The following is a 53,917-nucleotide window of genomic DNA, read 5'->3' on the forward strand; positions in this document are numbered from 1 at the left end:
ACCTAGTAAAAGCCCAATTCTCTCTAAACGATCAATCAATACACGGCCTCAATTAGCCGAATAGGCGATAGGCCCACCAAAGTGTCGCGGGATGGAGCAGCCCGGTAGCTCGTCAGGCTCATAACCTGAAGGTCGTAGGTTCAAATCCTACTCCCGCAACCAGCGCCAGAAAACCACAACACAAACCGTTTGATATACAAACAGTCCACCAGACCGGTTGCTCAACGACCAAACCTCGTCGTTATCAGTGCTTAACCAATTTTCATTGAGAAGTTTCAATGCTCTGGTCTTATTTCTTGGTGCTGTTTGTTTCGCGCAGTCTTTAGAAAACACAGCTGCTTTTGATCAAGTCAGAGTACATAGCCGGTGCGTGCCATAGCTCACGAAAACCGACAGGCTTCAACGTCTTGGCGACATGTGCTGATCGACCACTTGCACAGCGTCGGAAATTGCCTCTTGCCAAACCCCACCAACCCCACTAATACGCGCGAGTTCTCAACAAGAACGTCAAGGCGGGGTGATTCCCGCCTTTTGGGTTCGAAGAGGGTTGGCGATGCGCGTCTGTCCTCCTCTCAACCTCAACGCCTGATAAAAGGCTGTATCAATGCAAAGCCAAAATATCCGTATTCGGCTGAAGGCATTTGACTATCGCGTTCTGGATGCCAGCACGCAAGAGATCGTCAACACTGCCAAGCGGACCGGCGCGAACGTGCGCGGCCCGATCCCGCTGCCGAACAAGATTGAGAAGTTCACGGTTCTCCGTGGCCCTCACGTTGACAAGAAATCCCGCGACCAGTTCGAGATCCGTACGCACAAGCGTCTCTTGGACATCGTTGATCCGACCCCCCAGACCGTTGACGCGCTGATGAAGCTCGACCTCGCTGCAGGTGTGGATGTCGAGATCAAGCTGCAGTCGTAATCGGAGGGTATGAGAATGCGCTCTGGTATTATCGCAAAAAAAGTTGGCATGACCCGCCTGTTCATGGAAGACGGCAAGCAGATTCCTGTGACCGTTCTTCACCTGGACAACCTGCAGGTTGTTGCACAGCGCACCGCTGACAAAGACGGCTACACCGCCGTTCAGCTGGGTGCCGGTGCTGCCAAGGCAAAACGCACCTCGAAGGCCATGCGCGGTCACTATGCCGCTGCCAAGGTCGAGCCCAAGCGTAAGCTGGCCGAGTTCCGTGTGTCGGAAGATGGCCTGATTGATGTAGGTGCCGAGATTTCGGCAGAACACTTCCTGGAAGGTCAGAAAGTTGACGTTTCGGGCACTTCGATCGGTAAAGGCTTTGCCGGTGCGATGAAGCGCTGGAACTTCGGTGGTCTGCGCGCCTCGCACGGTGTTTCGATCAGCCACCGTTCGCACGGTTCGACCGGACAGTGTCAGGATCCGGGCAAGGTGTTCAAAGGCAAGAAGATGGCCGGTCACATGGGTGCTGCCCGTGTTACCACCCAGAACCTGGAAGTCGTCAAAACTGACGCCGACCGGAACCTGGTTTTCATCAAAGGCGCCGTTCCCGGACCGAAATCGGGCTGGGTCACCGTCAAGGACGCCGTCAAGAAGAAAGCACCGGAAGGCCTGCCTTTCCCGGCTGCTGTGAAATCGGCTGCAACCGAAGCACCTGCGGAAGAAGCTCCCGCGGAAGGTGGTGAAGCATGAAACTTGATGTAATCAAACTGGACGGCGGTAAAGCCGGCGACATCGAGCTGAACGCCGATCTGTTCGGCCTGGAACCTCGTGCGGACATCCTGCACCGTGTGGTCCGTTGGCAGCGCAACAATGCGCAGGCCGGCACCCACAAGGTCAAGACCCGCTCGGAAACCAGCTACTCGACCAAGAAGATCTACCGCCAGAAGGGCACCGGTGGCGCACGCCATGGTGACCGCAACGCGCCGATCTTCCGTGGTGGTGGTATCTACAAAGGCCCCGTCGTGCGTTCGCACGGCCACGACCTGCCGAAGAAGTTCCGCAAGCTTGGCCTGCGCCACGCTCTGTCGGCAAAGGCCAAAGCAGGTGAGCTGGTCGTGATCGAGAGTGCCGAAGCCGAAGGCAAGACCGCCGCTCTGGCCAAACAGGTTGCAAACCTGGGCTGGAAACGCGCTCTGGTCATCGACGGCGCGACCGTGAACGAAGGGTTCCTGAAAGCGTCCAAGAACATCGAAGGTCTGGATATCCTGCCGTCGATGGGCGCAAACGTCTATGACATCCTCAAGCGTGACACTCTGGTGCTCACCAAAGCGGCTGTCGAAGCACTGGAGGCTCGTCTGAAATGAGCGCGAAGGCAGAACACTACGACGTGATCCGCAAACCGGTCATCACCGAAAAGTCGACCATGGCGTCCGAAAACGGCGCGGTTGTCTTTGAAGTGGCGATCGACAGCAACAAGCCGCAGATCAAAGAGGCCGTTGAGGCGCTGTTTGGTGTGAAGGTCAAGGCGGTGAACACCACCGTGACCAAAGGCAAGGTCAAGCGGTTCCGCGGCCAGTTGGGCAAGCGGAAGGACGTCAAAAAAGCATATGTGACCCTGGAAGAGGGGAACACCATCGACGTGTCCACCGGTCTCTGATCGGACCCGTCATTGGAAAAAGACAAAGGCCCCCGCGCAAGCGGGGGTTTTTTTTGAGGTGGCAACACCAAGAATTGAGCGCAAATCAGGCGTCTTTCCCGGAATTCACTTGCTATCCCGGTCGGGGTGTCTATCCGGGTCCCTACAAGCAAGAAAACATGGCAGGCGCATGACCGAACCCTCTTTCTCGACCCGGGGCAACCCAAACATGACCTCGGCGCGGGATTGGGTCACAACACTTGCCAAATATCGCGAACCTAACCAGTGGCGCAGTTCCTTTGAGCTGGGGGTCAGCATTGTCCCGTTCTTTGCGCTTTGGACACTGTCCTGGATGTCGCTATCGCTCAGCTATTGGCTGGCTTTTGCGATTGCCGTTCTCAACGCCGCCTTCCTGCTGCGCCTGTTTGCGATCCAGCACGATTGCGGGCACGGGGCATTTTTCAAGAACCGTGCGGTCAGCGACTGGGTCGGACGGATGATCGGCGTACTGACCCTGACACCCTACGATGTTTGGCGTCGAACGCATTCCACGCATCACAACAGCTCGGGCAATCTGGATAAGCGCGGTATGGGCGATATCCATACTTTGACAGTGGCCGAGTATCAGTCGAAAACGCCCATGAACCGGTTCTGGTATCGCGTGTACCGCAACCCCATCACGCTGTTCGTCCTTGGCCCCGGTTATCTGTTTCTGTTTCAGAACCGCCTTCCGCTTGGTTTGACGGGGAGTGTCAGGTTCTGGATCAGTGCGATGGCCACCAATCTGGCCATTCTGTTGGTCCTACTGGCCATTTACCACTTTGGCGGTCTGATGCCCTTGCTGCTGATTTTCCTGCCCTCAACCCTGCTGGCCGCGACAGCGGGCGTTTGGTTGTTCTACGTTCAGCATCAATTTGAAGAGACGCAATGGGATCCTGACAAGGACTGGCAATTGCACGAGGCCGCGCTGCACGGCAGTTCGCACTACATTCTGCCTTCGGTATTGCAGTGGTTCAGCGCCAATATCGGTATCCACCACGTACACCACCTTTACAGCCGCATCCCGTTTTATCGCCTGACCGAGGTGTTGCGCGACCACGACGAGTTGGCAAACAGCAACCAGATGACCATCCGCGATAGCCTCGCCAACGCGCGGCTGCACCTGTGGGACGAAAACAACCGTCGCCTGTTATCCTTTGCCGAGGCGCGTACGCTTTATGGGTAAGGTGGTTCTTGCGCACTCGACCAACAGACGCTTAAGCCCTGCGTGTTGTCTGCATGCGCGCTAGTCTGAACCCGATTGGTTCCGTTCCGAGTCCATGAACGACTGCCATCCATCTGTGGTGCCGAAAACGCGCATCCTGTCATGCAGCATTGGGCCGTAAATAGCCCACATGCGCTTTCGCAGGTCACGGCCCTTCGCAGTGATTTTCAGAACCTTTCCACGCCGGTCACTGTCAAATTCGACAAATTCGACCAGACCTTCCGCAGCCAACCGTTTGCTCAGGTGGGACAGGTTCGACTGTTCGAATATGGTGTCCTGTGCAAGCTCAAAGGGGCGCAGTTGCCCGCCATGACGCTCGAGCGACCAGAGGAGATCATACCATTTCAACGGTGGCAGGCCCGCGTCCTTCAAGGCTGCGCTGATATCCGACTGGATACGGCGGGTGGCCCGGTTCATTGCGACCCAGATTTCCGTTTCGAAAGCCGTTGGCAGATTGTTCTTCACAACTTCGTGTTTACTCTCATTCTGATTGCGGTTTTGCTTTGATTTAAATAGATGAAAATTCAACTATAATCCAGTTGCTATCGGATAAAAGGAGAACCACCATGACCTTTAAGTCTTTGATTGCCGCCGCGGCCTTTACCGTTGCAGTAACGCCGGTGTTTGCGCAGACCTACAAGACTGATCAGGGGCACACCGAAGTCCGGTTCGGCTGGAGCCACGCAGGTGTCTCGAACCAGCATGGTGAGTTCACCAAGGTTGACGGTATTCTGGACCTGAACGCTGACGATGTAGAAGCCTCGACGCTGAACGTGACGATTGACACCAACAGCCTGGCGTCGGGCTTTGGACCGCTGGATGACCACCTCAAATCAGCCGATTTCTTCGAGGTCGAAACTTATCCCGAAATCACCTTTGTCAGCACCGAGATCAAGCGCACCGGAGATAGCACGGCAGATGTGACCGGAGATCTGACGATCCACGGCGTGACCAAGCCGGTGACCCTGAAGGCCACGTTGACGCATCAGGGCGAACACCCGCTGGGTGGGGCGCTCGATTACTATAAAGGTGACTGGGTGGCCTTCTCCGCAACGGGTGAGATCGACCATACAGAGTTCGGCGTGGGGCCGTTCTCAACCGGGCCGATCACGATCATGATCGACACCGAGATGAAGGCGGACGGGTAAGGCCGGGCCCGGACGATCGGAAAGACGTCAAAAAAGCATATGTGACCCTGGAAGAGGGAAACACCATCGACGTGTCCACCGGTCTCTGATCGAACCCGTCTTTGGAGAAAGAAAAAGGCCCCCGCGAAAGCGGGGGTTTTTTGTTTGAACTGTCGACAAGCCGCGCCAGCGACTGCCCGTGGGATGGCGCTGGCGCGGCGGCCTTCGGCCTTGTTCCGCGCTTGAATTGGCAATCGTTTACGTTCAAATCCACGGGAACTGAGGTCTGGAACGTTTTGGGTTGTTGAAGTAGTGATTTGCTAAATAGTACAGCGGAATTCATTTATGCAGGCACCTGATATTAGCCCGTTTTCTTACGGAATATTGTCCTTAACCAACCCGAACGATTGGCCGAACCAAGATGAGTGTGACGAGTTCTCGCGCTTAGTCACTGGCAAGTCAGTCTATGTGTGGCCATTGATCTTCGCGGCATATGCTTGGCACTTGGAAAGTCGCAAGGGGCTGACCTTTCCCAGTGAGATCAAAAGAATAGATGAGTACATTGGTCGCCACTTTGGCGAGTTTCTTGAAGCCAACCCCGTGGATTTCTCTAATGCTGGCAGCCAATATGTGCGCTCGAAACCGGGTTCGTTCCAAGCTTTGAGGAAGAATTTCGGCTCTCCGGTTAAGAAGTTGCAGATTTCGGATGCAGAAAAACGTTTGTCGTCTGAGCTGCGAGATTTGGAAGAACATGGCCTAATTGTTGATCCGTTTTCGATTAGCGTTGCCGGAGTTTCCATGGCGGTGCTCGGGTCTGTTCCGTATTCGTTTACTCGAAGGACTAAGGCGGGTGATGAGAAATACCTGAAGATCAAGGCAATGCTCTGGGAGTTCGAAAGTTCAACCAAAGACGAACAGAGAGAGATGCGCTTTCACTTCTTTATGGAAAAAGCTATCGGACAGCTCAAAAAACACGTGAAGCTCCTCATATCCGAAGAGAATGAGGGGGACTAGGCGAAGGGGGGCGTCTCACTCGGCGGATTCTCAATGCCGAGTCAGGAGCCATATTTCCCCTATAGACACCCACCCCCAACCCTGTTACACGCACCCAATCTTGCGGCCTCGGATTCGTTCCGGGGCCTCTGATATTTGTAACCGGGGACCTTCGGGGCCCTATACCCTTGGCACCTACGGGGGCCTATCACATAGCGGGGAAATCCCTCGCACTTGCTAAACGGAAGACAGAAAGCATGGCACTCAAGTCGTACAAGCCGACGACGCCGGGCCAGCGCGGGCTGGTGCTGATCGACCGTTCGGAGCTTTGGAAAGGACGTCCGGTCAAGTCTCTCACTGAGGGTTTGACCAAATCGGGCGGCCGGAACAACACCGGACGGATCACTTCACGCCGCCGCGGCGGTGGCGCAAAGCGTCTCTACCGGATCGTTGACTTCAAACGGAACAAATTTGATGTCGCGGCAACCGTCGAGCGGATCGAATATGACCCGAACCGGACCGCATTCATCGCACTGGTAAAATACGAAGACGGCGAGCAGGCATATATCCTGGCTCCGCAGCGTCTGGCTGTTGGCGATCAGGTGATCGCGTCGGCAAAGGCCGACATCAAGCCGGGCAACGCAATGCCGTTTTCGGGCATGCCCATCGGTACCATCGTCCACAACATCGAGATGAAGCCTGGCAAAGGCGGTCAGATCGCACGTGCGGCCGGTACTTACGCTCAGTTCGTTGGTCGCGATGGCGGCTACGCTCAGATCCGTCTGAGCTCAGGCGAGCTGCGCATGGTCCGTCAGGAATGCATGGCCACCATCGGTGCCGTGTCCAACCCCGACAACAGCAACCAGAACCTCGGTAAAGCGGGTCGTATGCGCCACAAAGGCGTGCGTCCGTCGGTTCGTGGTGTTGCAATGAACCCGATCGATCACCCGCACGGCGGTGGTGAAGGTCGGACCTCGGGTGGCCGTACACCGGTCACTCCGTGGGGTAAGGACACCAAGGGTAAGCGTACCCGCAACAAGAACAAAGCGTCCCAGAAGCTGATCATCCGCTCGCGGCACGCCAAGAAGAAGGGACGTTAATCTATGTCTCGCTCTGTTTGGAAGGGTCCTTTCGTCGATGCTTACGTGCTGAAAAAAGCCGAAGCAGCGCGCGAGTCGGGCCGCAACGAAGTCATCAAAATCTGGTCGCGTCGTTCCACCATTCTGCCCCAGTTCGTGGGTCTGACCTTTGGTGTGTACAACGGCCATAAACACATTCCCGTCAACGTCTCGGAAGACATGATCGGTCAGAAGTTCGGTGAGTACTCGCCAACTCGTACCTATTACGGTCACGCCGCTGACAAAAAAGCGAAGCGGAAGTAAGTCATGGGCAAGGAAAAGAACCCCCGCCGCGTGGCTGAAAACGAAGCAATGGCGAAAACGCGCATGCTCCGTACCAGCCCGCAGAAACTGAACCTGGTTGCGCAAATGATCCGCGGCAAGAAAGTTGAGAAGGCTCTGACCGACCTGACTTTCTCGAACAAGCGTGTCGCGCAGGACGTCAAGAAGTGCCTGCAGTCCGCAATCGCGAATGCCGAAAACAACCACAACCTGGACGTCGACGAGCTGATCGTCGCCGAAGCCTGGGTTGGCAAGAACCTGGTCATGAAGCGCGGTCGTCCGCGTGCCCGTGGTCGTTTCGGCAAGATCATGAAGCCGTTCTCGGAGATCACCATCAAGGTGCGTCAAGTTGAGGAGCAAGCCTAATGGGTCATAAAGTAAATCCGATCGGCATGCGCCTGCAGGTCAACCGCACCTGGGACAGCCGCTGGTACGCCGACACCAAGGACTACGGTGATCTTCTGCTGGAAGACCTCAAGATCCGTGAGTTCATCAACAAAGAGTGCAAGCAGGCCGGTGTTGCCCGTGTGATCATCGAACGTCCGCACAAGAAGTGCCGCGTCACGATCCACACCGCACGTCCCGGTGTCATCATCGGCAAGAAAGGTGCAGACATCGAAGTTCTGCGCAAAAAGCTTGCCCGTATGACCGACAGCGAACTGCACCTGAACATCGTCGAAGTGCGCAAGCCCGAGCTTGACGCGCAGCTGGTTGCCGAGTCCATCGCTCAGCAGCTGGAACGTCGTGTTTCGTTCCGTCGCGCAATGAAGCGCTCGGTTCAGAACGCCATGCGCATGGGCGCCCTGGGTATCCGGGTGAACGTCGCTGGTCGTCTGGGCGGCGCCGAAATCGCACGGACCGAGTGGTACCGCGAAGGCCGCGTGCCTCTGCACACCCTGCGTGCCGACATCGATTACGCACATGCCGAAGCGATGACCCCCTACGGGATCATCGGGATCAAGGTCTGGATCTTCAAAGGTGAGATCATGGAGCACGATCCGCAGGCACGTGACCGTAAAGCACAGGAACTCCAGGACGGCCCTGCACCTCGTGGTGCTGGTGGCGGTCGTCGCTAAGGAGGGAAAGATATGCTTCAACCAAAGCGTACTAAATTCCGCAAGATGCACAAAGGCCGGATCAAGGGTCTCGCCAAGGGCGGCTCTGATCTGAACTTTGGCACCTACGGCCTGAAAGCTCTTGAGCCTGAGCGTGTAACTGCACGCCAGATCGAAGCTGCACGTCGTGCCATGACGCGTCACATGAAGCGTCAGGGTCGTGTCTGGATCCGCATCTTCCCTGACACTCCGGTCACGGCCAAGCCGATCGAAGTTCGTATGGGTAAAGGTAAGGGTTCGGTCGACCGCTGGGCCTGCAAAGTCAAGCCTGGCCGCGTGATGTTCGAGATCGACGGCGTCAATGACGACATCGCCCGCGAGGCCCTGCGCCTGGCCGCGATGAAGCTGCCGATCAAGACCCGCGTCGTGATCCGCGAAGACTGGTAAGCGATTGGGGGCAACCCCGTTCGTGACAAGATCGACCCCCGTCGGGACACCGGCGGGGGTTTTTCGTTGCGGGAACCGCTTGCATCGGATCAATCCGAGATGTGCGCATTGTCGTAATTCAATACCCGCGTTGCAAAAAAGTTGTATCTCGGGGGTGGCAATGTTCGACGCTTGATGGAATGAAGCGCTCGGAAAAAATTCGTTTCGCAGGATAGGCAGCCAGCCAGCAGGCCGTGCAGGCAGCACGCGACCCAGACCCTAGCGAACCCGAAGAAAAATCGAGGAAACGCATGGGCCTTACATGCAGGGACGTCATGGTCCCAACCGAAAAACAACGGACAATTCACCCCGATGACACGGTCGCCAAGGCGTTTGATATCATCCGTGACAGCCGCGCTAGATTTCTGCCGGTGGTCGCCGAAGACGGTCAGTTTGTCGGCGTATTCACCGCACCGACGCTGATCAAGATGATCTTGCCCAAGGCGGCCCTGATCGGGATGAGTTCGGACGCTACGCGCGTGCCAATCAGCAATCTCAGCTTTATGAGCCTGACGAAAGAGGACTTTCGCGAGCAGATTGCCCGCCTGAACGAAGAGCGGGTCGGCGATCACACGTCCAATCCGGCAAATATCCCTGTGACTGCGCCTGATACACCGGTGATGGAGGGCATCTTCCTGATCCACAAATTCAAGCGCCACGTCATCCTTGTCGAGCCCGACACCAACCGGTTCGTCGGCACCGTCAGCGCCAATTCGCTGATAGATCACGCGCTCAGCTAACCCTTACATACCGGATCAGAACTTTGACCGATCATTCCGTTTCGCATGGGGAACACGCGTTCTCCGTCCCTCAACTTTTGGGCATTGATCCGCTTTGGGTGGCCACCGGCATCCTGATTGCCGTCTACGCCGTGCTGATCACCGAAAAGGTCAACCGCGCGATTTTGGCTATGCTGGGCGCGTCGCTGATGGTGCTGTTTGGCATCCTCAATCAGGAACAGGCCGTGGCTGGCGTTGATGCCAATACTCTGGCGCTGCTGATCGGGATGATGGTGATTGTGGGCATCACCAGCAAATGCGGGCTATTTCAATATGTGGCGATCAAGGCCGCGAAGGTCGTCAAAGCCAACCCGACCGGCATCCTGATCATGCTGACGCTGATCACGGCCGTGTTCTCGGCGCTGCTGGACAACGTCACCACGGTTCTGCTGATTGCGCCAATTACGCTGCTGATCACCGATGCGCTGGATACCCCGGTTTTCCCGTTTTTCTTCGCCGAGATTCTGGCCTCGAATGTGGGCGGTACGGCCACTCTGATCGGTGACCCGCCAAACATCATCATCGGCTCAGCGGCGGGCCTCAGCTTTAACGAATTCGTCGTGAACCTAGCGCCGATCTCAGCCATCTGTCTGGTTGTGCTGACCGGCATCATCTATCTGATGAACCGTCGCACGCTGGCTGCGATCCCGAAATCGGCCAGCGAAAAGATCATGCGCTTCAACGAAGACGAGGCGATCACAGATACGCGCCTGATGATCAAATCTCTGTCGGTTCTGGCACTGGTCCTGTTGGGCTTTACGCTGGGCCACAGCTATGGCGTGCAGCCGGGCACATCCGCCCTGGCGGGCGCTGCGCTGCTAATGCTGCTGGCTTATGGCCATCAACATGGCGAAGAGCAGACGGAATCCGTGCACCACATCTTTGGTGAGGTCGAATGGGTCACGATCTTCTTCTTCGGTGGCCTGTTCGTGATCGTCGCCGGCGTGGAACATGTTGGCCTGCTGGATTTCTTTGGTCAGAAGGTTCTGGAACTGACCGAAGGCGACATGATGTGGACCGCGTTCTTCATCTTCTGGGCCTCGGGTATCCTGTCGGCCATTCTGGACAACATCCCTTTTGTCGCCACGATGATCCCGCTTATCGAATCCACCGCCGACACGTTCGGTGGGCCGGACGCAATCGAGCCGCTCTGGTGGTCGCTGGCGCTGGGTGCCTGTCTGGGCGGCAACGGGACGCTGCTGGGTGCCAGCGCGAACCTGACTGTCGCGGCTTTCGCCGAGAAGGCGAAGCAGCCCATCGGCTTCGTCAAGTTCGCGATCCTGGCCTTTCCGATCATGATCCTGACCCTGATGATCGCCAACGTCTACATCTGGCTGCGCTACTTCTACTAAGTCGCACCCGACCAGCCGCTTTTCTGGGGTGGCTGGTCTCGCCCTTGTGCCCCGGCTGGGCTATAGCCGGGGCATGGCACAGATTGAATCACTCTTCGTCACCCGTCTCTACCGCGCCGCCTTGTCCGAGTTCGATCCCAAGATCGACGCGGGTGAGCTGGAAAGCTCCTGCTTTGTTATCGCCGAGGATGACGAGGCCGGGCAGGAATGGTGCGAGGAAAACGGCTATCCCGGCTATACCAGCTATGCCTCGCTAACCGATCTGCCCTGGCGCTTCCCGATCTTCGCCGATCTGGTTGCCGCGCTGGATCAGCACGTAGCCGCCTTTGCCAAAGATCTGGAGTTCGATCTGGGCGAGGGGGAACTAAAGCTAGAAGACCTCTGGATCAACATCCTGCCCGAAGGCGGAATGCACTCCAGCCACCTGCACCCGCACAGCGTGATCTCGGGCACGACCTATGTGGCCATGCCCGAAGGGGCGAGCGCGCTGAAACTGGAAGACCCAAGATCAGGCCGCATGATGGCCGCGCCTACGCGTCTGAAAGGTGGGAGACGGGATTTACAGCCGTTCATCTATATGAAGCCGCAGGTGGGCGACGTCCTGCTGTGGGAAAGCTGGCTGCGCCATGAAGTGCCGATGAACATGGCCGAGGAAGAGCGGATTTCGGTGAGTTTTAACTATAAGTGGGAGTGAGCCCCGATCCGCGCAGCGGCAATCGCTCCGGTGGAGCGATTGAGAGGCGAACCAGTGGAGCCCGGTAGTTAAGATGCCGAGCCGTTACTTTGCCGAAACCCGTGCGCGAAACTTCGGAAATCCGATGCAATGCCCATTGACCGAACCTGATCTGTAAGCCCCGTCTTTGAATTTTAGGTCAAATTTCATCACGCTTCCGGACGAGCAGCTTCCTTGTTTCGAAATAATCGCGTCAAATTGCAGCCGATCATTGGTTGCCTTTCGGATTTTGACTCCTTCGGGTGTAATACCGTGCGCAGCAAGCACTTGTGGCGCGTTGTTTTTGACGGCGATATCCATCTGCCATGGACGGCTGGAATTAATGGTCAGGGTCCATTTTCCATCGGGTGCGGCGGTCGCCTCGGTCGGTGATACAAACGCCGCGCATAGCAGGAATGCTAGAACAAGAAACTTCATGGAAAACCTCACAATCATTAAGTCACTCAAAACACGATATCTGATGGTACGGTTTCAAAAGGGCGTTCCGCAACAAGTTTGATTGCCTTCAAGCGACGACGGTCCGATTTCTATACTATGATCACCGAGATGCCTGGGCGCGGCGTTGGACCTCAAATTTTGGCGTGTGTATTGGATCTAATCACCTGATTTGGCCACTTCCTGTTGGCTCGGCAAACTTTCACGATGTTCATCGTAATAGTCCTCGTACCAATCTGAGGCTTCGCCCATCAGGTTCAAAAATGCCATTGCGGCCAGCGTGAGACCCAGGCCGCCAAGATCACCCTTGTTTGCAACGAACAAATGCCACGTGAACCAGATCAGATAGACGATACTTATCACATTTATCGCGACAAGAATTTCAAGTGTTGTAGGGAGCCCCATAGATTCGAGAATTGTCGATAAGCTCATATGTGTGCCTTCAAAATTGGATGTTCTTTGGAGCCACGTCCTAGCACAATTGAGCGCGGCTGCCAGAGCTCAACTTATAGTCGCAATGATTGTCTTGCGGTGAGGGAATGGTACCACGTCACGGTGGCTGGAACGCGCTTTCAAACTTTCCCTTGCCACCCACCCTCCAAACCCTTATACGGCGGCATCCTGCGATCTCCCGGCGTTGTCGGGCGATTCGTATGTCTATCATTCATCCACCAGGTCAAAGGTGACCCGTGTACGGGGCCTTCTGGTGTTTTGAGCAAAGGAAAAAGGCGATGAACGCCCAAGAACTGCGTGACAAGACCCCGGACCAGCTCCGTGAGGAACTGGCCAACCTGAAGAAAGAAAGCTTTAACCTGCGCTTTCAACAGGCCACCGGTCAGCTGGAAAGCACTGCTGGTATCAAAGCGGCCCGCCGCAACGCTGCCCGCGTCAAAACCATTCTGAACGAAAAGGCCGCTGCTGCGGCATCCGAGGAGTAATCAGATGCCCAAGCGTATCCTGTCCGGCACCGTAACCAGCGACGCCAACGAACAGACCGTAACCGTATCCGTCGAGCGCCGCTTTACGCATCCGGTTCTGAAGAAAACCATCCGTAAGTCCAAGAAATACCGGGCTCACGATGAAAAGAACGCCTTCAAGGTCGGCGATACAGTCCGCATCATCGAATGCGCGCCGAAATCGAAGACGAAACGTTGGGAGGTTCTGGAGGCGTAAGCCTGCAGGACTTTTCCATTTGTCGAAACCCTGGGGGATTTAACAAGACCAGCCCCCACAGGTCGGGAGAAACCACATGATCCAGATGCAGACCAATCTGGATGTCGCTGACAACTCCGGCGCACGCCGAGTTCAGTGCATCAAGGTCCTGGGTGGTTCCAAGCGTAAATACGCCTCCGTTGGCGACATCATTGTCGTCTCGGTGAAGGAAGCCATCCCGCGCGGCCGCGTAAAGAAAGGTGACGTCCGTAAGGCCGTCGTCGTACGCACCGCCAAGGAAGTCCGTCGCGAAGACGGCACCGCGATCCGTTTCGATCGCAACGCCGCCGTCATCCTGAACAATAACAACGAGCCAGTCGGCACCCGTATCTTTGGCCCCGTTGTTCGCGAACTGCGCGGCAAGAACTTCATGAAAATCATCTCGCTGGCTCCGGAGGTGCTGTAATCATGGCTGCTAAACTCCGCAAAGGCGACAAGGTCGTCGTGCTGGCCGGCAAAGACAAGGGCAAAGAGGGAACCATTTCCTCGGTTGACCCGAAAGCCGGTAAAGCTGTTGTCGACGGCATCAACATCGCCATCCGCCACACCCGCCAGACCCAGAACAGCCAGGGCGGCCGTTTGCCTCAGGCAAACCCGATCGAGCTGTCGAACCTGGCACTGCTGGACAAGAACGGCAAAGCAACCCGCGTTGGCTTCCGCATGGAAGGCGACAAGAAGGTGCGTTTCGCCAAGACCACAGGGGACGTGATCGATGCTTGATACCGCAACCTACACTCCGCGTCTGAAAGCTCAGTACGCTGAAACCATCCGTGCCGCTCTGAAAGAAGAGTTCGGCTACAAGAACGACATGCAGCTGCCCAAGCTGGAGAAAATCGTTCTGAACATCGGTTGTGGTGCTGAGGCCGTCAAAGACTCGAAGAAAGCCAAATCGGCAGTCGAGGATCTGACTGCGATTGCTGGTCAGCTGGCCGTTGCAACCAAGGCGAAGAAGTCGATCGCGGGTTTCCGCGTCCGTGAAGACATGCCGCTGGGTGCGAAAGTGACCCTGCGCGGCGACCGGATGTACGAATTCCTGGATCGTCTGATCACCATCGCGCTGCCGCGCGTTCGTGACTTCCGCGGTGTTAAGCCGTCTTTCGATGGTCAGGGCAACTTTGCCATGGGCATGAAAGAGCACATCGTGTTCCCGGAAATCGACTTCGACAAGGTCGACGAAGTCTGGGGCCTGGATATCGTAATTGCCACCACAGCGAAAACCGACGCTGAAGCGAAGAGCCTGTTGAAAGCATTCAACATGCCGTTCAACGCGTAAGCGCCGGGAGGATTGAGACATGGCTAAAAAAGCAATGATCGAACGCGAGAAGAAGCGCGAACGCCTGGTGGCCAAATATGCCGCAAAGCGTGCCGAGCTGAAAGAAATCGCGAATGACGAGAGCCGCCCGATGGAAGAGCGTTTCAAAGCGCGTCTGAAACTGGCGAAACTGCCGCGCAACAGCTCGGCTACCCGTCTGCACAACCGCTGTCAGCTGACCGGTCGTCCCCACGCTTACTACCGTAAGCTGAAGGTCAGCCGTATCGCGCTGCGCGAGCTGGGTTCTGCTGGTCAGATCCCCGGCATGGTGAAATCGAGCTGGTAAGGGAGACATAGATATGAATGATCCTATCGGCGATATGCTCACCCGTATCCGCAACGCGCAAATGCGCGGCAAGTCCACCGTTTCCACCCCGGCTTCCAAGCTGCGCGGTTGGGTTCTGGACGTGCTGGCGGACGAAGGTTACATCCGTGGCTACGAAGCGACGACCGGTGAAAACGGTCATCCGGCCATCGAAATCAGCCTGAAATACTACGAAGGCACCCCTGTTATTCGCGAACTGAAGCGGGTCTCGAAACCCGGTCGTCGCGTGTACATGGGCGTCAATGACATCCCGCAGGTCCGTCAGGGTCTGGGCGTGTCGATTGTCAGCACTCCGAAAGGTGTGATGTCGGACGCAAACGCTCGCTCCAACAATGTTGGCGGCGAAGTGCTCTGCACCGTCTTCTAAGGAGGTCTGCAATGTCTCGTATTGGTAAAAAACCGGTCGAGCTGCCCAGCGGCGTTTCCGCCTCTGTGTCGGGTCAGACCATTGAAGTGAAAGGTCCGAAAGGCACCCGCAGCTTCACCGCCACCGACGACGTGACGCTGTCGGTCGAAGACAACGTGGTCAAAATCGACCCGCGTGGTTCGTCCAAGCGTGCCCGCCAGCAGTGGGGCATGAGCCGCACCATGGTTGCCAATCTGGTAACCGGTGTGACCCAGGGCTTCAAAAAAGAGCTGGAGATCCAGGGTGTTGGTTACCGGGCACAGATGCAGGGCAACACCCTGAAGCTGAACCTGGGCTACAGCCACGATGTTGATTTCACAGCTCCGGAAGGTGTCACCATCACCGCGCCGAAGCAGACCGAAATCGTTGTGGAAGGTATCGACCAGCAGCAGGTGGGCGAAGTCGCGGCCAAAATCCGCGAATGGCGCCGTCCCGAGCCGTACAAAGGCAAGGGCATCCGCTATAAGGGCGAGTTCATCTTCCGCAAGGAAGGCAAGAAGAAGTAAGGACGCAAACAATGGCAAACAGCAAAAGAACCCTGTTTCTGAAGCGCCGCCTGCGCGTTCGGAACAAACTTCGCAAGGTCAACGCGGGTCGTCCGCGTCTGTCCGTACACCGTTCGAACAAGAACATCTCTGTTCAGCTGATCGACGACGTACGCGGTGTGACCCTGGCCTCGGCCTCGACCCTGGAAAAAGATCTGGGTGTTGTTGGCAAGAACAACGTCGAAGCGGCCACCAAAGTGGGCGCGGCCATCGCCGAGCGTGCCAAGAAGGCAGGCGTCGAAGAGGCCTATTTCGATCGTGGTGGCTTCCTGTTCCACGGCAAAGTGAAGGCTCTGGCCGACGCTGCGCGTGAAGGTGGTCTGAAAATCTAAGACTTGCGGGCAGCTTTGCGGCTGCCCCGATGATCCGGGGGCCTCGGTAACATTCGGGGCTCACTTGGATTGAATTGAACGGCGTCGTAGGCGCCACATGAGAAAAGGGATGCCAAATGGCAGAACGTGAAAACCGCCGGGGCCGTGGTCGTGACCGCGACGAAGCACCGGAATTCGCAGATCGTCTGGTTGCGATCAACCGTGTGTCGAAAACCGTAAAAGGTGGTAAGCGCTTTGGCTTCGCCGCTCTGGTGGTTGTCGGCGATCAGAAAGGCCGCGTCGGCTTTGGCAAAGGTAAAGCGAAAGAAGTACCTGAGGCCATCCGTAAGGCGACTGAACAAGCCAAGCGTCAGATGATCCGCGTGCAACTGCGCGAAGGTCGCACCCTGCACCACGACATCGAGGGCCGTCACGGCGCTGGTAAAGTGGTCATGCGCACCGCGCCTGAAGGTACCGGTATCATCGCCGGTGGTCCGATGCGTGCCGTGTTCGAAATGCTGGGCGTAAAGGACGTTGTGTCCAAGTCGCTGGGCTCGCAGAACCCCTACAACATGATCCGCGCCACCATCAACGGCCTGCAGAAAGAGCAGAGCCCGCGTTCGGTTGCACAGCGTCGTGGCAAAAAGGTCGCCGACATCCTGCCCAAGCGGGACGAAGCACCGGCCGCTGCTGAAGCAGAAGCATAAGGAGAGCGACCCATGGCAAAAACCATCGTCGTCAAGCAGATCGGTTCTCCGATCCGCCGCCCCGCTGAACAGCGCGCAACCCTGATCGGTCTGGGCCTGAACAAGATGCACAAAACCCGTGAACTGGAAGATACCCCTTCGGTTCGCGGCATGGTCAACAAGATCCCGCATCTGGTTGAGATCATCGAAGAGCGCGGCTAAGCGCCCGCTCTCGCACTGAACAAGAAAGCCCCCGGCATGTTCGGGGGCTTTTTTCTTGGGGGCGATTGCCTGCCTTAGACCCGGTGCCGAACACACTGCACCCGCGTCAGCATCTGCATTTTGAGCAGACAATCCCGCGGGCTCCTCAAACGCAGTCTTATCGACGGTAATCCATCTCACACAGAGTTTACCTGCTTTTCCGCCGCGACCGGATTTCAGCCAACAATTCGCCACAGTCCTCAACAATACTGGGTCGCAGTGTTGAGTTTGCGACGTCGTGTGGTTGGCGTTCAGTTGTGTAAGAAAGTGCTGTGTGATGGGTATCGAATTTTTTGCTCCGGCCTGCCCAGAGCCGAGCGCCTCGTATCAACGGGGCATTGATCAAGGACATGCGGGATTGACCACGGCTCTGTGCGATGTGGTCAAAGCTATGCCCTCGGATTTTCTGAAAACGCTGATACTCGAACTTGACGAATGCGCGCTGTCAAACAGTCCGTCACCATTGGTTGAAAGAATTTTTCAACGTGCAATCTGCGTTTACCAGGCCGAGCAGCTTTTGGATGCGCGGCAGGTTTCGGACGCGTCGCAATCGGGAATGATCGCAAATGACGCAGCCCGGCCGCAATCAACCGACGTCGTCACAAGGCGGGCGGGCTGATCGATAATTGTCTGCGCGTGTGTGTTCGGCGGGCAGATATTTGAATGTTCAAAAGTAAAATTGGGGTAACGAATATGAAGCACCTTCTTCTTGCAGTCGTGACACTCTCACCAAGCCTCGGTTGGTCGATGACCGAAGGACAAGCCCTCGCAACCTGGATGGCGTCCTGCACGGACGCAGGTGGCGAGCATCTGGTAGACCGGGTCCACGCTGGGGATGCCGGGCAAACCCTTCATGTGCTCTATATCTGCGAGCACGAAAGCGGGAAGCAATCCGTCCGGATCGTCCCGGCAGTACCTTCAAGCGCATCCAGTAACGAGAATTTCTGATCTGTTACTGCGGTCGCCCCCCCCGGGGGGCAGCGCGCATCCGGATTGTGGTACAAAGCCATAAGGCCCTGCGTATCGCACCGGGTACGACAGGTATTTTGCCATTCCTTTGATGCATACCGGCTAGACCAAAACTTCCGTTGTTAGCGGTATCTCCTGCGCCTATCTCAGCCCTGTCCAAGACAGGAACATACAAGTGACCTCGGGGAATGCGCCCCGACATTCGAAAGGAATAGAGATATGGCACACACAGCAACACTGACACATGGCGGCTTCAACCTGAGCGCCCGTTTTGCAAACCTGATCGAGCGCGTGAAAGAAAACCGCGCCCGGGCTGCAGAATACAGCCGCACCTATACCGAGCTTCAGCATCTGAGCAACCGCGAGCTGGACGACATCGGCATCCGTCGCTGCGACATCGCCGACATCGCGCGCGAGTACGCATATCGCGCGTAAGGTATCGCGTTTGATAAACGAATTCAGAGGCGCCTGCATTGGCGCCTCTTTTGGTTTTGGCTGGCGCGCTACAACAAAGCTTGCAACCGGGTCCGCAACGCTGTAGAGCGCTCCGGTGGCATTGCGCCCACGAGAATCAAAACCAAGAAACGCCGTGGTTGGCCCATCACGCTTCGGGGGTCACATCCGGCTTAGGAGAAGCGATATGAAACTGCACGAATTGCGCGACAATCCTGGCGCCGCACCGAAACGCACCCGCGTTGGCCGTGGTCCCGGTTCCGGCAAAGGTAAAATGGGTGGCCGTGGTATCAAAGGCCAGAAATCCCGTTCGGGTGTGGCCATCAACGGCTACGAAGGCGGCCAGATGCCCCTGTACCAGCGCCTGCCCAAACGTGGCTTCAACAAGCCGAACCGCAAGGCATTCGCCGTCATCAACCTAGGCCTGATCCAGAAATTCGTCGACGCCGGCAAACTGGACGCCAAGGCTGCGATCACCGAGGATGCACTGGTTGCATCCGGTCTGGTTCGCCGCAAGCTGGACGGCGTTCGCGTTCTGGCCAAAGGCGAAATCAGCGCCAAAGTGAACCTTGAGGTAACCGGTGCTTCGAAAGCTGCCGTTGAGGCAGTTGAGAAAGCGGGCGGTTCACTGACGGTCACAAAAGCTGCTGCAGCAGAGTAAGCGCTTGTGAGCGGGCCAAGACCCGCTTACATAGACCTCAGAGTTTTCCAAGACGCCGCCCGAGCCGGAAAACGGTTCCGGGCGGTGTTTTCATAAGAGAGACCGATTTATGGTATCAGCAGCAGAACAAATGGCAGCAAACACAAGCTGGTCTGCCCTTGGTAAAGCCACCGATCTGCGCAACCGCATCCTGTTCACGCTTGCATTGCTGATCGTCTATCGTCTGGGCACCTTCATTCCGGTGCCGGGGATCGACGGCCAAGCGCTGCGCGAGTTCATGGAGCAGGCGGGGCAAGGCATCGGCGGCATGGTTTCGATGTTCACCGGCGGGGCGCTGGGGCGGATGGGTATCTTTGCCCTCGGCATCATGCCCTACATCTCGGCCTCGATCATCGTGCAGCTGCTGACATCCATGGTTCCCGCGCTCGAACAGCTCAAGAAAGAGGGCGAGCAGGGGCGCAAGAAAATCAACCAATACACCCGTTTCGGCACCGTGGCCTTGGCCACCGTACAGGCCTATGGTCTGGCAGTTTCGTTGGAATCGGGCGATCTGGCCACCGATCCGGGCCTGTATTTCCGCTTCTCGACCATGATTACGCTGGTCGGCGGTACCATGTTCCTGATGTGGCTGGGTGAACAAATCACCGCGCGTGGCATCGGCAATGGCATCTCGCTGATCATCTTCGTTGGCATCATTGCCGAGGTTCCCGCCGCGCTGGCGCAGTTCTTCGCCAGCGGACGCAGCGGTGCTATCAGCCCTGCTGTAATCGTGGGCGTGATCATCATGGTCATCGCCGTGATCACCTTTGTGGTGTTCATGGAGCGTGCCCTGCGCAAGATCCACATCCAATACCCGCGCCGTCAGGCTGGTATGAAGGTTTATGAAGGCGGCTCCAGCCACCTGCCAGTCAAGGTGAACCCGGCGGGTGTTATCCCGGCGATTTTCGCCAGCTCGCTGCTGCTGCTGCCGGTGACGATCTCGACCTTCTCGTCGGGTGCGACCAACGGACCGGTGATGTCATGGTTGCTGGCCAACTTTGGCCCCGGACAGCCTTTGTACCTGCTGTTCTTCGCTTCGATGATTGTGTTCTTTGCCTATTTCTACACGTTCAATGTGTCGTTCAAGCCGGACGATGTTGCGGACAACCTGAAGAAGCAGAACGGTTTTGTGCCGGGTATCCGTCCGGGCAAGAAAACTTCGGAATATCTGGAATATGTGGTCAACCGCGTATTGGTTCTGGGTTCAGGCTATTTGGCTGCGGTTTGCCTGTTGCCGGAAATCCTGCGCGGTCAGTTTGCCATCCCGTTCTATTTCGGCGGCACTTCGGTTCTGATTATCGTCTCGGTAACCATGGACACGATCCAACAGGTTCAGAGCCATCTGCTGGCGCATCAATACGAAGGGCTGATCGAAAAGTCCCAACTGCGCGGCAAGTCCAAGAAACGCGGCAGAAAGGGAGCTGCTCGTCGATGAACATCATACTTCTCGGCCCCCCGGGGGCAGGCAAGGGGACGCAGGCGCGTCACCTGGTTGAAACCCGCGGCATGGTGCAGTTGAGCACTGGTGACATGCTGCGCGAGGCCAAAACCTCGGGCACGGAAATGGGCCTGAAGGTTGCTGCGATCATGGACGCAGGCAAGCTGGTCACCGACGAGATCGTGATCGGTCTGATCGAAGAGAAACTGACCACCGAAAAAGGGGCAGGCTTCATCTTTGACGGTTTCCCCCGCACGCTGGCGCAGGCCGATGCGTTGGCAGCGCTGCTGACCAAGCTGGGCCAGTCCCTGCACACGGTGATCGAGATGCGTGTCGATGACGAGGCGCTGGTCGAACGGATCACGGCACGCTCGACCTGTGGCGGGTGTGGTGAGGTTTACAATGACATCACCAAACCGATCCCCGCAGACGGCAAATGCACCAATTGCGGCAAAGAAAATGACTTCCAGCGCCGCGCCGACGACAACGAAGACAGCCTGCGCACGCGTCTGATGGAATACTACAAAAAGACGTCGCCTTTGATTGGTTATTACTACGCCAAAGGCGATCTGCGCCCGGTGAACGGGCTGGCGGATATCAAAGAAGTTACCGCCTCGATCGAGGCGATTCTAGGCTGATACTCATATGGGCTTGACGCCAACGGCAAAAGCCCATATCGACCCCCATCCCTAAAGGGAATCAAGACCGCATGCGGGATTCGTCCCAATTGCCCCGACCACCTCGAATAATGCTGAACCCTCTGGCGACACTGCCACGGTAAAGCGTTGTGAAAAAAGGTTCTGGAGTTACGGAACCGCAACGAAAAGGAAAGTGACACGTGGCACGTATTGCCGGCGTAAACATCCCGACTGCAAAGCGGGTACCAATCGCCCTCACATATATCACCGGTATCGGAAACACTTCGGCCAAAGCGATCTGCGAAGCCGTAGGTATTGAAGCGCACCGTCGCGTCAACGAACTGTCCGACGCCGAAGTTCTGGCCATCCGTGAACACATCGATGCAAACTTCACCGTTGAAGGTGATCTGCGTCGTGAAGTTCAGATGAACGTCAAGCGTCTGATGGACCTGGGCTGCTATCGCGGTCTGCGTCACCGCCGCAACCTGCCGGTTCGCGGTCAGCGTACCCACACCAATGCTCGTACCCGCAAAGGCCCCGCAAAGGCCATCGCTGGTAAGAAGAAATAAGGGAGGGTCTGACCGATGGCACGTGACAAGACTCGCGTTAAGCGCAAAGAGCGTAAGAACATCGCATCGGGCGTTGCCCATGTGAACTCGACCTTCAACAACACCAAGATCCTGATCTCGGACGTACAGGGCAACGCCATTTCGTGGTCGTCTGCCGGTACCATGGGCTTCAAAGGGTCGCGGAAATCGACGCCTTATGCGGCGCAGATGGCTGCAGAAGACGCAGGCAAGAAGGCGCAGGAACATGGCGTCAAAACGCTGGAAGTCGAAGTTCAGGGCCCCGGTTCGGGTCGTGAATCGGCTCTGCGTGCGCTGGCTGCCGTGGGCTTTAACATCACGTCGATCCGCGACGTGACCCCGATCGCTCACAACGGCTGCCGCCCGCCGAAGCGCCGCCGCGTCTAAGCGATTTTGAATTAAGCTGGGGCTGTGTATCTGCACGGCCCCAGCACGTCATTTTGAACCTCGGGCGTCTGCACCTTGTTGGTCATGGGGCGCGGACAGGAATGGAGGGATTACATGATCCACAAGAATTGGGCAGAATTGATCAAGCCAACCCAGCTTGACGGCAAGCCGGGCAACGACCCTGCACGTCAGGCAACCCTGGTTGCCGAGCCGCTGGAACGTGGCTTTGGTCTGACTCTGGGCAACGCGCTGCGCCGCGTTCTGATGAGCAGCCTGCAAGGCGCGGCCATCACCAGTGTTCAGATCGACAACGTCCTGCACGAGTTCTCCTCGGTCGCGGGCGTGCGTGAAGACGTTACAGACATCATCCTTAACCTCAAAGGCGTGTCGCTGCGCATGGAAGTCGAAGGCCCCAAGCGCCTGTCGATCAATGCCAAAGGTCCCGCAGTTGTGACCGCAGGCGACATCAGCGAAAGCGCTGGCATCGAGGTTCTGAACCGCGATCACGTCATCTGCCACCTGGACGATGGCGCCGACCTGTTCATGGAACTGACCGTCAATACCGGCAAGGGCTACGTCTCGGCTGAAAAGAACAAGCCCGAAGACGCACCTATCGGCCTGATCCCGATCGACGCGATCTATTCGCCGGTCAAAAAGGTTGCCTATGACGTTCAGCCGACCCGTGAAGGCCAGGTTCTGGACTATGACAAGCTGACGCTGAAGATCGACACCGACGGTTCGATCACGCCCGAAGATGCTCTGGCCTTCGCTGCGCGTATCCTGCAGGACCAGCTGTCGATCTTCGTGAATTTCGACGAGCCGGAATCGGCTGGCCGTCAGGACGAAGACGATGGTTTGGAGTTCAACCCGCTGCTGCTGAAGAAAGTGGACGAGCTGGAACTGTCGGTTCGTTCGGCAAACTGCCTGAAGAACGACAACATCGTTTACATCGGCGACCTGATCCAGAAGACCGAAGCCGAGATGCTGCGCACCCCGAACTTCGGCCGCAAGTCGCTGAACGAGATCAAAGAAGTGCTGTCCGGCATGGGTCTGCACCTCGGCATGGATGTCGAGGACTGGCCGCCCGACAACATCGAAGATCTGGCGAAAAAATTCGAAGACGCGTTCTAAACGCGTCTTCCTCAATGCCCGGCCCGAAATGGGACTATCCGGGGACTATATGGGCACTTCCGCCCCAAGGAGAGCCGGTGACACGCATCGCCGGCCAGACAAAGCAAAACGCGAAAGAAGGAACTAGAAAATGCGTCACGCACGTGGTTACCGCCGCCTGAACCGTACTCATGAGCACCGCAAGGCTCTGTTTGCGAACATGGCTGGCTCGCTCATCGAGCATGAGCAGATCAAAACAACTCTGCCCAAGGCAAAAGAACTGCGCCCGATCATCGAAAAGCTGGTCACTCTGGGCAAGCGCGGCGACCTGCACGCCCGTCGTCAGGCCGCTTCGCAGCTGAAAGAAGACAAAGACGTCGCTAAGCTGTTCGAAGTTCTGGGCCCCCGCTACGCCGAGCGTCAGGGCGGCTATGTCCGCATCCTGAAAGCTGGTTTCCGCTATGGTGACATGGCTCCGATGGCGATCATCGAATTCGTTGATCGTGACGTCGATGCCAAAGGCGCAGCTGACAAAGCGCGTGTTGCCGCGGAAGAAGCAGCAGAAGAATAAGAAAGCCCGGCTTTCTGGTCAGAACCCCTGCGTCCCGGACGCGGGGGTTTTTTGTTTTGAAGCTGTGGCAGTGTCGCTTTCAGGCCATTCGCGGGGGTATCCGTTGATGAAGTCCCAGCCTGTACAGGCCACGCTGGATGCGGAGGACACAGGATGGCAGAAATTACCCACATACCGGCTGAATTCACCGGGCCATCGGCCTGGACCGGCCGCGAAATGCAGGCCCGTCAAGACGAGTGGATTGTCGATCTGAGCCAATCAGAGATTGCCGATCTTGAGCAAGCCGCCCGCAGTTACCTGAATCTTGGCAAAGACATTGGCGAGATCACAAGGGCCGAGTTTCCGCTACAAAGCTTTGACAGGCATCTGCGTAGCCTCCGTGACAAGCTGATCTGTGGCGTCGGGTTTGAAGTTATCCGCGGGCTGCCGGTCCAAGAGTATTCGCAGGAAATGGCGGCAGCGATCTTTTGTGGTGTTGGCGCCCATCTGGGCTCGGCGCGGTCGCAGAACGCTCAGGGGCACATTTTGGGACATGTGCGCGACATTGGCGCGGATGCGAACGATCCGAACACCCGGATCTACCAGACGCATGAACGTCAGACATTCCACACTGACAGCGCCGATATCGTTGGACTGCTTTGCCTTCGCGACGCCAGGGAAGGCGGGGATTCGCTGCTGGTAAGTGCCGAAACCATCTATAACCGCATGCGCGCAGAATGCCCTGATCTGCTGGAGCGTCTGTTTGATCCAATCGCTACGGATCGACGTGGTGAAGTGCCCGAGGGCATGCAGCCCTTCATGACCATCCCCCCCTTCAGTTGGCATGCCGGCAGGTTAACCGTGTTCTACCAGCGGCAGTATATCGACAGCGCGCAACGGTTCTCTGAGGCTATGCGTCTTACCCCGGATCACGTTGCAGCACTGGACAGGTTCGACGCGCTGGCCAATGATCCAGAGCTTTTCCTGACCATGCGGCTGCAACCCGGGGACATGCAATTTGTCTACAATCACTCTCAACTGCATGACAGGACCAGTTTTGTGGATTGGCCGGACCCTGCGGCGCGGCGCCATCTGTTTCGGTTGTGGCTCTCGCCCGAAGGCGACCGCGAATTGCCCGAGGTGTTCAGGCAGCGGTATGGCGCTATTGATGTCGGCAACCGGGGTGGGATCATAACCAAAGGCACAAGACTGCATGCACCGCTTGACTGACGAACCAGCAACCACGTGCTTGCATTAGCCGCCGGGTAGTCGCATATCCAACTGAGTTTTGCAGGTTGAGGTATACATGCTCCGCGCGACACTTCTTGCCCTTTCAATCGCACATGCGACCATGGCCGCTGCCGAAACGCGCGTTCCGCAATCGCAGGCCGAGATATCTATGGGATTTGCGCCGGTCGTGAAACAGGCGTCCCCGGCAGTCGTTAACATATATGCCAAGATTGTGCGTCAGGGGCGGGCGAACCCGTTCTTCTCGGACCCGTTCTTTCAGGATTTTTTCGGCCGTGGGTTCGGCGAACCTCGGCAGAGGGTGCAAAACTCGCTGGGCTCAGGTGTGATCCTGTCGGGTGACGGCTATGTGGTGTCGAACTATCACGTGGTCGGAACAGCCACCGAGATACGTGTGGTGACAACGGACCGGCGAGAGTTCTCGGCACAGGTGGTACTTGGCGACAAGGAAAGCGACATTGCCATTCTGCGGTTGGAGGAGGCAGAGGACCTGCCGCATCTGGACCTGCGAGACTCGGATCGTGTTGAGGTTGGTGAGCTGGCGCTTGCTATCGGAAACCCGTTTGGGGTGGGTCAGACAGTATCGTCGGGCATCATCTCGGGGCTGGCGCGAACCGGAACGGCCACCGGCAACGCGCGAGGGTATTTCATTCAGACCGATGCGGCGATCAACCCGGGCAATTCCGGCGGCGCGCTGATTGATGTGAATGGCGATCTGATCGGGATCAACACGTCGATCCTGACGCGATCCGGTGGATCGAATGGGATCGGGTTTGCCATCCCCGCCAATCTGGTGGCCGAGTTTCTGCGGCAGGCAAAGGCAGGGAACGACAGTTTCGTCAGCCCTTGGGCCGGGATGGCCGGGCAGCATATGAGCGCAGATATCGCTGAATCGCTGGGTTTGGCGATCCCTCTGGGTGTCGTCATCTCTGACCTTCATGCGCTTAGCCCGCTGGCGGATGCCGACCTGCGCGTGGGTGATGTCGTGACACATGTCGACGGGGATGAGGTCAACTCTCCGGCAGAGATGAAGTTCCGCATGTCCGTCGCAGGTGTTGGCGGAACATCTGTTCTGACGCGCCTTCGCGGTTCGGACAGCGCTGATGTTAAGGTGGCGCTGATCAAAGCGCCGGATACGCCTGCGGCCGAGGAAACAACGCTGGGCGAAGATACCGTGATGCCAGACCTGACCGTGGCGCGCATCAACCCAAAGATGATCGCGCAGTTGGGATTGGTTCTGTCGCAAACCGGTGTGGTTGTCGTTGATCCCGGACCCTATGGCGGTCGCGCTGGATTGCGTGCCGGTGATGTGCTGATAGCCATCAATGGCGCTGACATGGACCGGTCACATGATGTGGTCAGGGCACTGACCGACCCGGGCCGTCGGTTGAACATGGATGTGTCGCGCGGCGGACGCTCGGTTTCGTTGCGGTTCCGGCTGTGATGCATGGCTGATCTGTTCGATAACGGGTCGCCCACGCCAGCCGAGGCCCCGCATCGGCCGCTCGCGGATCGGCTGCGCCCGCAGACACTGGCCGAAGTCATCGGGCAGGACCAGGTTCTGGGCCCCGAGGCGCCGCTTGGGGTGATGCTGTCATCAGGCAGCTTGTCCAGCCTGATCTTCTGGGGGCCGCCGGGGGTGGGCAAGACCACCATCGCGCGCCTTCTGGCGCAGGAAACCGATCTGCATTTCGTTCAGATCAGCGCGATTTTCACCGGTGTGCCCGACCTGAAGAAAGTCTTTGAGGCCGCAAAAATCAGGCGTCAGAACGGACAGGGGACGTTGCTGTTCGTCGACGAAATTCACCGTTTCAACAAAGCGCAGCAGGACGGGTTTCTTCCGCATATGGAGGACGGTACGATCCTGCTTGTCGGGGCCACGACCGAGAACCCCTCGTTCGAGCTGAACGCAGCTGTCCTTAGCCGCGCGCAGGTTCTGGTTCTCGAACGGCTCAGCCTTGCGGATCTGGAACGTCTGACCCAGCGCGCGGAAAAAGAACTGGGCCGAGCGTTGCCGCTCACGCCTGCGGCGCGGGATGCGTTGCAGGAAATGGCGGATGGGGACGGGCGCGCGCTGCTGAACCTGATCGAACAGGTTTCGGCGTGGAAGGTTGATGCACCGCTGGACCCGGATGCGCTGTCAACGCGGCTGATGCGCCGCGCCGCCAAATACGACAAATCGGGGGACGAGCATTACAACCTGATATCGGCGCTGCACAAATCAGTGAGGGGGTCTGACCCCGATGCAGCGCTATACTGGTTTGCGCGGATGCTGACGGGTGGCGAGGACCCGCGCTATCTGGCACGGCGGATCACCCGCATGGCGGTCGAAGATATCGGGCTGGCTGATCCGCAGGCGCAGGCAATCTGCCTGCAATCGTGGGAAACATACGAACGTTTGGGCTCGCCCGAGGGGGAACTGGCCTTGGCGCAAGCGCTGGTCTATCTGGCCCTGGCCCCCAAATCGAACGGGGCATATGTGGGCTATAAGGCTGCAGTGCGGTTGGCCAAGCAATCGGGCAGCGAACCGCCACCCAAGCATATCCTGAACGCACCGACCTCGTTAATGAAGGATCAGGGATACGGCGCGGGCTATGCCTATGACCACGACGCCGAGGATGGGTTTTCAGGGCAGAACTATTTCCCCGATGGTATGAAGCGACCGGTTCTCTACCAACCGGTCGAGCGCGGATTCGAGCGCGAGCTGAAAAAGCGGCTGGATTATTTTGGCAAACTGCGTGCGCAGCGGAACACGGATTAGCGCGGCTTGACTCTTTGCGCGATGCGCGCGACAGACGCGCATGTTTTCTAGGGCACTGACACAGTTGCAAACCGGGCGGGTCCGCCGCGCGGGACAAGGGGTAATGGCATGAGTGGCGTACAGATGATCACCGTCGCAGAGGGCGACAGCGACCAGCGCTTGGACCGCTGGCTGCGCCGCATGTTCCCGCATGTCGGTCAGGGCCGCATCGAAAAGATGTGCCGCAAAGGAGAGCTGCGTGTGGACGGAGGCCGGGTGAAGGCCTCGACCCGGCTCGAGGCAGGGCAGGTCGTGCGGGTGCCGCCGCTGCCCGATGCCGATCACAAACCTGCTGAGGTCAAACGCCGGATATCCGACGCTGACGCGAAGATGATCCAATCCTGCGTGATCTATCGAGACGACCACATCTTGGCGCTAAACAAACCCCACGGTCTGCCGGTTCAGGGTGGCAGCGGCCAGACCCGGCATGTCGACAGCCTGTCCGAAGCCTTGCGGTTTGGCCTGGACGAAAGCCCGCGACTGGTGCACCGGTTGGACAAGGACACCTCGGGCGTTTTGCTGATGGCGCGCACGCGCGAGGCCGCCAAGGGTCTGACGGCAGCGTTCCGGCACCGCAATACACGCAAGATCTATTGGGCACTGGTTGCCGGGGTGCCGACACCCTATCTGGGCGAGATCAAGACCGGGCTCGTCAAGGCTCCGGGACATGGCAAACAGGGTGAGGGTGAAAAGATGATCCCTGTGCATCTGTCCGAGGTTGACAGCACCCCCGGCGCGAAACGCGCGCATACGCTGTATGCCACGCTCTACCGGGTTGCAGGTCGGGCCGCTTGGGTCGCGATGGAGCCGGTGACCGGTCGCACCCATCAGTTGCGCGCGCATATGGCCGCGATTGGACATCCAATCATCGGCGACGGAAAATACGGCGGGTCGGGTCAGGAAAATCTGGGCGATGGCTGGGGCGCGCAATTGGGCGGGGTCATCAGCCGAAAGCTGCATCTTCACGCGCGGCGATTGTCGTTTGAACATCCGCTGACCCATACGCCGGTTACGATTACGGCACCGCTGCCGGATCACATGAAAGACAGTTGGGATACACTGGGCTGGACCGAGGATCTGGCCGCCGATGATCCGTTCGAGGCCCTGCAATGACGTCACCCTTGCGGTTGGTGCTGTTCGATGTGGATGGCACCTTGGTCGATAGCCAAGGCAGCATTGTTTCGGCCATGACAGCCAGCTTTACCGCGTTGTCCCTGACGCCACCGGACAGGGAGGCGACCTTGTCGATTGTGGGTCTGTCTTTGCCGCAGGCGATTGCGCGCCTGGCTCCTGAACAAGCTGACGATGTACAAGCCCGTCTGGTTGCGGGCTATAAAGAGGCTTACCACGCGCAGAGACTGGCGGACGGGGCGGCAAGCTCACCTCTCTATCCAGGTGCGCGTGAGGTGCTCGAAGCCTTGCATTCGATCCCCGAAATCCTGTTGGGCGTGGCGACCGGCAAGTCGCAGCGCGGGTTGGACGCATTGCTGGACGCCCACGATTTGGCGCTTTTTTTCGTAACCCGGCAAGTCGCAGACCACCATCCGTCCAAGCCGCACCCTTCGATGATCCAGACAGCGCTGTCCGAGACCGGCGTAACGGCCTCTGACGCGGTGATGATCGGCGACACAAGCTTTGACATGGAGATGGCCGCTGCCGCAGGGGTTGCAGCGATCGGAGTAAGCTGGGGCTATCACGACCACGCGGCCCTGACTTCGGCGGCGCATGTGGTCGACAGCTTTGACGAATTGCATAAGACGCTAAGCAAGATCTGGGAATGAGACGATGAGCGACTGGAAACCAAAACGCTTTTGGACGTCAAGTGCCGTTGTCGTGGCTGAAGGTGGCCATACGGTCGAGTTGGATGGTCGCCGGGTCAAAACACCTGCAAAGGCGGCTTTGCTCCTCCCTACCAAGGCCATGGCAGAGGCCGTCGCCGCCGAATGGGACGCTCAGGAAAAGGTGGTGGACCCGTCGACCATGCCTTTTACCCGGTCAGCAAACGCCGCCATCGACAAAGTGCGCCTTCAGCATCCCGAGGTTGCGGATATGCTGGCCGATTATGGCGATTCCGACCTGTTGTGTTATCGCGCAACCCATCCGCAAGCTTTGCAGCAGCGGCAAGCCGAACACTGGGACCCGGCGCTGGACTGGGCGGCTGAGGTGCTGAAAGCCCGTCTGTTTGCTGTGGCGGGTGTCCTGCATCAGCCCCAGTCTGCGACGGCATTGCAGACCTTGCGGCAACAAGTTCATGCGCTGGACGCGTTTCAGCTTGCAGCGTTTCATGACCTTGTCAGCCTGTCAGGCAGTCTGGTTCTGGGTTTTGCCGCAGCACATGGTTGGCGCAGCGCGGACGAAATCTGGGAAATCTCGCGCCTCGATGAGATCTGGCAGATCGAACAATGGGGCCATGATGACGAGGCACAAGAGGTGGCCGAGAAAAAACGGGCGGCCTTCCTGCATGCCAAACGCTTCTTCGACATCTCGAATTGATCCTTGCAGCCGGTTTTTTGCGCCTGACACCAAATTCCTGTGCTTTTCACCCATCGAATTACCTGATCCTGCCCTTGACGTTTGTTGATGAATGCGCCCAAACTCGGGCCACTAAAGGGGAGACACCTTTTGGGTAACCTTTCCGGCATGGGAGTGCCGGATCGAACCGCTCCTTCCGGGGTGGAAAATCAGGAAGAGGTAAAAATGAAAAAATCCGTAATCTTGGGCGCGGCAACGATTGCCGGTCTGGCCGCTGGCGCTGCTGCGGCGGGTACCGTTGACGACGTGAAAGCGCGCGGTAAGCTGAACTGCGGTGTGACCACCGGTCTGGTCGGTTTTGCTGCACCCGACGCCAATGGCGAGTGGAAAGGCTTTGACGTTTCGCTGTGCCGCGCTGTTGCTGCCGCCGTTCTGGGCGATGCAAATGCTGTTGAATTCATTCCGACCACCGGCAAGACGCGCTTTACTGCGCTGGCTTCTGGTGAGATCGACATGTTGGCCCGTAACACCACCTGGACCTTCAGCCGCGACGTCGACCTGAAGTTCGAATTTGTAGGCATCAACTATTATGACGGTCAGGGCTTTCTGGCGCCCAAAGCGCTGGGCGTAAGCTCGGCCAAGGAACTGGACGGTGCGACCGTTTGCGTTCAGACCGGCACCACGACCGAACTGAACCTGGCGGATTTCTTCCGCTCAAACAACATCAGCTATGAACCGGTTCCGGTTGAAACAAACGCTGAAGGTCAGCAGCAGTATCTGGCTGGCGCATGTGACGTTTACACCACCGACGCTTCTGGCTTGGCCGCAACCCGCGCCACGTTCGAAAACCCCGGTGACCACGTCATTCTGCCCGAAATCATCTCGAAAGAGCCGCTGGGCCCGCTGGTCCGGCACGGTGATCACGAGTGGGGTGACGTTGTCCGTTGGACCCTGAACTCGCTGATCTCGGCCGAAGAGCTGGGTGTCACCTCGGTCAATCTCGAAGAGATGGCAGGCAATGCCGACGCAAACCCGGAAATCAAGCGCCTGCTGGGCGTTGAAGGTACTCTGGGCGAGATGCTGGGACTGGACGCTGACTGGGCCGCACGTGCGATCGCCGCAGACGGCAACTATGGCGAAGTCTTTGCCAAGAATATCGGTGAGGAAACTCCGATCGGTCTGGCGCGTGGTCTGAATGCTCAGTGGACCGACGGCGGCCTGCTGTATTCGCCGCCTTTCCGCTAAGATGGACAGAAAAGGGCGCGGGGCAACCTGCGCCCTTTTTTCTAAACAGAATGCTACGGGCTGCTCAAGAGCGGGGAAAACCTCGCCGGTAATGTAGCGCTCGAAAAGCACGGGGATTCCAAAATATGTCAACTATGACTGACCCACCGAAAGCAGACTTTCGGTTGTCTATGCTCATAAACGACACCCGCTATCGCTCACTGACATTTCAGGTGATCGCGGCCGTCGTTATTGCGCTTAGTATCTGGTATCTGGGCAACAACCTGATCCAGAACCTGCGGGCCGCAGGCCTTAACATCTCTTATTCTTTCCTGGGTGATCCTGCCGGGTATGATATCAACCAGGTTCTGGTGGAATACGACAGCCAGTCGTCGCATGCGCGCGCGGCTGTCGTTGGGCTTCTGAATACTCTGCTGGTGGCGTTTCTCGCCTGTATCACTGCGACGTTTTTTGGAGTGATCGCCGGTGTCCTGCGGCTGTCGAACAACTGGCTCGTCTCGAAACTGATGGCAGTATATGTCGAGATCTTCCGGAACATTCCGGTTCTGATCTGGATCATCATCATTTTCACCATCATGACGGCGGTGCTTCCTGGGCCGCGGGCCTTCCGGGGTGACAATCCGACCTCCAGCATGGTTCTGGATCTTTTCGCGTTCACGAACAGGGGTGTATACATTCCCCGTCCTGACCTCACCAACGGGTTCTTCAGTTCAACTTTCCTGAACTGGGTTCTGGTCCTCGTCGTTTTGGTTGGGTCCTGGTTTGTTTCCAAGGAAATCGAAAAACGCGCGACACTGAAACAAGAGGAAACGGGTGAGCGTCCAAAGACGCTGCTGCCAAAATTGGCGGTCTGGCTGGTGCCGTTCGTGATCCTCATGTTCCTGATGGGCCTGACTTGGAATGTCCCCGAACTGAAAGGCTTTAACTTCAGCGGTGGCATCAAGGTCGGTGGTCCTCTGATCGCATTGTGGTTCGCACTGTCGATCTACACCGGTGCCTTTATCGCGGAAAACGTCCGCGCGGGTATTCAGGCCATTTCGAAAGGCCAGACCGAGGCGGCGGCTGCTCTTGGTTTGCGTCCGGGCCGGATCATGAATCTGGTGATCCTGCCGCAGGCTTTGCGGGTGATCATCCCGCCGCTGATCTCGCAGTATCTGAACATCACCAAGAACTCCTCGCTTGCGATTGCGGTGGGCTATGCGGATATCACCGCCACGCTGGGCGGTATCACGCTGAACCAGACTGGTCGCGCGATTGAATGTGTGCTGTTGCTGATGTTGTTCTATCTGACAGCTTCACTGCTGATCTCGATGGTGATGAACATCTACAACGCATCCGTCAAGTTGAAGGAGCGCTGAGCCATGAGTGATCAAACGACCAACCCGATCGCATTTGTGGCTGATGGCACCATTCCTCCGTCTCCGCCACCTGCAAACGAAACCGGAATCGTCAAATGGCTGCGCGAGAACCTGTTCTCGGGCGCGACGAACACGATCCTAACCGTGCTCTCGCTGGTGCTGATCTACCTCGTTTTGAAGAACACACTGCCGTGGATTCTGAATGGGGTTTGGAATGCCAACTCGCTGGCCGAATGCCGTGAGATTTTGGCAGGTAAAACGGGGGCCTGTTTCGCCGTTCTGACAGAACGCTGGCCGCAGCTGATCTACGGGTTCAAATACCCGGATGAGGCCTACTGGCGCCCCAATCTGGCGTTTGTTCTGATGCTGGTTGCATTTGCGCCGGTTCTGTTCTTCGACCTGCCGCGCAAGCTGCTGATCTTCACCGCCCTCTATCCCTTTATCGCGTTCTGGCTGATCTGGGGTGGCACCATACTGGTTCCCATCGTGGCGCTTGTGGGCTGTGTCGCAGCAGGTGCGGTGTTCCAGAAACTTGGCCGGAACAGCTTTGCGGCCGGCTTTTTCGGGGCGATCATTGTCGCTCTGATCGTCTGGAATGTTGGCGGGGCTCTGATCCCCGAGGATGCCAACGAAGGGGCCATGCTGACCGCCGTTCCCAGTCGTGATCTTGGCGGCTTCATGCTGAACATGATGTTGGGCGTCACCTGTGTGTCATTGTCGATCCCTCTGGGCATTGCATTGGCACTGGGCCGTCAGTCAGACATGCCGCTGATCAAGTGGGTCTGCGTCATCTTCATCGAATTCGTGCGCGGTGTGCCTCTGATCACGCTGCTGTTTGTGGCTTCGGTGATGCTGGCCTATTTCTTCCCGCCTGACAGCACGGTCGACTTGTTCCTGCGCGTCGTGATCATGATTACCATGTTCTCGGCAGCCTATATCGCCGAGGTGATCCGCGGCGGCCTGGCCGCGCTTCCGCGTGGTCAGTACGAAGCAGCAGATAGCCTGGGTCTGGATTACCCGCAGGCGATGCGGCTGATCATCCTGCCGCAGGCTCTGAAGATCTCGATCCCCGGCATCGTGAACGTGGCCGTTGGCCTGTTCAAGGACACCACACTGGTTTCGGTCATTTCGATGTTCGATCTGGTGGGCATGATCCGGGGCCCCATCCTGGCGTCAACCGAATGGAACGGCGTCTATTGGGAGCTTCTGGGCTTTGCCGCGCTTCTGTTCTTCGTCGTCTGTTACGGCATCTCTCAATATTCCCAGTGGCTCGAGCGTCGCCTTGCCACGGATCATCACTAAGGAGTTCAACACATGTCTGAACTTGCAGTAGAACGCGAAATCGACCGCTCGAAGATGCAGGTGAGCGACGAGGTCGCCATCGAAATCAACGGCATGAACAAGTGGTACGGATCGTTCCACGTGCTGCGTGACATCAATCTGACCGTCAATCAGGGCGAGCGGATCGTGATCGCGGGGCCGTCCGGTTCCGGGAAATCCACTCTGATCCGTTGCCTGAACGCGTTGGAGGAACACCAGCAGGGTACAATCGTTGTGGATGGGACCGAGCTGTCGAATGACCTCAAGAACATCGACAAGATCCGGTCCGAGGTTGGTATGGTGTTCCAGCACTTCAACCTGTTCCCGCATCTGACCATTCTGGAAAACTGCACGCTGGCCCCGATCTGGGTGCGCAAAACGCCCAAGAAAGAGGCCGAAGAACGCGCGATGCATTTCTTGGAAAAGGTGAAAATCCCGGATCAGGCGTTGAAATACCCGGGACAGCTGTCCGGTGGTCAGCAACAGCGTGTGGCGATTGCCCGCTCGCTCTGCATGATGCCACGGATCATGTTGTTTGATGAACCGACATCGGCGCTGGACCCCGAGATGATCAAAGAGGTGCTCGACACCATGATCGAACTGGCCGAGGAAGGCATGACCATGTTGTGCGTGACCCACGAGATGGGCTTTGCCCGCCAGGTCGCCAACCGCGTGATCTTTATGGATGCCGGCCAGATTGTGGAGCAGAACGAACCGGAAGAGTTCTTCAACAACCCGCAGAGCGAACGGACCAAGCTGTTCCTCAGCCAGATCCTGGGGCACTGATCCCAGCGCACCCAAGCAAGGGCGGGGCTTCGGTCCCGCCTTTTTCTATTCCAGCAACTCACGCGGGATGGCAAAGCCCAGGACCTCGCCGCTCCGCCATTTGATATGGGTCCAGTCGTCGATATCAAAGCGGATCACGGTCGTCGCGCAGGTTGGGTAATCTTGGAACCGCACGTGGTGCGGCGCCTGCCGCACCAGACGGTAGGCAAATTCGGCAATGCCCGGGTTGTGCCCCAGCACCAGCACGGTCTTGCCCTTGGCACCGGACAATTCGGCCATCATGTCGTTGGCGTCCGCGTGGTAAAGCGCACGGCGAAAGCTGACATTTTCCGCGTGTAGCCCCATCCGATCCCAGGTCTCTCGCGTGCGGGTCGCCGATGAGCTCAGCACTTCGTCCGGCAGCCAGTCGTTCTCGCGCAGCCAATCCGCAATCGCCGGGGCCGAGGCGCGGCCGCGCTTGTTCAGAGGGCGGTCATGATCGGTAAGATCGAAGTTGTTCCAACTGGATTTGGCATGGCGGGTCAGGATCAGGGTGCGGGTCATGACGGATGGAACGCTTTCATGTGATGCGCGGATTGTTCGGCCATCCGTCCGGCGCCTTCGCTGAGCGGGCAGGACAGCCGCGCAAGGCAGCCGCCGGTCATGCAAACCTGCCCTGCGTCAGTGGACAAATGCCGATGGCAGGCATCGACGTCGTAGAAGCCATGTGCATTCAGCGCGCCCACGGGGCAGGTGCTGGTGCAAGGGGCAGGGCAAGTGGTGCAAGGAGACTCTGCACGCGGGTGGTCGACGTCGAATTTCTCGTCGAAATGCAGCGCGCCGCGAAATGAGATCATCATGCCCACCTGGTCATGCACCAGCGCCCCCACCGGGCTGCTGAATGTCCGTCCGGACTTGAACGCCCAGTCGATGAAAGGTTCGTATGGCGGGCCACCGAAGGGAAAGTACGCATGTGCGCCCAACGAGGCAGCAAGGGATCCCACAACACGAGTGGACCATCTATCCACCGGGTCGGGCTGCCCGTCCAGCCATTCCTCCGACGATTTCAGAACGGGCCAGAAGGTCGGGCCAGCGCCGACAAGGATCAGAGTGCCACCGTCGAGTTGTTTGGCGCTTGTCAGCCGTGGCAGAAGCGCGCCCATAACGATCAGACCCGCATCCTGCACAGCGCGTTCTATTTGAGCGTAGGTTACATCGGTTGCGGGGTCGAGTTGGTTTGCCATGCTGCTTCCCCCATCAATGCTCAGTCAGGTCGGATCAACGAACCTGCGCCGTGGTCGGTGAACAATTCCAACAGGACCGCGTTGGCTGCGCGCCCGTCCAGAATCACAACCGCGCGCACGCCGGAATGCAACGCATCAAGCGCGGTTTCCGTTTTCGGGATCATGCCGCCTGCGATGGTTCCGTCCATCGTCATTTCGCGGATCTGTCCGGCGGTAAGTTCGGTAACAACATCGCCTGCCGCGTTCTTGACACCCGAAACGTCCGTCAGCAGCAGCAGGCGATCTGCTTTCAACGCCGAGGCGACCGCTCCTGCGGCGGTATCACCGTTGACGTTGAACGTCTCACCCTCGGCACCAGCGCCGAGGGGGGCAATCACCGGAATGACGTCATGCGCAAACAGATCATGCAGGATTTTCGGGTCCATCTGTGCGGGTGCGCCGACAAATCCCAGCGAGGGATCGGCCTGATCGCACAGCATCAGATTGGCGTCCTTGCCCGACAGTCCAATTGCGGTTCCGCCCTGTGCGTTGATCGCCTGAACAATGCGTTTGTTGACCAGGCCGGACAGAACCATCTCGACCACTTCGACCGTCGCCTGATCGGTGACGCGCTTGCCGTTCACGAATTCAGACTGAATATCCAGCTTGTCCAGCATCGCATTGATCATGGGACCACCGCCATGCACGATCACCGGGTTTACTCCGACCTGCCGCATCAGCACGACATCGCGGGCAAAGCTCTCCATCGCAGCGTCACTGCCCATGGCGTGCCCGCCCAGCTTGATGACGACGATCGCACCATCATAGCGTTGCAGATAGGGCAAGGCGCTGTTCAAGGTTGCGGCGGTGGCGATCCAGTCCCGGTTCATGTCTCTTGTCTTCATGGCTGCTGTCCCTCTGGCATTCCGTGTTAGGACCTTTGGAGAGTTCTGCCAAGACTTGATCGTGGTAATGGTCGCACTGAATGATCCGTAGCGGCCGGACAAGTTCGCTAACGGTGCGTTTGGCTCATTCCAGATGCGCGATGATGGATCGTAGGCTCGGGATTCCATCGCCCTTTTCGGACGAGGTCAGTACGATTTCCGGGAATGCCGCTGGGTGTTTCGACAAAGCGCTGCGCACCTGATCCAATACCTTTGCACGGTCATTGGCTTTGACCTTGTCGGCCTTGGTCATCACGCATTGAAAAGTTACGGCGCTGGTATCCAGCAGTTTCATGATCTCGTCGTCCACAGGCTTTACCCCGTGGCGCGAGTCGATCAGGACAAATGCCCGGCGCAAAGTCTGGCGGCCGCTGAGGTATTGCTTCAACAATCGCTGCCATTTCTCGACCACTTTGACCGGCGCGTTCGCATAGCCATAGCCGGGCAGGTCCACCAGATACAGCTCGGGGCCTTGGGTGAAAAAGTTGATCTCTTGCGTGCGGCCCGGCGTGTTGGAGGCACGCGCCAATCCTTTGGTGCCGGTCAGCGCGTTGATCAGGCTGGACTTGCCCACGTTCGAGCGCCCGGCAAAGCAAACCTCCAACCGATCAGGGGCGGGCAAACCATTCATCGCAACTACGCCTTTGACGAACTCGGACGGACCCGCAAACAGTTTGCGTCCGGTTTCCAATGCGAATGGGTCTGGCTCTTGCACCAATGGAAAGCGAAGAGTGGTCATAGCAATTGAACCTTGTCGCCAGTCGTGATGGTGCCGCCCTGCAAAACTTCGACATAGACGCCGAAATCCTGGTTGCCCCAGCTTTGCAACGCGCCCAGCGTGTCTGCGTCCCGCTTTCCCGTATCCGGGTTTGCGGTGGTTGCCAGGCAGCGGGTGATGCGTTCGCGCACGTGAAGGACGGCTTCGCCGATCTGAACCTCGCGCCCGATCCAGTCAAACTCCTCCCACAGGGGCATTCCATCGAACCAGATGTTTCCCCGCCAGCGATGGATCGAGAGGTCCTGCCCCAGCCTTTGCGAAACGGCGCGATGAGAGGCCATGTTGCACAAGCTGATCGAGGGGAAATCGCTGTCGGTCATACCGCGACCCGGAACCCGGACAATTCGCGCGGACGCGGCCCTGTCGTCCGGCATCAGCGGCTTGACCCAATCCAGAAAAACATCCTGTTCGGTATCTGGCCGGAACGTCAGGTCTGGCCGGTTCGGGTGGCTCAGCGTGACCTGATCACCGCTCAGCTGTGCTGAAATCGCCATCAACTCCGGCGCTTTTGCACCTCGGCTGAAATTGACGCAGGGCACCCATTCTGATCCGTCCGCCATTGACGCCTCATGCGCGACGGCCCAAACGCGATCCCCGGGCATGGTCTGCCCGGGGATCACGGTTACTTCACTGAGGGTTTCGCGCCCGTGGCTTTTGATTGGATGCCGACACAGGCTTGTGACTGTGCCGGTCATTGGTCATCCGTCTTGGGCTTGCGCTTGAAGCTGGACCTGATGTTGCCAAACACATCCGGCGTATATCCCTGGCTGCGCATGATCAGGTACTGCTGTGTGAACGTGATGGTGTTGTTGGCGATCCAGTAGACCACCAGCCCGCTGGCAAAGCTGCCCAGCATGAACATAAACACCCATGGCATCCATGCAAAGATCATCGCCTGCGTTGGATCGGTTGGTGCCGGGTTTAGCTTTTGCTGCAACCACATGGAAATTCCCAACAGGATCGGCAGGATACCAAGGAAGATCAACGCCATGAACGTTTCCGGTTGAGGACCGGCCCAGGGCAGCAAGCCAAACAGGTTCATGATCGAAGTTGGATCAGGCGCGCTGAGGTCCTGGAACGGGCCGAACCACGGGGCCTGACGCAGTTCGATGGTGACAAAGATCACCTTGTACAGCGAGAAGAAGATCGGGATCTGCATCAGGATCGGCAGACAGCCCGCAGCGGGGTTCACCTTTTCCTTCTTGTACAGCTCCATCATGCCCTGCTGCATTTTCTGGCGGTCGTCGCCAGCGGCTTCCTTCAGGGCTTCCATTTGTGGCTGGAGTTCCTTCATCTTCGCCATCGAGACGTAGGATTTGAACGCCAGCGGGAACAGGATTGCCTTGATGATCAGCGTCAGGCCGATGATGGACCAGCCCATATTGCCGATCAGTAGGTTGATGTTATGCAGCAGCCAGAAGATCGGCTTGGTCAGGAAAAAGAACCAGCCCCAGTCGATGCTGTCGATGAACTTCTGAACACCTTCCGACTGATACTCGCGAATGGCTTCCCATTCCTTTGCACCAGCAAACAGGCGGGTCGTGACTTCGGCGGTTTCACCCGCTGCGACCGTCAGTGTTGGAAGAACGGTTTCGGTCTGATAGATTTTGCGGCGGGCATCGTATTTGGCCGCGGCCTTGAACGCCGATCCCGGTTCGGGGATCAGGGTGGTCATCCAGTAGTGATCGGTGAAGCCGATCCAGCCGTCCTCCTTGACCTGATAGACCTCGGCCTGGGCGCGCTCGTTGGGGTCGATGTCGAAATCGCGCACATCACCGTAATCGATCTCGGCCAGGGTGCCGTCCGCCATGCCGATCACGCCTTCATGCAGGATGAAGAAGTTCTTCAGGCCTGGCAGATCGCCATCCTCACCGATGCCATGGCGGGCCAGAATGCCGTAGGGTGCCATGCCAACTTCGGCTTGGGTGGCGTTTTCGACAGATTGGGTCACCGAGAACATGTAGTTCTCGTCTACGGAAACCGTGCGGCGGAATGTCAGGCCGTTGCCATTGTCCCATGCAAGGGTGATCGGGCTGTCGACGCCAAGGGTTTCGCCCTGTTCCAGCGTCCAAAGCGTGTTGGGTCCCGGGACGTCGGTGCCACTCAAGCCTGCGCCGGGGGCCCAACCATAAAGCGCGTAATAGGCTGAATCCGATCCGACGGGCGACAGAAGCTCGACAATCGGAGCGTCTTCGGCCAGCGAGACCTTGTAATCTTTCAGGAACAGCTCATCAATGCGGCCACCCGACAGCGACAGGCTGCCGAACAGGCGTGGGGTATCGATCTGCACGCGCGGGGCTTGCGCCTCTGGCTCAACTTCCGTCGCTGCGGCTGTTGCCTCGCCGACGGTTGTGGTATCCGCGCTGGGCGTCTGGACCTCGGTTTCGCCTGTGGCGCTGATCTCGGCTGTATCGGGCGCCGTGGTTTGCTCCGGCGGAGGGAACAGCACGAACCACACGAGGATCACCAGAAAGCTGAGTGCGGTTGCGAGGATGAGGTTCTTATTCTGATCGTCCATCGGGGACAGCCACCTTGCGCAGTGAAAGACACCCGGTGGGTTCAACAGAGTGCAGCCCCAAAGGTCAAGTGGAATCGCCCGCAAAACGCGCAAGACACCGGGTTCCGCTGCGGTGAATTGTACAATTCACCCGGTTTTGCCTCCGATCTTGGGTGCACCTGCCAGCTTTGCGCGATGCGCAGCCATCCAATCCAGCGTTTTGTCGAATGGCATCGGCTTGCGAAGACCAAATCCCTGCACGTGATTGGCACCCAGCTGCGCCATCAGCGCATGTTCGCCTGCGGTTTCTACACCTTCGGCCAAAGTCTCGAGGTTCAGGCGCTCTGCCATGGTCAGAATGGCGCTGACAAGCTGTTGCTGGCTTGGGTCCTGATCCGCTTTGGCCACAAAGGTCCGGTCGATCTTGATACGAGACACATCGAACCGCTTGATCGATGCGATCGACGCGTGGCCGGTTCCGAAATCATCCAGATCAATGCAGCAACCCAAGGCCGCCAGCCCAGTGACATTCCGGGTGATGACATCGTCGGGGCGTCGTGAAAAGACGGTTTCCAGAATTTCGACCGCCAGACGATCAGGTGTCAGGTCGAACTGATCCAGCTCCCATTTGAGGCGGTCGATCAGGCCCGGGTTACGCAACTCGTCGGACGAGAAGTTCACGCCGATCCGGGGAACGATCACACCGGCGGCATCCCAGGCATGTACGGCAGCGAATGCGTGGTGCCGGATGACCTGGCCCAGCCGTTCCATCAGATCCGCCTGTTCCGCAAAGGGCAAGAAAACCTGCGGTCCCATTATGCCCTTTGTAGGGTGTTCCCAGCGGGCCAGCGCCTCGAACCCGGTGATGTTTCCGGTATCGGTTGAGATCTGGGGTTGGAACCAGGGGCGGATCTCACCCGTGTCCAGCGCGGCGACAAAATCCTTGCGCAGGTTGGCGCGGACCAGGGTGCGTCGACGCGTTTCCGTGGAAAAGGCGCGAATCGTTGATGGCCCGTTTCTCTGCGCCTCTGCCAGCGCGGCGGTGGCGGCATCAACCCAGTCATCTGCGCCGCCTTCAGGCAGACCCGACAGCAGGCAAAAGCCAATCGAGCAGGACAGATACACACTGGTTCCGTTCAGCAGAAACGGTTCTTCGACCGCATTCTGGACGCGACCCGACATCTGCACGCAGGCTTCCAGATCAAGCTGGGCCGAGGGGGTCAGGCCAATCAGAAACCGATTTTGACTGGTTTGCGCGAACATGTCCTGATTGCGGATCATGGCCAGAATGCGATCGCCGAACTGCAACGCAACATGGTTCGCCGCCGCCTGACCATGCAGATCCAGAATACCGGCAAAATCGTCAATCGAAACGGCAACACAGGCTGCGTTCTGGCCGGAATTTCTGGCCTTGGTCAGTATGGCGCGCATTTCATCCATGAATACATCAACTGGAACGGACCCGCTGGGGCGCGCGCCTGTGACGGTGGCCTTCATCGATTGGCCACCCGCAATACCCAGCACCGCAAGAGCCAGCGGCAGCACGAGCGCGGTACCCATCAGCGCCACCTCGCCCCCCAGCCAGAAGGCAGACAGGCAGGCGGCGGGCACAAAGGCCAATGCCGGAGGACCCGTTAGGCCAAGGCGCAGCGCTTCGAGAATTCGTTCAACGGTAAGATTTGTCCGCATCAGTTTTACGGCCTTCGACTTGGGCAGAGATTGCTTGGGTCGACCGTAGGAAACCAATCTGAGTCAGACGTTAACGCAAATCAGGAATTTCCCCTGAATTTTCGTTTATTTTGCTGGGACTTAACGAAAGATTTGCAAAATCGAACAGTTTCGGGTCCAGCAGATGCGATGGGCGTGCGTTAGTCAGGGCGCGGAATATGACCTGGCGCCGTCCGGGAGAGTTCTTTTCCCACTGGTCGAGAATCTGTTTGACCTGCTGACGTTGCAGCCCGTCCTGACTGCCGCACAGATCGCAGGGAATGATCGGGTAGTTCATCGCCTTGGCGAATTTCTCGCAATCCGCCTCGGCCACATGGGCAAGTGGACGGTAGACGAACAGATCGCCCTCTTCGTTGACCAGTTTGGGCGGCATGGTCGCAAGACGTCCGCCGTGGAAGAGGTTCATGAAGAACGTCTCGAGAATATCGTCGCGGTGATGGCCAAGAACGACGGCCGAGCATCCTTCTTCCCGCGCGATACGATAGAGGTTTCCGCGGCGCAGGCGCGAACACAGCGCGCAATATGTCCGCCCCTGCGGGACTTTGTCGACAACGACGGAATAGGTGTCCTGATATTCGATCCGATGGGGGACGCCCATGCGTTGAAGAAATTCGGGCAGCACCGTGGCCGGAAAGCCCGGCTGGCCCTGATCCAGATTGCAGGCCAGAAGTTCGACGGGCAACAATCCGCGCCATTTCAGCTCGTACAGTACCGCCAGCAGGGTATAACTGTCCTTGCCTCCCGATAGACACACCAACCAGCGCGGCGGTTTACCAGCTTTGTCGTGCGCAGACGGGTCCACCATCCCGTAATGCTCGATGGCCTCGCGGGTTTGGCGCACAATGCGTTTGCGCAGCTTTTTGAACTCGGTCGTCGAAGGCGCGCCAGCAAAAAGCGGGTGGATATCGTCTGTGTCGTCAAACATGTGCTGGCCCTACAGGACTTGGGGATACCGGGCAAGAGCGGCCTCAGTCGCCGCAGCAATCCTTGGGAACGGGATCATAGCCATCACCGCCCCAGGGATGGCAGCGCCCGATACGTTTGGCGGCCAGCCATGCGCCCTTGATCGCGCCGTGCTTTTCCAACGCCTCAAGTGCGTAGGCCGAACAGGTCGGTTGATACCGGCAATTGAACCCGACCCAGGGGCTGAAAACCAGACGGTAGGCGCGGACGGGAAGGGCGAAGAGTTGCGCAAGCAGAGTCATTCCCGATCACCGTGGATCTTGCGCAAGGCATAGCGAAGATCGTCCAGCAGGGCCGGGAATGCGCGCGCTGCCGTCACCTCGGCCCGACCGATCAGCACGTAGTCCCAGCCATCTTGGCCTTGGGCCGTCAACACGGCCCGAGCCGCCTCGCGCAATCTGCGTTTGGCGCGATTACGCGCGACTGCGTTGCCGACCTTCTTGGAGCAGGTAAAACCAACGCGAATCCCCGCAGCCTCATCCGGTGCACGTTTTCGTGCCTGCACCATCATGGACGACGTGCCCTGCCGACGTGCCCGGGCGGCTTTCAGAAAGTCGGATCGTTTTTTCAGTACCGTCAGAGCAACAGGTGCGCAAACGGACGCCGCCGGGGGCGTTTCCCGGGGTTGGTTGATACCATCCTCAGGGGCCTCCGGCGGCGTCATGTTCATAACCTGAAAGGTCGGGCGCTCTTACGCGCTCAGCGACTTGCGGCCACGGGCGCGGCGTGCGTTCAGGATCTTGCGGCCGGCTTTGGTAGCCATGCGCGCGCGGAAACCGTGGCGGCGTTTGCGAACCAGGTTCGAAGGCTGATAGGTGCGTTTCATCGCTCCGTCTCCAATCTATAGCGGTCGGGTGCGGCGCGGATTCGCCTTGCCCTAGTGTTCGAAGCCCGTCCTCTACTGCTAAGCTTGGGGTAAGTCAAACCCTATCGCCGGGGATTTCGCGTCTTTTGCAACAATTCTGTAACCCCGCAGTGCAAAAGGTTTCAGAATCCCGGTTTGATGCCCCGATCCCTCACATTCTCGGCCACAAAGTTCAAGGCCGCGTGAGGCCCCTGTTGGAAACCGGCGCAACAGCGCATGTTGGGGTCGAAATGAAGCAAACAGATGCGAATGATCAGATGAGTGATACCTCACAGGCCCCGCGCACCGGGTTTGCGCGGCATGTCCCATTGGCCATCATCCTTGCCGTTGCCTTGGTGGGGTTCTTCACGTTGGGGGACTATCTGACGTTTGAGACGCTGCGTGATAACCGCGAGGCGCTGCTGGGTCTGCGCGATTCTCACTATTGGGCGATGGTGGCCACGTTCGTTGCGATCTACATCGTGATCGTGGCGTTTTCGCTGCCGGGCGCTGCGGTTGCCTCGATGACCGGCGGGTTCTTGTTCGGTCTGTTTGCGGGTACGGTTTTCAACGTCTTTGCAGCGACGATTGGCGCTTCTGCGATATTCCTGGCTGCGCGCTGGGGCTTGGGTGCATCGCTGACCGCCAAGCTTGAAGCCTCGGAAGGCACCGTTAAGAAGCTCAAGGAAGGTTTGCGCGAGAATGAGATTTCGGTTCTCTTCCTGCTGCGCCTCGTTCCCGTGGTGCCGTTTTTCGTCGCTAACTTGGTACCTGCGCTGGTCGGTGTGAAGTTTCGCAATTTTCTGCTGACAACCGCGCTGGGCATTATTCCGGGTGGGATCGTCTACACCTGGATCGGCGTAGGCTTGGGCGGCGTGTTCGACAGGGGCGAAACGCCCGACGTTTCCCTTCTGTGGGAGCCCTTTGTCATCGGTCCGATTCTGGGCTTGTGCGCCTTGGCAGCGTTGCCGATTGTCATCAAATCCATCCAAGGCAAGAAGGGCGCCTGATCCATGACAGAGCTGAAAACCGATATCCTGGTGATCGGGGCCGGGTCTGGCGGGCTGTCCGTCGCAGCGGGGGCCAGCCAGATGGGGGCCGATGTCGTGCTGCTGGAAGGGCACAAGATGGGCGGCGATTGCCTGAACTTCGGCTGCGTGCCCTCGAAGGCGCTGATTGCAAGCGGCAAGGCGGCCTATGCACAATCTCATTCGTCGGCGTTTGGAGTTGCGGATGTTACGCCGCAGGTCAGCTATGCCTCGGCCAAGGATCATGTGCAGGACGTGATCGCTCAGATCGAGCCGATGGACAGTCAGGAACGGTTCGAAGGGTTCGGCGTCAGGGTAATCCGGGAATACGGTTCGTTTATCTCGGCATCTCGGGTTCAAGCCGGAGATCACGTAATCACGGCGCGGCGGATTGTCATTGCCACAGGGTCGTCGCCTCTGGTGCCGCCGATCCCCGGTCTGGACAATGTCCCATACTACACCAACGAATCCATTTTCGACCTACGCGACAAGCCCGAGCATCTGTTGATCATCGGCGGCGGACCAATCGGCATGGAAATGGCGCAGGCGCATATTCGTCTGGGCTGCAAGGTTACCGTCATCGAAGGGATGCAGGCGCTGGGCAAGGATGACCCCGAGGCAGCGGCCATTGTGCTTGACGCCCTGCGCGCCGAAGGTGTCGCGATCCACGAACGGGCAATGGTCGCTCAGATCCGCGGGTCCGAGGGCGCCGTCGAAGTGGTGACCGAGACGGGAGAGATTTTTGCTGGCTCGCACCTGCTGATTGCGGCTGGCCGCAAAGCCAATATCGACCGCTTGAACCTCGAAGCGGCAGGTATCGAGCGGACAAGAAACGGGATAAAGACCGACGACGCCTTGCGAACCACCAATCGCAAGATCTATGCGATCGGCGACGTTGCGGGTGGGCTGCAATTCACCCATGTGGCCGGGTACCATGCAGGCATCATCATCCGCTCGGCCTTGTTTGGGTTGCCCTCGAAGGCTAAGACCACGCACATTCCATGGGCCACCTATACTGACCCGGAACTGGCGCAGGTTGGCCTGACCGAGGCGCTAGCGCGCGCGAAACATGGTGACAAGTTGGAGATCGCGCGTTTCGACTATCACCACAATGACCGCGCCATAGCCGAGCGTAAAACCAAGGGGTTCATCAAAGTCATGGTCGTCAAGGGCCGCCCCGTTGGGGCGACAATCGTAGGGCACCAGGCGGGCGAATTGATCAACTTGTGGTCGCTGGCCTTGGCCAATAACCTGAAGATGGGCCAGGTCGCGGCGATGGTTTCCCCCTATCCGACGATCGGAGAGCTTAACAAACGCGTTGCGGGTGCCTATTTCTCGCCAAGGCTGTTTGAGAATCAGACGGTTAAGAATGTGGTCAGGTTCGTCCAGCGCTGGATCCCCTGATCGGAAAGGGAGAGCAGATTGAACTCACTGTCAGGCCGATTTCTGATCCTGACCACGGTCTTCGTGATGTTGGCCGAGATTTTGATTTTTGTCCCCTCGATTGCGCGTTTTCGCGAGGATTTTCTGCAAAACCGACTGGAACGCGCGCAGATTGCTTCGCTTGCCTTGCTCGCTGATGACATGCTGGCCGAAGAGCTTGAGGCCGAACTGCTGGAAAACGCCGGCGTCTACAACGTTGTCCTGAGGCGTGATGAGGTTCGGCAACTGATGCTGTCTTCGCCGATCCCTGAACAGATCGTCAAAACCTATGATCTGCGCGATGCCGGGCCGATGGTACTGATACGCGACGCGATGATCCGGTTCTTTACCGTCGAGAACGAGGTCATCCGTGTCATTGGTGAGCCGGTCAAAGGCGCGGGACTGCTGATCGAGGTCACCATCGATAGCGCGCCTCTGCGAATGGCGATGACCGACTACGGCCTGCGCATCCTGGGCCTGTCCTTTGTCATTTCGATTATCACCGCGTTCTTTTTGTTCCTTGCGGTTCGGGTTGTTCTCGTCCGTCCGATCAAAGGTGTTGTTGGCTATATGCAACGCTATGCCAGTGCGCCTGAAGATGCCCGGGGGGTGATCTCTCCCAACTCCAAAGTGACCGAGCTGCGTGAGGCCGAAGAAGCACTGAAAACGCTGCAAACGGACTTGACCCAGGCTCTGAAACAGCGCGAGCGATTGGCACAGCTTGGCGGCGCAGTGGCCAAGGTCAGCCACGACCTGCGCAACATCCTGACCTCGGCGCAACTGTTCACCGACCGGATCGAGGCCAGTGACGATCCTCTGGTCCGGCGCATGGCGCCCAAGCTGGTGAATTCGATCACACGTGCGGTGTCGCTGTGTGAAAGCACACTGGCTTTTGGGCGCGCGGAAGAGCCCGCTCCGACGCTCACCATGGTGCGCCTTCGCGATATCGCGGCGGACGTCGCCGCCAGCGAGCAGCTGGCGGTCGCGGACGCTTGCGTCGAAATTCGCAACGATGTCCCCGAGGACATGGTCGCCCGCGCCGATCCCGAACAGATTTTTCGCGTCATCTTGAATCTGGTTCGAAATGCCCGTCAGGCGCTTGTGACAGCGGGTAAGCCGGGCCAGGTGATCATCTCGGGCGCTGAATTTCCCGACAGTTGGTGCATTGAAATCAGTGACACCGGCCCCGGCCTGCCGCCCAAAGCCCAGGAAAACCTGTTCACTCCGTTTCAGGGCGGCGTTCGCAAAGGCGGGTCCGGTTTGGGTCTGGCCATATCGCAGGAACTGGTGCGCGGACACGGCGGAGACCTGGTTCTGAAGGATACTGGCCCCGAGGGCACAACCTTCGAAATTCGCCTGCCTCGCGGCGACGGTACTTTTTGAAAGTTTTTTGAAGAATCGCCTTGCACGTGCTCCGAGGTGGGTCTACATAGCGCCTCACCAACGCGGACCGATAGCTCAGCTGGATAGAGTACTTGACTACGAATCAAGGGGTCGGGGGTTCGAATCCTCCTCGGTCCGCCACTTGGTAATTTTCTCCAATTTTGCTGAACCACACCAGGCTGCTAAAACCCTTGTGTTTTATGGTGGTAGTCTCACTGGCGTGTTTCATTGGATTTGATCCGATTACACCACTATACTTTCGTTGAGTGGTATACTTTGTGGTATTTTCATGTCTGCGCTCAGTGGGAAGCTGACAAAGAAGCTGGTAGAGAATCTCGGTCCGGGTCGGCATGGCGACGGCTCTGGCCTTTACCTTGTTGTTGACCCTTCGGGTGCACGGCGTTGGATCGTGCGCGTAACGGTCAAAGGACAGAAGAACCGCAAGGGCGCGCCGCTGCGCACAGACTTCGGTTTGGGCGGAGCTGACGTCGTTACTCTGAACCAGGCGCGGGAAAGAGCCCTCGAATATCGACGCATGGCAAAGTCCGGACTGAACCCGCGCTTCAATGCCCAGCGTGAAATCCCGACCTTTGAAGAACTCAGCCGCCAGGTTCACATTGACCGCCTGCCGACATGGAAGAATGCCAAGCATGGCCAGCAATGGCTCAACACCTTGCGGGATTATGCTTTCCCCAAGATCGGACGCATGCCGGTGGACAGCATCGATCAGCCCGAAGTGTTGATGTGCCTGTCCCCCATCTGGACCGAGAAACACGAAACCGCAAAGCGACTGTCGCAGCGGATCAAGACGGTGCTCGACGTGGCAAAGTCCAAGGGTTTCCGCTCGAGTGAGAACCCGGTGACCGCGATCCGCGAAGGCAAAGTGCTGCCCACCGTCAAAACCAAGGTCCAACACCATGACGCGATGCCGTGGCAGGAGGTCCCCGCGTTCTTTGCCGAGCTACAGACCCGTTCAGCCATGGCCGCCAAAGCGCTGCAGTTCACCATTCTGACTGCTTCCCGGACATCTGAGGTGCTGGAGATGAAATGGCCCGAGGTCGATGTCGATGCGCGCCTGTGGACCATACCTGCGGAGCGCATGAAGGGCGGGCATGTCCATCGTATCCCTCTCACCGATGAAATGCTGGCCATTCTGGAACCGCTGCGCGCGCTGGCCTCTGACTATGTGTTTGAGGGCCAAAAACGGCATCAGCCCTTGTCGAACATGTCCATGCTGATGCTGCTACGCCGGATGCGGCAGGATGGTGTTACCGTGCATGGATTCCGTAGTTCGTTTCGGGACTGGACGGCGGAGGCGGCGAACGCGCCGCGCGAACTGGCAGAGGCGGCTTTGGCCCATCAGGTTGGGTCTGATGTGGAGAGGGCTTATGCGCGGTCGGATTTGTTGGAAAGGCGGAGAATTCTAGTAGAACACTGGAACGCCTGGATTGCTAAACGGCGCGAGGTTTGAGCGCATGGTGTTTTGTCCTCCGGACCATCTCGACTGGAATAAAATGCGGGAATTTGCCCAGAATTGGGCGCGGCGCGCTTACTTGGCTGATGCTCTAGAGTTGCTGGGCGAGGACCCACAGAATGCGCTGAGAACCGATTTCAATTTAGAAAGCACCGTTCAAAATCTTGATGAGCATCGAAATGCTCGAACCCGATTAACCTTGAAGGACCGGCATTTTGAAGTCGAACTAATTGCATTTTGGATAATGAACAAACTTGATGAAGACTATGGTGCTGCGCTTTGCACGAGTTCCGGAAGCTTGTTGCGAAGCAATCATCCAATTTTCTTTCATCCTGATCAGTTCTTTTACTTTTACTTGCGCTTTCCACTTAGGGAAATGGCCGAGCTAAAAGGGATTTATGAGGAGTATGATGCACGGCGAATGTCTTCCCAAGACTTATGGGAGCGTTACTGTTGCATCGATCCAGAGACTGGTGAAGTTAAGCAGAAAAATCACACACTAAAGCACTTTGATAACTATTTTGGCGACGGGGTAGAGGGTCGCGGACAAGAGGTTTTTGATACGTTTGTAAAGCCGTTTCTCGGTTCCTACGTTGTTTGGGACCCTGAGATTTTTCCAGACAACCATTTTGATTTTTTTGAATCCATTGGCTTGACGAACAAGTTTTGGTCAAAACCTGATGTCAAGGTTTCCGGTGAGTCGGCTCCCAGAAAGAGAGGTCCAAAGCCTTCGCCCGCAAAGCAAGAATTTGAGAAAAGATATCCAGATGGTTTGCCAGACGGATTGAGCGCGGAGGCTGTAGCAGCAGAACTCTCCGAAGCAGGTTTCCCGATTACAGGCAGGTCGATCCAAAATTACAACCGCAGTAGAAGAATTCGGAAATAATTCCGCGTTTCCAATTTCTTCCGCTTCAACGCCTGCACAACCGCCGAAACCAAATTCATAGTTCAGCCATCGAAAATGATCAAAAAGGATTTCAACGATGGCAAGCGTCTTCAACGACGACCGGGTCTATTTCCCAGAAGACCCTGAAATGCAATTGCTGGGAAACCGCGAGAAGCTGGCTCAATGGCGTCACCGCATGTGTGGTCCGGCCTATATCCGCATCGGTCGGCGGATCGCCTATCACGGCGCCGATCTGAACGCCTGGCTGGCGGCGCAGCGCACCGATCCCAACAACGAGGCCGCGTAATGAAAAACCCCAACTCCAAGCGCGGAGATGGGGCTTTTCCAGTGACATCACCTGCCACCCTAGCAAGTCCAGTTGATGCCACAGGATGCCCCGCGCCGACAAGACAAAACGAGCGCCGGTACTACTGGTCGCCCCTGAGCCACTCGGTCGAACGGGTGATCATCCGGAAAGGACGGATCGAGCATGGCTGATATGTCTTTTTCCAAATCGCGCAATAGAAGCTATGAAAGCAGGCCGGAAGACGGCAACCTTTCCCGGACTGATCATTGGGAAACTGCTGAGAATTACCGGGGCGAAATCTTTCGCCAAGGTATCTACCGCGTCGCTGTATGCCGGGACAGTATGCAATGGCTGTTTCAGCGCCAGAGACCCCAATTTCCAGCCGGGGGAGCGGCCTGGGATACGCTCGGGTACTGTGTGTCCAAATCCGGCCTAACCCGGCTCGTCCGGGCGCATATCGGCTTTGACATACCCGAACTAGATGCTTTGCCCGCGCATTTCCAGCGGAGGTGTCGCGATGAGTAGACGCCGATCTCCCAAAGGCAAGCGGTCGGATGAGGGTCAATACGTCCCTCTGCCCTACGCCATGATCAAATCTCCGGCATGGCGGGCGTTGTCAGGACCAGCAGTGAAGCTCTGGCTGGAGCTTCACACCCGCTTCAACGGCAGCAACAACGGCAAGCTGTTTCTGTCGATGAATGAGGCGGCAGAGATTCTGGGACTTGGTAAGGCCACGGTTCGGCGGGCTTTCGATGATTTGCAAGACAAAGGCTTCCTAGTGCTGGAGCAAGAAGGCAACTGGTATCACCGTCGAGCCCATGAGTGGCGGTTGACGACCAAGGCGACGCAGATCCGTTCCGGCAAGAAAGCCGCCACCAATGACTGGCGGTTCTGGCGGCCCGAAAAAACAAAACGCGGTTCTGAGACGGAACCGTCAGCATCCTCTGTGGTTCCGTTTGAGAACCCAAAGACCTCCCATGGTTCCAAATCAGAACCCGTCAGGCCGATTTCTCGTCGGTCCTTCGGTTCTGAATCGGAACACTAATACTAACCACTCCCTGCTACGCGAGGCGGACATGAGCAAAACACAGGAAGACAAAGGCAACGATCTGCAGAAAAAGAACTCCGAGCTTACCGAAGCGGAGACCTATGCGATTGTGGATTTGAAGGAACGGAAGAAATCACGCGTTCGCGCGCCGGATATCAAGTTGGACTTCGATGAAGACACACGCAGGCTCACGGTTGGGCACAAAGGAAAAGACCCAAAGGCGGGCTGCGCCTTGGCGATGCATGAGCTCGGCACCGTTGATTATCGGTTCTTCGAAGGGGTCATGGATCAAGTCGCAATTCTTGGACAACAGGACAGCCCAGTCTCCGAGACCGCGTCGAACTTCGTGATGTCAGTTGTCGCCGGAGTCAGTCCACAAGACGAGATTGAAGCCATGCTTGCGATCCAAATGGGTGCAATTCATCAGGCCACGATGATGATGGCGCGCCGCCTGAACCACGTCAAAACTCTTCCGCAACAAGATTCAGCGGAACGAGCGCTCAACAGACTTTCGCGGACCTTCACGAGCCAGGTTGAAACCCTCAAACGATATCGCTCCAAGGCAGATCAAACCGTCCGTGTTGAACGCGTCGAGGTCAAAGAAGGTGGGCAGGCAATCGTTGGTAATGTTCAAAACGGGGGGCGGTCGGATGACAAAAAGTGACGACAACCTCATGGACCCCACCAAACGGCTCAATGATGCGCCCAGATGCACAGCAACAGCCAAGTCCACTGGCAAGCGGTGCCGTGCCCCCGCCGTTCAAGGCTGTAGTGTTTGTCGCATGCATGGGGCTAGAGGTGGGCATGCTGCTGGGCCAAGCCATCCTTCGTGGAAGCATGGGGAACGGTCGAGAGAAACCGAGGAAATGCGCAAGACGATCAATGAACTTATCCGCGCTGACAGGGAACTGCAGAAATTGATCAACTGACTAGGCACTGCCTCGCAAGAAAGGCAAAGCAGTCGTTCGAGCGAAGTGCTTGGATCGCGGCTCCGAGCCCTAAATTACCGGATGCTGCGTCGTGAACGAATGACCACCAATGGAAATTCAACTGCGACCACGCGGTAACGAAGTCTTTGTGGAAACTGCGGGTTGCAGGGAAATATGGCGTCCGTGGATCTATCCTAGTTGCACTCCCACACCAAATAAATTCAAGATAAAATTTTGTTTTTCATAGAGAAAATCCGAGACACTTCTACTTCTGACATTTGCCTCCGACTCAGTTTTGTCCAGAGACTGAGGTGGTTCATGTTTGGCAACAGGATACAATACGAGCGAACCATCAAACCTCTGCTGAACAGCAATCGAGGTAAACTGCGGGCCTGCTGACATACCCGCTGAATACCGTTAATCGGGGATGGTAGGGATTTTTTTTCCCTCTTCCAACTCAGCGCAAAACAAGCTTCGATCCTGAGTATTTGCTAAAGCTCGATTGACTCGGTTCAGATCGTTTCCGTACCGAGGCCATGCAACTTTCTCAATTGAGGACAACCGAAACTACTTGCTCTCCTCGCGCGGTTTCTACTCGATAGATCCGAACAAAGGCGCCGTTCGCCTTTAGTGGCCAAGAACTGCCTTAAGGCTCTCGCTCATATCCAAACTTGGTTACGCCCAAAATGTCTAATCCGTCCTATTGAATTCATGAATCAACCTTGCGCCATGAGGGCTGCGAGACCGTTGTTAACAGAGGAAGATTGTTCGGCTATTCTGGATTTAGTTCGAACTAGAATGATGCAGAGTTCGGGTCTGTCAAAAAAACGCAATTAGGGTTCGGTCTTGATGGCGATCTTTCTTCATCGATTTCGAAAAACGCAGCGGCGCTACCACTCTTCAGGCGTTCACCGCTTTATGAAAAAAAACGGAAGAAGACTGCAGATACATTCAATTTTCGTCTTTTGTGTAGCTGTTTCTGTGATGGCCTTTGTGGCAACTCCTAAAAAAATTGACAGGACTTGTGTGCCGATCGGAGCTGAAACCACCGAGAATTTTGGCACCGTTACGAATTTGCCTCTGCCGCGCTTCGTCTCGCTCAAGGCCAGCGAGGCGAACGTCCGACGTGGACCTAGCCGATCTCACAGAATTGACTGGGTATTTCAGAGAAGAAATCTGCCCCTCGAAATTATCG

69 protein-coding genes, 2 tRNA genes and 1 pseudogene (1 of these 72 cut by a window edge) are annotated in these 53,917 nt (G+C 57.5%); 58 read left to right on the forward strand and 14 right to left on the reverse strand.

The annotated features are described in order from the left end of the window. Positions 1–85 precede the first annotated feature (85 nt). The 6 genes from ACR0JA_RS18385 to ACR0JA_RS18410 all read left to right on the forward strand — a co-directional run bounded on the left by ACR0JA_RS18385 (position 86) and on the right by ACR0JA_RS18410 (position 3,771). A tRNA-Met gene (locus tag ACR0JA_RS18385) sits at positions 86–162 on the forward strand. Positions 163–604: 442 nt separating this feature from the next. Further along, complete coding sequence (gene rpsJ / locus ACR0JA_RS18390) at positions 605–919, forward strand: 30S ribosomal protein S10 (protein ID WP_008756422.1); 315 nt, start codon at positions 605–607, stop codon at positions 917–919. A gap of 15 nt (positions 920–934) precedes the next feature. Beyond that, on the forward strand, positions 935–1,660 hold the full coding sequence (rplC, locus tag ACR0JA_RS18395) for a 50S ribosomal protein L3 (protein ID WP_008758167.1): 726 nt from the start codon (positions 935–937) through the stop codon (positions 1,658–1,660). Then, on the forward strand, positions 1,657–2,274 hold the full coding sequence (gene rplD / locus ACR0JA_RS18400; RefSeq protein WP_170429267.1) for a 50S ribosomal protein L4: 618 nt from the start codon (positions 1,657–1,659) through the stop codon (positions 2,272–2,274). Before rplC ends, rplD begins: the two co-directional genes overlap by 4 nt. Next, a complete protein-coding gene (locus tag ACR0JA_RS18405; protein WP_039523333.1) occupies positions 2,271–2,567 on the forward strand; it encodes a 50S ribosomal protein L23 in 297 nt (98 codons plus the stop codon). Before rplD ends, ACR0JA_RS18405 begins: the two co-directional genes overlap by 4 nt. Positions 2,568–2,736: 169 nt before the next feature. Then, positions 2,737–3,771: a fatty acid desaturase gene (locus tag ACR0JA_RS18410; protein ID WP_480578279.1), complete on the forward strand. Its 1,035-nt coding sequence runs from the start codon at positions 2,737–2,739 to the stop codon at positions 3,769–3,771. Positions 3,772–3,831: 60 nt separating this feature from the next. Here ACR0JA_RS18410 and ACR0JA_RS18415 read toward each other — a convergent pair whose 3' ends face one another. Continuing rightward, positions 3,832–4,275 carry a MarR family winged helix-turn-helix transcriptional regulator gene (locus tag ACR0JA_RS18415; RefSeq protein ID WP_480578282.1) on the reverse strand — a complete coding sequence of 148 codons (444 nt, stop codon included), beginning with the start codon at positions 4,273–4,275 and terminating at the stop codon, positions 3,832–3,834. Between the two features lie 101 nt (positions 4,276–4,376). On the opposite strand from ACR0JA_RS18415, the gene ACR0JA_RS18420 reads away from it, so the two are divergent. From ACR0JA_RS18420 to ACR0JA_RS18470, 11 genes and pseudogenes are all read left to right on the forward strand, one after another. Then, positions 4,377–4,958 carry a YceI family protein gene (locus tag ACR0JA_RS18420; RefSeq protein ID WP_480578285.1) on the forward strand — a complete coding sequence of 194 codons (582 nt, stop codon included), beginning with the start codon at positions 4,377–4,379 and terminating at the stop codon, positions 4,956–4,958. A 17-nt stretch (positions 4,959–4,975) separates the two neighbouring features. Then, positions 4,976–5,047, forward strand: a pseudogene (locus ACR0JA_RS18425) (50S ribosomal protein L23); the annotation flags it as partial. A gap of 235 nt (positions 5,048–5,282) precedes the next feature. Continuing rightward, a complete protein-coding gene (locus tag ACR0JA_RS18430) occupies positions 5,283–5,951 on the forward strand; it encodes a hypothetical protein (protein ID WP_480578288.1) in 669 nt (222 codons plus the stop codon). A gap of 236 nt (positions 5,952–6,187) precedes the next feature. Then, a complete protein-coding gene (gene rplB / locus ACR0JA_RS18435) occupies positions 6,188–7,030 on the forward strand; it encodes a 50S ribosomal protein L2 (protein ID WP_480578290.1) in 843 nt (280 codons plus the stop codon). A 3-nt stretch (positions 7,031–7,033) separates the two neighbouring features. Continuing rightward, positions 7,034–7,312: a 30S ribosomal protein S19 gene (rpsS, locus tag ACR0JA_RS18440; protein ID WP_010437056.1), complete on the forward strand. Its 279-nt coding sequence runs from the start codon at positions 7,034–7,036 to the stop codon at positions 7,310–7,312. 3 nt (positions 7,313–7,315) lie between these two features. After that, a complete protein-coding gene (gene rplV / locus ACR0JA_RS18445) occupies positions 7,316–7,696 on the forward strand; it encodes a 50S ribosomal protein L22 (RefSeq protein WP_039538267.1) in 381 nt (126 codons plus the stop codon). Continuing rightward, positions 7,696–8,406, forward strand: a complete 711-nt coding sequence (gene rpsC, locus ACR0JA_RS18450) for a 30S ribosomal protein S3 (protein WP_008758042.1) — start codon at positions 7,696–7,698, stop codon at positions 8,404–8,406. Before rplV ends, rpsC begins: the two co-directional genes overlap by 1 nt. A 12-nt stretch (positions 8,407–8,418) precedes the next feature. Further along, the gene (rplP, locus tag ACR0JA_RS18455) at positions 8,419–8,832 is read left to right on the forward strand and encodes a 50S ribosomal protein L16 (RefSeq protein WP_010437070.1); all 414 of its coding nucleotides are present in this window, start codon (positions 8,419–8,421) and stop codon (positions 8,830–8,832) included. Between the two features lie 314 nt (positions 8,833–9,146). Further along, positions 9,147–9,611, forward strand: a complete 465-nt coding sequence (locus ACR0JA_RS18460; RefSeq protein WP_480578293.1) for a CBS domain-containing protein — start codon at positions 9,147–9,149, stop codon at positions 9,609–9,611. 23 nt (positions 9,612–9,634) lie between these two features. Next, positions 9,635–11,002: an ArsB/NhaD family transporter gene (locus ACR0JA_RS18465; RefSeq protein ID WP_480578296.1), complete on the forward strand. Its 1,368-nt coding sequence runs from the start codon at positions 9,635–9,637 to the stop codon at positions 11,000–11,002. 73 nt (positions 11,003–11,075) lie between these two features. Beyond that, a complete protein-coding gene (locus ACR0JA_RS18470; protein ID WP_480578299.1) occupies positions 11,076–11,696 on the forward strand; it encodes a 2OG-Fe(II) oxygenase family protein in 621 nt (206 codons plus the stop codon). A gap of 84 nt (positions 11,697–11,780) precedes the next feature. Here ACR0JA_RS18470 and ACR0JA_RS18475 read toward each other — a convergent pair whose 3' ends face one another. Continuing rightward, positions 11,781–12,152, reverse strand: a complete 372-nt coding sequence (locus ACR0JA_RS18475; RefSeq protein ID WP_480578302.1) for a hypothetical protein — start codon at positions 12,150–12,152, stop codon at positions 11,781–11,783. A gap of 177 nt (positions 12,153–12,329) precedes the next feature. Next, positions 12,330–12,602: a hypothetical protein gene (locus ACR0JA_RS18480; protein ID WP_480578305.1), complete on the reverse strand. Its 273-nt coding sequence runs from the start codon at positions 12,600–12,602 to the stop codon at positions 12,330–12,332. Between the two features lie 299 nt (positions 12,603–12,901). Here ACR0JA_RS18480 and rpmC point away from each other — a divergent pair, with 299 nt between their 5' ends. From rpmC to ACR0JA_RS18635, 31 genes are all read left to right on the forward strand, one after another. Continuing rightward, positions 12,902–13,108: a 50S ribosomal protein L29 gene (rpmC, locus tag ACR0JA_RS18485; protein WP_037311745.1), complete on the forward strand. Its 207-nt coding sequence runs from the start codon at positions 12,902–12,904 to the stop codon at positions 13,106–13,108. 4 nt (positions 13,109–13,112) lie between these two features. Continuing rightward, positions 13,113–13,343: a 30S ribosomal protein S17 gene (gene rpsQ / locus ACR0JA_RS18490; protein WP_008757253.1), complete on the forward strand. Its 231-nt coding sequence runs from the start codon at positions 13,113–13,115 to the stop codon at positions 13,341–13,343. A 76-nt stretch (positions 13,344–13,419) separates the two neighbouring features. After that, on the forward strand, positions 13,420–13,788 hold the full coding sequence (rplN, locus tag ACR0JA_RS18495; RefSeq protein WP_008757934.1) for a 50S ribosomal protein L14: 369 nt from the start codon (positions 13,420–13,422) through the stop codon (positions 13,786–13,788). 2 nt (positions 13,789–13,790) lie between these two features. Further along, positions 13,791–14,102: a 50S ribosomal protein L24 gene (gene rplX / locus ACR0JA_RS18500; protein WP_155148683.1), complete on the forward strand. Its 312-nt coding sequence runs from the start codon at positions 13,791–13,793 to the stop codon at positions 14,100–14,102. Continuing rightward, on the forward strand, positions 14,095–14,655 hold the full coding sequence (gene rplE, locus ACR0JA_RS18505) for a 50S ribosomal protein L5 (RefSeq protein ID WP_480578308.1): 561 nt from the start codon (positions 14,095–14,097) through the stop codon (positions 14,653–14,655). The genes rplX and rplE overlap by 8 nt, the downstream gene beginning before the upstream one ends. A 19-nt stretch (positions 14,656–14,674) precedes the next feature. Next, the gene (gene rpsN / locus ACR0JA_RS18510; protein WP_068340744.1) at positions 14,675–14,980 is read left to right on the forward strand and encodes a 30S ribosomal protein S14; all 306 of its coding nucleotides are present in this window, start codon (positions 14,675–14,677) and stop codon (positions 14,978–14,980) included. A 13-nt stretch (positions 14,981–14,993) separates the two neighbouring features. Beyond that, the gene (gene rpsH, locus ACR0JA_RS18515; protein WP_010437099.1) at positions 14,994–15,386 is read left to right on the forward strand and encodes a 30S ribosomal protein S8; all 393 of its coding nucleotides are present in this window, start codon (positions 14,994–14,996) and stop codon (positions 15,384–15,386) included. An 11-nt stretch (positions 15,387–15,397) separates the two neighbouring features. Then, complete coding sequence (gene rplF, locus ACR0JA_RS18520) at positions 15,398–15,931, forward strand: 50S ribosomal protein L6 (protein ID WP_170716663.1); 534 nt, start codon at positions 15,398–15,400, stop codon at positions 15,929–15,931. A gap of 11 nt (positions 15,932–15,942) precedes the next feature. Beyond that, positions 15,943–16,302 (forward strand): 50S ribosomal protein L18, encoded by a 360-nt coding sequence (rplR, locus tag ACR0JA_RS18525; RefSeq protein WP_058283506.1) that lies wholly within the window; start codon positions 15,943–15,945, stop codon positions 16,300–16,302. A gap of 116 nt (positions 16,303–16,418) precedes the next feature. Beyond that, positions 16,419–16,988 (forward strand): 30S ribosomal protein S5, encoded by a 570-nt coding sequence (gene rpsE, locus ACR0JA_RS18530; protein ID WP_058283505.1) that lies wholly within the window; start codon positions 16,419–16,421, stop codon positions 16,986–16,988. A 12-nt stretch (positions 16,989–17,000) separates the two neighbouring features. After that, a complete protein-coding gene (rpmD, locus tag ACR0JA_RS18535; RefSeq protein ID WP_008757946.1) occupies positions 17,001–17,189 on the forward strand; it encodes a 50S ribosomal protein L30 in 189 nt (62 codons plus the stop codon). A 316-nt stretch (positions 17,190–17,505) separates the two neighbouring features. After that, the gene (locus tag ACR0JA_RS18540; RefSeq protein ID WP_480578311.1) at positions 17,506–17,847 is read left to right on the forward strand and encodes a hypothetical protein; all 342 of its coding nucleotides are present in this window, start codon (positions 17,506–17,508) and stop codon (positions 17,845–17,847) included. A gap of 74 nt (positions 17,848–17,921) precedes the next feature. Beyond that, positions 17,922–18,176 carry a hypothetical protein gene (locus ACR0JA_RS18545; RefSeq protein ID WP_480578314.1) on the forward strand — a complete coding sequence of 85 codons (255 nt, stop codon included), beginning with the start codon at positions 17,922–17,924 and terminating at the stop codon, positions 18,174–18,176. A gap of 240 nt (positions 18,177–18,416) precedes the next feature. Next, positions 18,417–18,632 (forward strand): DUF1127 domain-containing protein, encoded by a 216-nt coding sequence (locus ACR0JA_RS18550; protein ID WP_480578317.1) that lies wholly within the window; start codon positions 18,417–18,419, stop codon positions 18,630–18,632. Positions 18,633–18,837: 205 nt separating this feature from the next. Continuing rightward, positions 18,838–19,311 carry a 50S ribosomal protein L15 gene (gene rplO / locus ACR0JA_RS18555; protein WP_480578320.1) on the forward strand — a complete coding sequence of 158 codons (474 nt, stop codon included), beginning with the start codon at positions 18,838–18,840 and terminating at the stop codon, positions 19,309–19,311. A gap of 109 nt (positions 19,312–19,420) precedes the next feature. After that, the gene (gene secY, locus ACR0JA_RS18560) at positions 19,421–20,785 is read left to right on the forward strand and encodes a preprotein translocase subunit SecY (protein WP_480578323.1); all 1,365 of its coding nucleotides are present in this window, start codon (positions 19,421–19,423) and stop codon (positions 20,783–20,785) included. Next, positions 20,782–21,426 (forward strand): adenylate kinase, encoded by a 645-nt coding sequence (locus tag ACR0JA_RS18565; RefSeq protein WP_480578326.1) that lies wholly within the window; start codon positions 20,782–20,784, stop codon positions 21,424–21,426. Before secY ends, ACR0JA_RS18565 begins: the two co-directional genes overlap by 4 nt. 200 nt (positions 21,427–21,626) lie before the next feature. Then, positions 21,627–21,995: a 30S ribosomal protein S13 gene (gene rpsM / locus ACR0JA_RS18570; RefSeq protein WP_008757392.1), complete on the forward strand. Its 369-nt coding sequence runs from the start codon at positions 21,627–21,629 to the stop codon at positions 21,993–21,995. 15 nt (positions 21,996–22,010) lie between these two features. Further along, a complete protein-coding gene (rpsK, locus tag ACR0JA_RS18575) occupies positions 22,011–22,400 on the forward strand; it encodes a 30S ribosomal protein S11 (protein ID WP_008757289.1) in 390 nt (129 codons plus the stop codon). Positions 22,401–22,514: 114 nt separating this feature from the next. Next, positions 22,515–23,531: a DNA-directed RNA polymerase subunit alpha gene (locus tag ACR0JA_RS18580; protein WP_010437127.1), complete on the forward strand. Its 1,017-nt coding sequence runs from the start codon at positions 22,515–22,517 to the stop codon at positions 23,529–23,531. 130 nt (positions 23,532–23,661) lie between these two features. Continuing rightward, complete coding sequence (rplQ, locus tag ACR0JA_RS18585; protein ID WP_170805984.1) at positions 23,662–24,081, forward strand: 50S ribosomal protein L17; 420 nt, start codon at positions 23,662–23,664, stop codon at positions 24,079–24,081. A 153-nt stretch (positions 24,082–24,234) separates the two neighbouring features. Next, positions 24,235–25,290, forward strand: coding sequence for a TauD/TfdA family dioxygenase (locus tag ACR0JA_RS18590; protein ID WP_480578329.1), 1,056 nt, complete (start codon positions 24,235–24,237; stop codon positions 25,288–25,290). Between the two features lie 76 nt (positions 25,291–25,366). After that, positions 25,367–26,752 carry a trypsin-like peptidase domain-containing protein gene (locus ACR0JA_RS18595; protein WP_480578331.1) on the forward strand — a complete coding sequence of 462 codons (1,386 nt, stop codon included), beginning with the start codon at positions 25,367–25,369 and terminating at the stop codon, positions 26,750–26,752. Between the two features lie 3 nt (positions 26,753–26,755). Next, complete coding sequence (locus tag ACR0JA_RS18600; protein WP_480578333.1) at positions 26,756–28,069, forward strand: replication-associated recombination protein A; 1,314 nt, start codon at positions 26,756–26,758, stop codon at positions 28,067–28,069. A 108-nt stretch (positions 28,070–28,177) separates the two neighbouring features. Next, positions 28,178–29,221: an RluA family pseudouridine synthase gene (locus ACR0JA_RS18605; protein ID WP_480578335.1), complete on the forward strand. Its 1,044-nt coding sequence runs from the start codon at positions 28,178–28,180 to the stop codon at positions 29,219–29,221. After that, positions 29,218–29,889 carry an HAD-IA family hydrolase gene (locus ACR0JA_RS18610; protein ID WP_480578337.1) on the forward strand — a complete coding sequence of 224 codons (672 nt, stop codon included), beginning with the start codon at positions 29,218–29,220 and terminating at the stop codon, positions 29,887–29,889. The genes ACR0JA_RS18605 and ACR0JA_RS18610 overlap by 4 nt, the downstream gene beginning before the upstream one ends. 4 nt (positions 29,890–29,893) lie before the next feature. Then, positions 29,894–30,601 (forward strand): ATP12 family chaperone protein, encoded by a 708-nt coding sequence (locus ACR0JA_RS18615; protein WP_480578339.1) that lies wholly within the window; start codon positions 29,894–29,896, stop codon positions 30,599–30,601. Between the two features lie 204 nt (positions 30,602–30,805). Then, positions 30,806–31,825, forward strand: a complete 1,020-nt coding sequence (locus ACR0JA_RS18620; RefSeq protein WP_480578341.1) for an amino acid ABC transporter substrate-binding protein — start codon at positions 30,806–30,808, stop codon at positions 31,823–31,825. Positions 31,826–31,950: 125 nt separating this feature from the next. Then, a complete protein-coding gene (locus ACR0JA_RS18625) occupies positions 31,951–33,183 on the forward strand; it encodes an amino acid ABC transporter permease (protein WP_480578343.1) in 1,233 nt (410 codons plus the stop codon). Between the two features lie 3 nt (positions 33,184–33,186). Beyond that, positions 33,187–34,485 (forward strand): amino acid ABC transporter permease, encoded by a 1,299-nt coding sequence (locus ACR0JA_RS18630; protein ID WP_480578345.1) that lies wholly within the window; start codon positions 33,187–33,189, stop codon positions 34,483–34,485. 12 nt (positions 34,486–34,497) lie between these two features. Next, positions 34,498–35,289: an amino acid ABC transporter ATP-binding protein gene (locus ACR0JA_RS18635; protein WP_269149813.1), complete on the forward strand. Its 792-nt coding sequence runs from the start codon at positions 34,498–34,500 to the stop codon at positions 35,287–35,289. A 45-nt stretch (positions 35,290–35,334) separates the two neighbouring features. Here the strand turns inward: ACR0JA_RS18635 and ACR0JA_RS18640 are convergent, their stop codons facing one another. The 11 genes from ACR0JA_RS18640 to rpmH all read right to left on the reverse strand — a co-directional run bounded on the left by ACR0JA_RS18640 (position 35,335) and on the right by rpmH (position 44,227). Beyond that, positions 35,335–35,832: a SixA phosphatase family protein gene (locus ACR0JA_RS18640; protein WP_480578347.1), complete on the reverse strand. Its 498-nt coding sequence runs from the start codon at positions 35,830–35,832 to the stop codon at positions 35,335–35,337. Next, positions 35,829–36,512 carry a ferredoxin gene (locus ACR0JA_RS18645; protein WP_480578349.1) on the reverse strand — a complete coding sequence of 228 codons (684 nt, stop codon included), beginning with the start codon at positions 36,510–36,512 and terminating at the stop codon, positions 35,829–35,831. Before ACR0JA_RS18645 ends, ACR0JA_RS18640 begins: the two co-directional genes overlap by 4 nt. Positions 36,513–36,532: 20 nt before the next feature. Continuing rightward, positions 36,533–37,396: an acetylglutamate kinase gene (gene argB, locus ACR0JA_RS18650; protein ID WP_480578351.1), complete on the reverse strand. Its 864-nt coding sequence runs from the start codon at positions 37,394–37,396 to the stop codon at positions 36,533–36,535. A 124-nt stretch (positions 37,397–37,520) separates the two neighbouring features. Then, positions 37,521–38,174 carry a ribosome biogenesis GTP-binding protein YihA/YsxC gene (yihA, locus tag ACR0JA_RS18655; RefSeq protein WP_480578353.1) on the reverse strand — a complete coding sequence of 218 codons (654 nt, stop codon included), beginning with the start codon at positions 38,172–38,174 and terminating at the stop codon, positions 37,521–37,523. After that, complete coding sequence (locus ACR0JA_RS18660) at positions 38,171–38,908, reverse strand: MOSC domain-containing protein (protein ID WP_480578355.1); 738 nt, start codon at positions 38,906–38,908, stop codon at positions 38,171–38,173. Before ACR0JA_RS18660 ends, yihA begins: the two co-directional genes overlap by 4 nt. Then, positions 38,905–40,731 (reverse strand): membrane protein insertase YidC, encoded by a 1,827-nt coding sequence (gene yidC, locus ACR0JA_RS18665; RefSeq protein WP_480578357.1) that lies wholly within the window; start codon positions 40,729–40,731, stop codon positions 38,905–38,907. Before yidC ends, ACR0JA_RS18660 begins: the two co-directional genes overlap by 4 nt. A gap of 126 nt (positions 40,732–40,857) precedes the next feature. After that, a complete protein-coding gene (locus tag ACR0JA_RS18670; protein ID WP_480578359.1) occupies positions 40,858–42,399 on the reverse strand; it encodes a putative bifunctional diguanylate cyclase/phosphodiesterase in 1,542 nt (513 codons plus the stop codon). Positions 42,400–42,469: 70 nt separating this feature from the next. Next, entirely contained in the window at positions 42,470–43,363 is an 894-nt protein-coding gene (gene ttcA, locus ACR0JA_RS18675) for a tRNA 2-thiocytidine(32) synthetase TtcA (protein WP_480578361.1), read from the reverse strand. A gap of 43 nt (positions 43,364–43,406) precedes the next feature. After that, positions 43,407–43,643 (reverse strand): membrane protein insertion efficiency factor YidD, encoded by a 237-nt coding sequence (yidD, locus tag ACR0JA_RS18680; protein ID WP_480578363.1) that lies wholly within the window; start codon positions 43,641–43,643, stop codon positions 43,407–43,409. Beyond that, complete coding sequence (gene rnpA / locus ACR0JA_RS18685) at positions 43,640–44,065, reverse strand: ribonuclease P protein component (protein ID WP_480578365.1); 426 nt, start codon at positions 44,063–44,065, stop codon at positions 43,640–43,642. Before rnpA ends, yidD begins: the two co-directional genes overlap by 4 nt. A 27-nt stretch (positions 44,066–44,092) precedes the next feature. After that, positions 44,093–44,227, reverse strand: coding sequence for a 50S ribosomal protein L34 (gene rpmH / locus ACR0JA_RS18690; RefSeq protein ID WP_005980833.1), 135 nt, complete (start codon positions 44,225–44,227; stop codon positions 44,093–44,095). Between the two features lie 296 nt (positions 44,228–44,523). Between rpmH and ACR0JA_RS18695 the strand changes: the two genes are divergently transcribed. From ACR0JA_RS18695 to ACR0JA_RS18740, 10 genes are all read left to right on the forward strand, one after another. Next, positions 44,524–45,255, forward strand: coding sequence for a TVP38/TMEM64 family protein (locus ACR0JA_RS18695; protein WP_480578367.1), 732 nt, complete (start codon positions 44,524–44,526; stop codon positions 45,253–45,255). A gap of 3 nt (positions 45,256–45,258) precedes the next feature. Further along, entirely contained in the window at positions 45,259–46,677 is a 1,419-nt protein-coding gene (locus ACR0JA_RS18700; protein ID WP_480578369.1) for a dihydrolipoyl dehydrogenase family protein, read from the forward strand. Positions 46,678–46,695: 18 nt separating this feature from the next. Continuing rightward, on the forward strand, positions 46,696–48,078 hold the full coding sequence (locus ACR0JA_RS18705) for a sensor histidine kinase (RefSeq protein ID WP_480578371.1): 1,383 nt from the start codon (positions 46,696–46,698) through the stop codon (positions 48,076–48,078). A gap of 64 nt (positions 48,079–48,142) precedes the next feature. Beyond that, a tRNA-Arg gene (locus tag ACR0JA_RS18710) sits at positions 48,143–48,219 on the forward strand. A gap of 148 nt (positions 48,220–48,367) precedes the next feature. After that, positions 48,368–49,549 carry a tyrosine-type recombinase/integrase gene (locus tag ACR0JA_RS18715; RefSeq protein WP_480578373.1) on the forward strand — a complete coding sequence of 394 codons (1,182 nt, stop codon included), beginning with the start codon at positions 48,368–48,370 and terminating at the stop codon, positions 49,547–49,549. Positions 49,550–49,631: 82 nt separating this feature from the next. Beyond that, positions 49,632–50,438 carry a hypothetical protein gene (locus ACR0JA_RS18720; RefSeq protein ID WP_480578375.1) on the forward strand — a complete coding sequence of 269 codons (807 nt, stop codon included), beginning with the start codon at positions 49,632–49,634 and terminating at the stop codon, positions 50,436–50,438. 97 nt (positions 50,439–50,535) lie between these two features. Next, a complete protein-coding gene (locus tag ACR0JA_RS18725) occupies positions 50,536–50,745 on the forward strand; it encodes a MerR family transcriptional regulator (protein WP_480578377.1) in 210 nt (69 codons plus the stop codon). 628 nt (positions 50,746–51,373) lie between these two features. Beyond that, the gene (locus ACR0JA_RS18730; RefSeq protein WP_480578379.1) at positions 51,374–51,790 is read left to right on the forward strand and encodes a helix-turn-helix domain-containing protein; all 417 of its coding nucleotides are present in this window, start codon (positions 51,374–51,376) and stop codon (positions 51,788–51,790) included. A gap of 31 nt (positions 51,791–51,821) precedes the next feature. Further along, a complete protein-coding gene (locus ACR0JA_RS18735; protein WP_480578381.1) occupies positions 51,822–52,457 on the forward strand; it encodes a hypothetical protein in 636 nt (211 codons plus the stop codon). A gap of 1,114 nt (positions 52,458–53,571) precedes the next feature. Continuing rightward, positions 53,572–53,917 carry the 5' portion of an SH3 domain-containing protein gene (locus ACR0JA_RS18740; protein WP_480578383.1) on the forward strand. The gene runs 287 nt beyond the window's last position, so the window shows 346 of its 633 coding nt (coding positions 1–346); the start codon lies at positions 53,572–53,574; its stop codon lies beyond the right edge, outside the window.

The sequence above is a fragment of the Ruegeria sp. AM4 genome (assembly GCF_056540665.1).

Coding starts and splice junctions, on each gene's coding strand:
- yidD (WP_480578363.1), bottom strand. CDS start 43,643: ATGACTCTGCTTGCGCAACTCTTCGCCCTTCCCGTCCGCGCCTACCGT.
- ACR0JA_RS18550 (WP_480578317.1), top strand. CDS start 18,417: ATGGCACACACAGCAACACTGACACATGGCGGCTTCAACCTGAGCGCC.
- rplX (WP_155148683.1), top strand. CDS start 13,791: ATGGCTGCTAAACTCCGCAAAGGCGACAAGGTCGTCGTGCTGGCCGGC.
- ACR0JA_RS18405 (WP_039523333.1), top strand. CDS start 2,271: ATGAGCGCGAAGGCAGAACACTACGACGTGATCCGCAAACCGGTCATC.
- rpsE (WP_058283505.1), top strand. CDS start 16,419: ATGGCAGAACGTGAAAACCGCCGGGGCCGTGGTCGTGACCGCGACGAA.
- ACR0JA_RS18595 (WP_480578331.1), top strand. CDS start 25,367: ATGCTCCGCGCGACACTTCTTGCCCTTTCAATCGCACATGCGACCATG.
- rpsH (WP_010437099.1), top strand. CDS start 14,994: ATGAATGATCCTATCGGCGATATGCTCACCCGTATCCGCAACGCGCAA.
- ACR0JA_RS18590 (WP_480578329.1), top strand. CDS start 24,235: ATGGCAGAAATTACCCACATACCGGCTGAATTCACCGGGCCATCGGCC.
- rpsN (WP_068340744.1), top strand. CDS start 14,675: ATGGCTAAAAAAGCAATGATCGAACGCGAGAAGAAGCGCGAACGCCTG.
- ACR0JA_RS18620 (WP_480578341.1), top strand. CDS start 30,806: ATGAAAAAATCCGTAATCTTGGGCGCGGCAACGATTGCCGGTCTGGCC.
- rplE (WP_480578308.1), top strand. CDS start 14,095: ATGCTTGATACCGCAACCTACACTCCGCGTCTGAAAGCTCAGTACGCT.
- ACR0JA_RS18480 (WP_480578305.1), bottom strand. CDS start 12,602: ATGAGCTTATCGACAATTCTCGAATCTATGGGGCTCCCTACAACACTT.
- ACR0JA_RS18630 (WP_480578345.1), top strand. CDS start 33,187: ATGAGTGATCAAACGACCAACCCGATCGCATTTGTGGCTGATGGCACC.
- rplB (WP_480578290.1), top strand. CDS start 6,188: ATGGCACTCAAGTCGTACAAGCCGACGACGCCGGGCCAGCGCGGGCTG.
- ACR0JA_RS18470 (WP_480578299.1), top strand. CDS start 11,076: ATGGCACAGATTGAATCACTCTTCGTCACCCGTCTCTACCGCGCCGCC.
- ACR0JA_RS18635 (WP_269149813.1), top strand. CDS start 34,498: ATGTCTGAACTTGCAGTAGAACGCGAAATCGACCGCTCGAAGATGCAG.
- ACR0JA_RS18460 (WP_480578293.1), top strand. CDS start 9,147: ATGGTCCCAACCGAAAAACAACGGACAATTCACCCCGATGACACGGTC.
- argB (WP_480578351.1), bottom strand. CDS start 37,396: ATGAAGACAAGAGACATGAACCGGGACTGGATCGCCACCGCCGCAACC.
- ACR0JA_RS18600 (WP_480578333.1), top strand. CDS start 26,756: ATGGCTGATCTGTTCGATAACGGGTCGCCCACGCCAGCCGAGGCCCCG.
- ACR0JA_RS18610 (WP_480578337.1), top strand. CDS start 29,218: ATGACGTCACCCTTGCGGTTGGTGCTGTTCGATGTGGATGGCACCTTG.
- rpmH (WP_005980833.1), bottom strand. CDS start 44,227: ATGAAACGCACCTATCAGCCTTCGAACCTGGTTCGCAAACGCCGCCAC.
- rplP (WP_010437070.1), top strand. CDS start 8,419: ATGCTTCAACCAAAGCGTACTAAATTCCGCAAGATGCACAAAGGCCGG.
- rplQ (WP_170805984.1), top strand. CDS start 23,662: ATGCGTCACGCACGTGGTTACCGCCGCCTGAACCGTACTCATGAGCAC.
- yidC (WP_480578357.1), bottom strand. CDS start 40,731: ATGGACGATCAGAATAAGAACCTCATCCTCGCAACCGCACTCAGCTTT.
- ACR0JA_RS18580 (WP_010437127.1), top strand. CDS start 22,515: ATGATCCACAAGAATTGGGCAGAATTGATCAAGCCAACCCAGCTTGAC.
- ACR0JA_RS18695 (WP_480578367.1), top strand. CDS start 44,524: ATGAGTGATACCTCACAGGCCCCGCGCACCGGGTTTGCGCGGCATGTC.
- ACR0JA_RS18725 (WP_480578377.1), top strand. CDS start 50,536: ATGGCAAGCGTCTTCAACGACGACCGGGTCTATTTCCCAGAAGACCCT.
- rpsC (WP_008758042.1), top strand. CDS start 7,696: ATGGGTCATAAAGTAAATCCGATCGGCATGCGCCTGCAGGTCAACCGC.
- ACR0JA_RS18565 (WP_480578326.1), top strand. CDS start 20,782: ATGAACATCATACTTCTCGGCCCCCCGGGGGCAGGCAAGGGGACGCAG.
- rplN (WP_008757934.1), top strand. CDS start 13,420: ATGATCCAGATGCAGACCAATCTGGATGTCGCTGACAACTCCGGCGCA.
- rpsJ (WP_008756422.1), top strand. CDS start 605: ATGCAAAGCCAAAATATCCGTATTCGGCTGAAGGCATTTGACTATCGC.
- rpmD (WP_008757946.1), top strand. CDS start 17,001: ATGGCAAAAACCATCGTCGTCAAGCAGATCGGTTCTCCGATCCGCCGC.
- rplV (WP_039538267.1), top strand. CDS start 7,316: ATGGGCAAGGAAAAGAACCCCCGCCGCGTGGCTGAAAACGAAGCAATG.
- ACR0JA_RS18475 (WP_480578302.1), bottom strand. CDS start 12,152: ATGAAGTTTCTTGTTCTAGCATTCCTGCTATGCGCGGCGTTTGTATCA.
- ACR0JA_RS18735 (WP_480578381.1), top strand. CDS start 51,822: ATGAGCAAAACACAGGAAGACAAAGGCAACGATCTGCAGAAAAAGAAC.
- ACR0JA_RS18420 (WP_480578285.1), top strand. CDS start 4,377: ATGACCTTTAAGTCTTTGATTGCCGCCGCGGCCTTTACCGTTGCAGTA.
- rpsS (WP_010437056.1), top strand. CDS start 7,034: ATGTCTCGCTCTGTTTGGAAGGGTCCTTTCGTCGATGCTTACGTGCTG.
- ACR0JA_RS18670 (WP_480578359.1), bottom strand. CDS start 42,399: ATGCGGACAAATCTTACCGTTGAACGAATTCTCGAAGCGCTGCGCCTT.
- rnpA (WP_480578365.1), bottom strand. CDS start 44,065: ATGACGCCGCCGGAGGCCCCTGAGGATGGTATCAACCAACCCCGGGAA.
- ACR0JA_RS18640 (WP_480578347.1), bottom strand. CDS start 35,832: ATGACCCGCACCCTGATCCTGACCCGCCATGCCAAATCCAGTTGGAAC.
- yihA (WP_480578353.1), bottom strand. CDS start 38,174: ATGACCACTCTTCGCTTTCCATTGGTGCAAGAGCCAGACCCATTCGCA.
- ACR0JA_RS18615 (WP_480578339.1), top strand. CDS start 29,894: ATGAGCGACTGGAAACCAAAACGCTTTTGGACGTCAAGTGCCGTTGTC.
- rplD (WP_170429267.1), top strand. CDS start 1,657: ATGAAACTTGATGTAATCAAACTGGACGGCGGTAAAGCCGGCGACATC.
- rpsQ (WP_008757253.1), top strand. CDS start 13,113: ATGCCCAAGCGTATCCTGTCCGGCACCGTAACCAGCGACGCCAACGAA.
- ACR0JA_RS18700 (WP_480578369.1), top strand. CDS start 45,259: ATGACAGAGCTGAAAACCGATATCCTGGTGATCGGGGCCGGGTCTGGC.
- rplO (WP_480578320.1), top strand. CDS start 18,838: ATGAAACTGCACGAATTGCGCGACAATCCTGGCGCCGCACCGAAACGC.
- ACR0JA_RS18545 (WP_480578314.1), top strand. CDS start 17,922: ATGAAGCACCTTCTTCTTGCAGTCGTGACACTCTCACCAAGCCTCGGT.
- ACR0JA_RS18645 (WP_480578349.1), bottom strand. CDS start 36,512: ATGGCAAACCAACTCGACCCCGCAACCGATGTAACCTACGCTCAAATA.
- rplC (WP_008758167.1), top strand. CDS start 935: ATGCGCTCTGGTATTATCGCAAAAAAAGTTGGCATGACCCGCCTGTTC.
- ACR0JA_RS18715 (WP_480578373.1), top strand. CDS start 48,368: ATGTCTGCGCTCAGTGGGAAGCTGACAAAGAAGCTGGTAGAGAATCTC.
- rpmC (WP_037311745.1), top strand. CDS start 12,902: ATGAACGCCCAAGAACTGCGTGACAAGACCCCGGACCAGCTCCGTGAG.
- secY (WP_480578323.1), top strand. CDS start 19,421: ATGGTATCAGCAGCAGAACAAATGGCAGCAAACACAAGCTGGTCTGCC.
- ACR0JA_RS18660 (WP_480578355.1), bottom strand. CDS start 38,908: ATGACCGGCACAGTCACAAGCCTGTGTCGGCATCCAATCAAAAGCCAC.
- ttcA (WP_480578361.1), bottom strand. CDS start 43,363: ATGTTTGACGACACAGACGATATCCACCCGCTTTTTGCTGGCGCGCCT.
- ACR0JA_RS18540 (WP_480578311.1), top strand. CDS start 17,506: ATGGGTATCGAATTTTTTGCTCCGGCCTGCCCAGAGCCGAGCGCCTCG.
- ACR0JA_RS18625 (WP_480578343.1), top strand. CDS start 31,951: ATGTCAACTATGACTGACCCACCGAAAGCAGACTTTCGGTTGTCTATG.
- ACR0JA_RS18605 (WP_480578335.1), top strand. CDS start 28,178: ATGAGTGGCGTACAGATGATCACCGTCGCAGAGGGCGACAGCGACCAG.
- rplF (WP_170716663.1), top strand. CDS start 15,398: ATGTCTCGTATTGGTAAAAAACCGGTCGAGCTGCCCAGCGGCGTTTCC.
- ACR0JA_RS18410 (WP_480578279.1), top strand. CDS start 2,737: ATGACCGAACCCTCTTTCTCGACCCGGGGCAACCCAAACATGACCTCG.
- rpsK (WP_008757289.1), top strand. CDS start 22,011: ATGGCACGTGACAAGACTCGCGTTAAGCGCAAAGAGCGTAAGAACATC.
- rplR (WP_058283506.1), top strand. CDS start 15,943: ATGGCAAACAGCAAAAGAACCCTGTTTCTGAAGCGCCGCCTGCGCGTT.
- ACR0JA_RS18430 (WP_480578288.1), top strand. CDS start 5,283: ATGCAGGCACCTGATATTAGCCCGTTTTCTTACGGAATATTGTCCTTA.